Here is a 51,669-nt window from a genome sequence, read left to right on the forward strand (position 1 = left end):
CGCGGCGCAGGCGGTCGGCGCAGTCGGCCGCCTCCCGCTCGCCGATGCCCGCGACGGCCGCGGCGAGCGCCGGGGGGATCGAGGTGCCGATGACGGCGCAGGCCCAGGCGAGACGGACGGTGGAGGTGCCGAGCCGCTCAAGACGGGCGACCAGGCCGTTGCCCTTCACGGCCGCGGCGAGATCGCGCAGCAGATGCGCGCCCGCCTCGTCGGGCGTGAGACCGCGGTCGCGCACCTTCGCGGTCAGCTCCACGGCCTCGAACGGGTTGCCCGCGGTGACCGCCCAGCATTCGCGGCAGAACGCGTCGTCCGCGCGGGCGCCGAGCGTGTCGCGCACGAGGCGGGCGACGGCGGTGGCGCTGAGCGGTTCGAGTCCGATGGGCCGCTGCCCTGCGCGTCCGGGCAGGCCTCTGAACTCGTCGGCGTGGGCGGGCAGTTCCTCGGGGCGGTACGCGACGACGAGCAGCAGCGGCAGGGCTTCCGCGCGGGGCGCGAAGGCGGAGAGCCAGCTCAGCGATTCGGCGTCGGCCCAGTGCGCGTCGTCCACCACGACCACCAACGGGGCGCGCTGCACGGCGAGATGGGTGAGCACCCAGTCGAGTCCGTCCCGCAGCCCCTGCGGGTCGGGCGGTGCGCCGTCCGGCGGGGCGCAGAGCCCGAGGGCGGGTCCGACGATGGCGTACCAACTGCCCAGTACGTCCCGCAGTTCCGCGTCCGGGACGGAGGCGAGCAGCGGCTGCACCAGCTGGCGCGCCACATGGAAGGCGACCCGCTGCTCCTGCTCTCCGCCGCGCGCCGACGCCACGGTGCAGCCCTTGGCTGCGGCGCGGCGGCGCGCCTCGGCGAGCAGGGAGGTCTTGCCGATGCCCGCGCGCCCCGCGAAGGCGATGAGCGCGCCTCGGGACCTGTCCGGGGGCTCGGAGCCGTCCCGCGACAGGCCGCACAGCTCGCTCAACGCCTCGTCGACCGCCGTGAGTTCACTCTCGCGCTCGAAGAGGGTTCGCTTGCCGTGGGGGACGTGATGCACCATGGGACACCCCCCGCCACAGTGGTGCGCCGAGCGCTTCCCGCGGCGCACACCTTGGCCTTCAGGCACCTCAGATTACGCCTGCGGGGCCTGCCGGGAGCCGATTCGGCCGCAGCGGGTGCGGTTGGCCACAGCACCCATCCCGGACGAAGGGACCCGCACGTGACGGTCAGCACCGAGAACGTACTCAACTACTGGCACGGCGGCCTGAGCGAGGTCCCCGACGAGGTGTGGCACCACGCGTCCCTGGAGGTCCTGCTCCTCCCCGACAACGCGCTCACGCGGCTCCCCGGACGGATCGGCACCCTGGCCTCGCTGCACACACTGGACCTGGGGCACAACCAACTGACCGAGCTCCCGCCCGAGCTTGGCGACCTGACGGCCCTGAGCCGCTTCCTCTACGTCCACGACAACCGCCTCACGTCGCTGCCGGACTCACTGGGCGACCTGAAGCGCCTCGCGTACCTCAATGTGGGCGACAACGAGCTGACGGCGCTGCCGGAGACCCTGGGCTCGCTCACGTCCCTGGTGGAACTGCGCGCACAGCACAACCACCTGGCCTCGGTCCCCGCGTCGCTCGGCGACCTCACGGCCCTGCGCGAACTGTGGCTGCGCGGCAACCGCCTCTCCTCGCTCCCCGCCTCGGTCGGCCGTCTCGGTGAGCTGCGCGAACTGGAGCTGCGCGAGAACCGGTTCGCGGCGGTGCCGGAGGCCCTGCGCGGCCTGCCCCTGCTGCGGCGTCTCGACCTGCGGGCGAACCGCCTGCGCGAACTCCCGCCCTGGATCGGCGAGCTGCCCGCCTTGGAGAAGCTGGACCTGCGGTGGAACGAGGTCTCCGTGCCGCGGGAGCTGCTGCGGATGCTGGAGGGGCGGGGGTGCGTGGTGCTGCGGTGAGGCGTGAGGCCCGTGCGCGAGCGGAATGAGACCTGCGCGCGAGATCGGCCCTACCGGGACTCCGGAGGCACCACGGCCACCGCGCCCCTCGCGTGCAGCAGCACCGCGTTGGTCACCGACCCCATCAGCCTCCCCAACGGCATCCGGCTCTGATGCCGCCCCACCACGACGAGCTCCGCGTCCCGTGACGCGTCCACCACAAGACCCGCCGCGTCACCCGGCAGGACCTCCTTCTCGACGTTCACCCCGGGATACCGCTCCTCGAAGGGCGCGAGCTGCTCGCCCGCGCGCTCCGTGTACTGCGCCGCGGTCGCCGTGTCCGCCTCCGCCGAGGTCACGAAGTCGCCGGTGGCCGTGTAGACGAGTACGGGCCCGGGATAGGCGCAGACGACACGGAGCACCGCGCCCCGCAGCGCCGCTTCCGCGAACGCGAAACCGATCGTGTCGTCGTGCGGGGAGAGCGGATCGAGCCCGAGCACCACGCACGGCTCGGCGCCCGCCGTGATCTCCTCGCCCGGCCGCACCACCACCACGGGGCACGCCGCCTCCCGCGCGCACGCAAGCCCGTTCGAGCCGAGCAGCAGACTGGCGAAGCCGCCACGCCCGCGTGACCCGACGACCAGCAGCTGCGCCGCCTCGCCGAGCCGTGGAAGGTCCCGCCCTGGGGTGCCCTCCACGACGTCGAATGCCATGGGGGGCAGCTCCGGGCGCCTCTCCAGGGCCCGGCGCGTACGGTCGATGACCGGGTCCGCGTCGAGCCGGTGGTCGATGGTCGGCATGTGCGGACCGTCGGCCAGCGGCATCGCGTACTGCCGCACATGCACGATCCGCAGCGGCGCGCCTCGCAGCCGCGCGGCGGTCAGCGCCCATTCCAGGGCGTGATCGCTGCCTGCCGACCCGTCGACGGCCACAACAACAGGTTCAACGGGCGCGTCGCCACTCATGGCTTCCTCGTCTCCGGCGCAAGGCCAAGGTCGACCGGATCTGCTTCCGGTCCCGGCCGCGTCCAGGGGACGGGCCGGGGGCAGAGTCCAAAGTCACCAGGTCAGCACGGCGGAAGCCGCGAGCGGTCGCGACAGCCGGAGACGAGGGTCCACAACGCCCCACACGGCCTACGTCAGATCGAATTCCCCCGTACGCGCGCCGTGCACGAAAGCTCCCCACTCCGCGGGAGTGAAGATCAGGGACGGGCTCTCGGGGCGGCCTGCGTTGCGCATCGCGATGAAGCCTTCGACAAAGGCGATCTCCACATCACCCCGCCCCTCGCTGCTTGATTGCCAGTCCGCTGTGCTGAGGTCGAGCTCCGGCTTGTCCCAGCCCGCGAGCGGGCGCTGCTGACCTGCGAGCGGATGCTGCTGAATGGTGCCTTCGGCCACGTCCGTGCTCCTCCCGATGCGTCGTCCGCCCGTCAGCCTAGCTTTCGGTTCCGGTGCCGGACAGGCCGCGGAAGGAGGACGGCCGCCTGTCCGGCACGACGGACCCGTCACGTCGTGGGCGGCTCCGCGCCGACCAGCCACATGGAGAAGAACTGCGAGCCCCCTCCGTAGGCGTGCCCGAGCGCCCTGCGGGCCCCGTCGATCTGGTGCTCGCCGGCCTGGCCGCGCACCTGAAGTGCCGCTTCGGCGAAGCGGATCATGCCCGAGGCGCCGATGGGGTTGGTGGACAGGACACCGCCCGACATGTTGACGGGCAGATCGCCGTCCAGCTCGGTGACGCCAGACTCGGTCAGCTTCCAGCCCTCGCCCTCCTCGGCGAAGCCCAGGTTCTCCAGCCACATCGGCTCGTACCAGGAGAACGGCACGTACATCTCGACGGCGTCGATGTCGCGCCGCGGATCCGTCACCCCCGCCTGCCGGTAGACGTCGGCCGCACAGTCCTTGCCCGCCTGCGGGGACACGAAGTCCTTGCCCGCGAAGAGAGTCGGCTCGCTGCGCATCGCGCCGCCGTGCATCCAGGCGGGCGGCCGGGGCGAACGGGCGGCGCCCGTACGGTCGGTGAGGATCATCGCGCAGGCCCCGTCGGACGACGGGCAGGTCTCGGAGTAGCGGATCGGGTCCCAGAGCATGGGCGATGCCTGGACCTTCTCCAGGGTGATGTCCTGCTCGTGCAGGTGGGCGTAGGGGTTCTTCAGGGCGTTGCGGCGGTCCTTGTACGCGACGAGCGAGCCGACGGTGTCAGGGGCGCCGGTGCGCCGCATGTACGCGCGCACGTGCGGCGCGAAGAAGCCGCCCGCGCCCGCCAGGAGCGGCTGCTGGAAGGGGATGGGGAGGGAGAGCCCCCACATCGCGTTGGATTCGGACTGCTTTTCGAAGGCGAGGGTCAGTACGGTGCCGTGGACGCGGCCCGCGACGAGGTTCGCGGCGACCAGCGCCGTGGAGCCGCCGACGGAGCCCGCCGTGTGGACGCGCAGCATCGGTTTGCCCACCGCGCCGAGCGCGTCGGCGAGGTACAGCTCGGGCATCATGACGCCCTCGAAGAAGTCGGGCGCCTTGCCGATGACCACGGCGTCGATGTCGGCCCAGGTCAACTCGGCGTCCTTCAGCGCCTGTTGGGCGGCCTCTCGGACGAGTCCCGCGATCGAGACATCCCGCCGGGCGGCGACGTGCTTGGTCTGGCCGATCCCGACGACGGCCACGGGCTCCTTGCCCACCCCACTCATGACGCATCTCCTTCAAGGACGGCGACCAGGTTCTGCTGCAGGCAGGGGCCGGACGTGGCGTGTGCGAGGGCCCGGTCCGACTCGCCCCGGTGGATGCGGGCGGCGGCCTCGCCGAGCCGGATCAGACCGGCGGCCATGACGGGGTTCGCGGCGAGGGCGCCCCCGGACGGGTTCACCGAGACGTCGTCGCCCAGCTTCAGGGCCTTGCGCAGGACGACCTCCTGGGAGGTGAACGGCGCGTGCAGCTCGGCGGTGTCCACGGGCCGTTCGAAGGCACCGGCCCGCTCGGCGGCCAGGCGGCTCGACGGCGAGTCGGTGAGGTCACGCACGCCGAGGCTGTGCGCCTCGATGCGGTGGTCGATGCCGCGGATCCACGCGGGCCGCTCGCACAGGTCACGGGCCCGCTCCCCCGCCGCGAGGATCACGGCGGCGGCGCCGTCCCCGATGGGCGGGCAGTCGCCGGTACGGAGCGGGCGTACGACGTAATCCCCTTGCGCCACCGAGCCCCTCAACTGCGCATGGGAGTTGGCGGAGGCATCCTGGCGGCTGCGCGACGCCACCCCGGCGAGGGCGGGCTCGTCGGTGTCACCCGCGTCGATCAGGGCCTGCGCCTGGAGGGCCGCGAGGGCGACCGAGTCCGGCCAGAGGGGCGCCACGTAGTAGGGGTCGAGCTGCCGGGTCAGCACGTCACGCACCGATCCGGGGGACGACTTGCCGTACGCGTACACGAGCGCGGTGTCGGCCTCGCCGGTCAGCAGCTTGGTCCACGCCTCGTACAGCGCCCAGGCACCGTCCATCTCGACGTGCGACTCGGAGATCGGCGGCCAGGCACCGACCCCGTCGAGCGCCATGGTGAAGGAGAAGGCACGCCCGGCCAGATAGTCCGAGGACCCGGAGCAGGTGAAGCCGATGTCGCTGGTCTTCAGGCCGGTGGCGGCGAGGACCCGGTGCAGGACCGGCATGAGCATCTCCACCTCGGAGAGCTCGTCGGTGGAGCGCAGATGGTCGGTCTGCCCGAAGGCCACGATGGCGATGTCCCGGAAGGGCCGCATCACGGACGGCTTCGAAGACGGCTTCGCGGGCGGCATCTACACCAGCTCCTTGTACGTGTCGTAGTCGGCGTCCGGCTCGCCCGTGGGCCGGTAGTGATCGGGGAAGCGGGCACCCTCGCTCCACACCGGCTCGACGCGCAGGCCCATCCGCACCTGGTCGTAGGGGATGCCCGCGATGCGGGCGTGCAGGGCGAGGTCGGCGCCGTCGAGGGCGATGTGCGCGTAGACGTAGGGCACTTCGATGTCGAGGTTCTTCGCCTTGATGTTGACGATGCAGTAAGTGGTGACGGTGCCGCGCGGCCCGACCTCGACGCGCTCGGCCGTGGCGACGCCGCAGGTGGGGCAGGCGCCGCGGGGCGGGACATAGACCTTGCGGCAGGAGGGGCAGCGCTCGCCGACGGTCTTCCGGTCGGACAGCGCCTTGATGTAGGCGGTCTGGGCGCGGCCCGGCGCGTAGGTGTAGTCGAGACGCGCGGCAGCGACGATGCCGGTGACGGGATCGCTGAACTCGCCGTCGTGCGGCCCGACTTCACCGCCCGCCGCTCCTTCGTACGCCTCGAAGCAGGCGATGTCGGTGATGGCGCCGGTGCGTTCGGCGGCCCAGCGGATCCGCACGCGCATGCCGGTCCTGACCGCGTCGGGGCCGGGCGCGTCCAGGGCGTGCAGCAGGGCGGTGTCGGCGCCGTCGAGCTTCACCAGGACCCAGGCGAAGGGCCCGTCCAGGGGCTGTCCCCTGCGGGGTTCGTGGTTCCAGGCCCAGGTGGTGACGGTGCCGGTGCTGCCGACCTCGACCAGGTCGCGTATCTCGTCGGCGGTGACGGGGTCGTACTCGACGGGCGGAACGAGCGTCCGCCCGTCCTTGGTCTTCACACCAAGAACGGTGCGCTCACGAAGCCCGGTGAGAAAGGCACTCTGCACGGGCCCGAGGGAGCGGGTGAACGGAAACTCAACAACGAGAGGGGCACGCAGCACTTCGGGTGAGGGAGCGGACGCCATGAGCAGAACTCCGTTTCTAAGCGATGGGGGATGCCCCGTAAGGGGCGCGGGGAACGGCGCGACCAGCCACAACAAGCCCGCAGCCGAGATGAGACCTAGGCCCGCCGAAACTCAGGGTCACGCTTCTCCGCAAAGGCTCTGGAGCCCTCCTTCGCATCGGCGGTGTCAAAGATGGGCCACCCCCGCTTGAGCTCCGCCGCAAGGCCGTCCGCCTCGGACATCTCCGCGGCCTCGTACACGGATGCCTTCACCGCCTCCACGGCGAGTGGCCCGCACGCATTGATCTGCTCGGCGATGGCGAGGGCCTTCTCCAGGGCGGTGCCGTCCGGCACGACATGGCCGACGAGGCCGATCGAGGCGGCCTCGGCCGCCGAGTAGGGGCGCCCGGTGAGCAGCATCTCCAGCGCGTGCGTACGAGGAATCTGCCGCGGCAGTCGCACGGTCGAGCCGCCGATCGGGAAGAGGCCGCGCTTGACCTCGAAGAGCCCGAACGTCGCGGACTCGCCCGCGACGCGGATGTCCGTGCCCTGGAGGATCTCCGTCCCGCCCGCGACGCAGTACCCCTCAACCGCGGCGATGACGGGTTTGCGCGGGCGGTGGTGGCGCAGCATCGCCTTCCAGTGCAGATCGGGGTCGGCCTTCATCCGGTCCCGGTACTGCTCACCGCCCATCCCCTTGCCCGCGAGGGCCTTGAGGTCCATCCCGGCACAGAAGGCGCCGCCCGCACCGGTGAGCACTATGGAGCGGATCGCGTCGTCCTCGTCGGCGGCCACCCACCCGTCGTAGAGGCCCACCAGCATCGGCAGCGAGAGTGCGTTCTTCGCCTCGGGCCGGTTGAGCGTGAGTATCAGTGTGGCGCCTTCGCGCCGCACAGCGAGATGTTCCGTCCCACCCATAGCCGTGCTCCCTCTCGCTTCGGACCTGCTGTCGGCTTCGGACCTGGAACAGGTTGCAGTAGGCGGGGAGCCAGTTCAATAGTTTTCTGACAGACAGTCAGATTTCTTCGACGAGCACCCTTCCCACTTGTGAGCGCCTCTGCTCTGATGACCGCCAGAAGAGATGACGCCGGGGTCAGGAGGAGCGGTGGAGTACAACCTTGCCGACCTGTTCGAGTCGGTCGTCGACGTGGTCCCCGACCGCGAGGCGCTCGTGTACATCGATCACCCCGGCACCGGGGCGGAAAGCAGGCTGACGTACGCCGAGCTCGACCGGGCCGCCAATCGCCTCGCGCACCACCTGATCGACAGTGGCCTCGAGCCGGGCGAGCATCTGGGTCTCCACCTCTACAACGGCGTCGAGTACCTCCAGACAGTCCTCGCCTGCCTCAAGGCACGCCTGGTCCCGGTCAACGTCAACTACCGCTACGTGGAGGAGGAGTTGGTCTACCTCTACCGCGACGCGGACCTCGCGGCGCTCGTCTTCGACGCGGAGTTCACCGAGCGGGTCGCAGCCGCGCAGCCACGCACGGACAAGCTGCGGCATCTGGTTCGGGTGGGAACCCCGCCTGCCGACGCCCCCGCGCTCGACGTGGTGGCGTTCGCCGATGCGGAGACGGCGGGTTCGACGGAGCGCGGTTTCCCGGCGCGCTCGGCCGACGACCTGTTCATCATCTACACCGGTGGCACCACCGGCATGCCCAAGGGCGTCATGTGGCGCCAGGAGGACCTGTTCTTCGCCGGACTCTTCGGCGGCGAGCCCGCGGGCGAGCCGGTGAAGCGCCCCGAGGAGCTTGCGGAGCGCGTCGCGGCGGGCGGCCCCGGCATCACGTTCTTCCCCGCTCCCCCGCTGATGCACGGCACGTCGACGCTGACGTCGTTCATCGCCTTCAACTACGGCCAGCGGGTGGCCATTCACCGCAAGTACGTCCCCGAAGAGATGCTCCGCACCATCGAGCGGGAGAAGGTCTCCAGTGTGTCGCTGGTGGGCGACGCGATGCTCAGGCCCCTCATCGACGCCCTGCACGGCCCGCTCAAGGGCACCGACCTGTCATCCCTCTTCAGCGTCTCGTCATCCGGGGCGATCATGTCGGAGACGGTGCGCGCCCAGTTCCAGGAACTGGCCCCGAACGTCCTGCTCCTGAACAACTTCGGCTCCTCCGAGTCCGGTTCCAACGGCAAGGCGACGGACGACTCGGGCCCTGAGAAGGGCTTCCGCCTGGAGGTCAACGAACGTACGCAGGTGGTGGATCTGGTCACCCACGAGCCGGTGCCGGTGGGCGTGCCGGGCCGCCTGGCCCAGCGCGGCCATGTGCCGCTCGGCTACTACAACGACCCGGCGAAGACCGCCGAGACCTTCTTCCAGAAGGGCGACGAGCGCTGGGTGCTGCTCGGCGACATGGCGACGGTCGACGAGGACGGCATAGTCACCGTCCTCGGACGTGGCTCGCAGTGCATCAACACCGGCGGCGAGAAGGTGTACCCGGAGGAGGTCGAACAGGCCCTCAAGTCCCATCCGGACGTGTACGACGCCCTGGTGGCCGGAGTCCCCGACGAACGCTGGGGCAACCGCGTCGCCGCGGTCGTCCAACTCCGCGACGGCGCGACCCCGTTGGACCTGGAGGCCATCCAGACCCACTGCCGCACGCGCCTCGCCGGCTACAAGATCCCGCGAGCCGTGGTCTTCACCACCGAGATCCAACGCTCACCGAGCGGCAAGGCGGACTACCGGTGGGCGAAGTCGGTGGCGGCGAAGGGCTGAATACCGCCCCGCCCACCCGAGCCGACTGCACCGCGGGGCAATCGGGTGGGTGGGCGGGAAAAGATCCGCCGCGAAGCGGCGGCCTGGAAGAGAGTCAACCCGCACAGACAGACGGCAACGCCCGCCCCAGGGCCACAGAATGCAGCAGGTCAAGATGCCGCTCATGGCGGGCCCGCACGCCCGCCACCGTCACAAGCCCACGGCAGGACGAGGCCGAGCGCGCAGACCCAGAGTCGGCGATCCCCCGCACCAACTCCCCGTTCACCCGGTTGATCTCCTTACGGACCTCAGCGAGGTCAGGCCGCTCCCCCGGCCCCGGCGCCTGCGAAGGATCCACGTCCCACCGCCGATGCAGCTCCCGCTGCACCACCTTGTTGGCCTCGATCTGGTCCCGGAAGATCCGCACGGTCGCCTCGGGATCGGCGCCCAGATCCCGCGCCTGCCGCGCCACGTCGTCAAGCACCTGCTTCTCGCGGGCTGGGTCGTCGATGGGGCTGCCGGTGCCGTACTTCGCGGCGGCTACGAGATCGGCGGTGGCCAGACGCTGGGCGGCGAGATCGACCAGCGGACGGAGCCGGGCGTACGGCCCCTCAGGGGCGACGGCCGCAGGCCGCTGCGACGGAGCGGCAACGGCAACGCCCCCGCTTCCGGCCAGCAGAGCCACACTCACGGCCCCGGCAGTGAACAGACGCCCTGCGGACGCGGAAAAGCGCACTGTGTTCTCCTCGGTCTTCTCAGTCCTGCGCAAGGAACCCTGCCACGCGCCGCGCGAACCACTCCGGGTCGTCCAGCCAAGGGAAGTGCCCGCCGCCCGGCTGCACTTGACGTACACCTTGCGGGAAGAACCCGGCGAACTCCTCCGCGTGCGCGGGGTTCGGCGCACCGTCGTACTCACCCGCGAGGACGAGCACCGGCGCCGCGAGTGCGGCCAGGGCGTCGCGCGTGGCGGGCGGGTCGAAGGCCCCGTCAGCGTAGAAAGCGGCAGCCGCCTCCGCGTTCTTCTCCCGCGCGCTCGCCGCCTGGTGCGCCCGCGCCGCGTCGTCCCAGCGCCCGTAGGCAAGGGGCACGATCGCGTCCCACACCTCAAGAGGGCTGCGGCCGGCCTCGATCTCCTTCAGCGCGGCCTCGGCGGCCGGATACCAGGGCTCGCCCCGGTGCGCCGCCGCGGCGTCACGGTGATCCCGCGCGCCCAGGGTGAGGCCGAGCGACTGGGTGGCCGGAGTGATCAGGACCAGGCGGCGGATCCGCTTGGGGTGGCGCGCCGCGTACAGCGTGGCGATGTTGCCCGCCGCCGAATGGCCGAGCAGGTCGACCTCGTCGAGCCCCAGATGCTCGCGCAGCGCCTCGACGTCGTCCACGAGCCGGTCGCAGCGGTACGTCGCCGGGTCGGTCGGCACCGCGGAGTCGCCCGTGCCGCGCAGGTCGAGCAGGATCAGGCGGCGGTGCGCCGTCAGGCCGCCGAGATCGCCGAAGTAGGCGGAGGCGCGCATGGGGCCGCCCGGCACGCAGAGCAGCGGCTCGCCGTCCCCCTTCTCGTGGTAGGCGAGCTCGGTCCCGTCGTATGCGGTGAATGTCGGCATGGGGGTGATCATCACATCTCGCGTCGCACCCGGACAATGCCGTTCGGCCGCAGCGCCCCAGCTCAAGGCGCCCCTGCGCGATCTCTTGACGGCCGCTCCCGGGGCTGGATTACTGACCTGGACAGAAGATCGACGACCGAATGATCGGTCGCCCGTTTGGGACGGGAGAACCTCCATATGACGGTCATGCTGGACGCGGCGGAGCGCCTCGGGCGCGAGGAGCTCGAGGCGCTGCAGCTGGAGCGCCTGCAGGACACTTTGCTCCACGCGTACGAGAACGTTCCCTTCTACCGGGCCGCGTTCGACAAGGCGGGCCTGCGCCCCGACGACTGCCGTTCGCTCGCGGATCTGGCCCGCTTCCCGTTCACGGCCAAGACCGATCTGCGGGACAACTACCCCTTCGGGATGTTCGCGGTGGAGCAGTCCGAGGTGCGGCGCCTGCACGCGTCGAGCGGCACCACGGGGCGGCCCACGGTCGTCGGCTACACCGAGCAGGACCTGTCGATGTGGGCGGACGTCGTCGCCCGCTCGATCCGCGCGGCGGGCGGCCGCCCCGGGCACAAGGTCCATGTGGCGTACGGATACGGCCTGTTCACCGGCGGCCTCGGCGCGCACTACGGTGCCGAGCGGCTCGGCTGCACGGTAATTCCAGCGTCCGGCGGCATGACGGCACGCCAGGTCCAGCTGATCCAGGACTTCCGCCCCGAGATCATCATGGTGACCCCGTCGTACATGCTGACGCTCCTGGAGGAGTTCGAGCGCCAGGGCGTCGACCCGCGCACGACGTCCCTGAAGGTCGGCATCTTCGGCGCCGAGCCGTGGACGGAGGAGATGCGCCGCGAGATCGAGGAGCGGTTCGCGATCGACGCGGTCGACATATACGGGCTCTCCGAGGTCATCGGCCCCGGTGTCGCCCAGGAGTGCGTGGAGACCAAGGACGGCCTGCACATCTGGGAGGACCATTTCTATCCGGAGGTGGTGGACCCGATCACCGGCGAGGTGCTCCCGGACGGCGAGCGCGGCGAGCTGGTCTTCACGTCCCTCACCAAGGAGGCCATGCCCGTCGTCCGCTACCGCACCCGCGACCTGACCCGTCTCCTGCCCGGCACCGCACGGACGTTCCGCCGGATGGAGAAGGTCACGGGCCGTTCGGACGACATGGTGATCCTGCGCGGCGTGAACCTCTTCCCCACGCAGATCGAGGAGATCGTCCTGCGGACGCCGGGCGTCGCCCCGCACTTCCAGCTGCGCCTGACCCGCGAGGGCCGCATGGACGCGCTGATGGTCCGGGCGGAGTCCCGCGCGGACACGACTCCCGAGCGGCGCGATGCGGCGGCCCGGGAGATCGCGTCGGCGGTGAAGGACGGCATCGGCGTCTCGGTGGCGGTCGAGATCGTCGACCCCGAGACCATCGAGCGGTCGGTGGGCAAGTTCAAGCGGATCGTGGACCTGCGGGACAAGTAGCCGGGCGCCAAGGAGTGTCTACGACGCGCTGAAGCGGTCCCGCAGCTCCCGCTTGAGGATCTTCCCGCTCGCGTTGCGCGGCAGCTCGTCCACGAAGAGGACCCGTTTGGGTGCCTTGAAGTGGGCGAGCTTCTCGCGTGCGTGGTCGATGAGTTCGGCTTCGGTGACGTCTCCGTTGCGTACGACGACGGCGGTGACCGCCTCGATCCAGCGCTCGTCCGGCAGCCCGATCACGGCCGTCTCCGCGACCCGCTCGTGGGTGTAGAGCGCGTCCTCGACCTGGCGCGAGGCGACGAGGACGCCGCCGGAGTTGATGACGTCCTTCACGCGGTCGACGACCGTGAAGTAGCCCTCCTCGTCCCGCACCGCGAGGTCCCCGGAGTGGAACCACCCGTCGCGGAACGCCTCCTTGGTCTCATCGGGCTTGTCCCAGTAGCCCTCGCACAACTGCGGTGAGCGGTAGACGACTTCCCCCCGGGTGCCGTCGGGCACCTCGAGGCCGCGCTCGTCCACGACCCGCGCCTCGACGAAGAGGACGGGCCGCCCGCAGGAGTCCATCCGCCCCTCGTGCTCGTCGGGCCCGAGGACCGTGGCGAGGGGGCCGATCTCGCTCTGCCCGAAGCAGTTGTAGAAACCGAGCGACGGCAGCCGTTCGCGCAGCCGCTCCAGGACGGGGACGGGCATGATCGACGCCCCGTAGTAGGCCTTGCGCAGCGCTCCGAGGTCGCGGCCGGCGAAGCCGGGGTGGTTCGAGAGGCCGATCCATACGGTGGGCGGCGCGAAGAGGCTGTCGGCGCGGCCCGCCTCGACGAGATCGAAGATCCGCTCGGCGTCGGGCGCGTCGATGATGGTGTTCTCGGCGCCGACCGCGAGGTACGGCAGCAGGAAGACGTGCATCTGCGCCGAGTGGTAGAGCGGCAGCGAGTGGACGGGCTTGTCCGTCTCCTTGAGGTCCAGGGCGGTGATGGCGCTGACGTACTCGTGCACCAGGGCCCGGTGGCTCATCATGGCGCCCTTGGGGAGGGCCGTTGTGCCTGAGGTGTAGAGCAGCTGCGCCAAGTCGTCGGCGCCGGGCTCCTCCCCTTCGTACGCCGGTGCGCCCGCGAGGCGCGCGAGCAGCGAGTCGTCGGCGTCGCGCAGGGCGAGCACGCGGACGTCACCGGGAAGGCGCCCGGCCAGATCCGGGTCGGCGAGGACCAGGGAGCTGCCCGACTGGCCCACGATGTACGCCAGGTCGTCGCCGACGAGGTTCTGGTTGACCGGCACATGGACCAGGCCCGCCCGCGAGCAGGCCAGGAAGCCGATGAGATAGGCGTCCGAGTTGTGGGCGTAGGCACCGACGCGGTCGCCGTGGCCGAGCCCCGCGGCGCGCAGCACCTGGGCCGCGCGCGAGACGGCACCGTCCAACTCCGCGTACGTCCAGACCCGCTCGCCGTAGCGCAGAGCCACTCGCCCCGGCACGCGCCGCGCGCTCCGCCGAAGGACCCCGTCGACCGTGTTGCCGCGTACACCCGTCATGGCGTGATCCTGTGCCGTGCGGGACTCGGCGGTCAAGGCTCCGGGCCGGGCGCGAACTGGCCCGTTTCGGTACTCGATCAACTGACATACCGCTTGGTACGCTCAACCGCCCCTTCCCTCAGCGCAGTTGGGAGGCACCATGCGTACCCGCACGAGACGCCTGACGGCCCTCGGTATCAGCCTGTTGACCGCCGCTGCCCTCCTGCCGTCGTCCGGCGCCATCGCCGGCGCGGCAGAGGCGCGTGACGCCCGCCCGTCGGGCGGCGGTCTGTCCGCGACCGTCCGCTACACCCAGTACGGCATTCCGCACATCCTCGCCAAGGACTACGAGAACCTCGGCTTCGGCACGGGCTGGGCGCAGGCCGCCGACCAGGTGTGCACCCTCGCCGAGGGGTACATGACCCTGCGCGGGGAACGCTCACGCCACTTCGGCCCCGAGGGCAAGCCGGACGGCTCGCTGTCATCGGCGACCACGAACCTCTCCAGCGACCTCTACTTCGGCGGCGTCCGCGACACACGCACGGTGGAGAAGCTGCTGAAGCAGCCCGCCCCGGCAGGGCCGAGCGCCACGACGAAGAAGCTGATGCACGGCTTCGCCGCGGGCTACAACGCCTGGCTGAAGCAGAATCGCGTCACCGACCCGGCCTGCGAGGGTGCCGAGTGGCTGCGCCCGATCACCTCCCTGGACGTGGCGCGGCAGGGCTTCGCCGTCCAGGTCCTCGGCGGTCAGGGGCGCGGCATCGACGGCATCACCGCCGCCAAACCGCCGGGTGCGATGGCGCAGGACCGCGCGCCCGATCCCGATCCCGAGCGCACCGCGAAGGCGGCGCGCAAGCTCTTCTCGGCGGACGACGCCGTCATGGGCTCCAACGCCGTCGCGTTCAGCGGGAAGACCACCGCGAACGGCAAGGGCCTGCTGCTCGGCAATCCGCACTATCCCTGGCAGGGCGGGCGCCGCTTCTGGCAGTCGCAGCAGACCATCCCCGGCGAGCTGAACGTCTCGGGCAGTTCGCTGCTCGGCACGAGCGTGGTCAACATAGGCTTCAACGGCGATGTGGCGTGGAGCCACACGGTGGCGACCGGTGTGACCCTCAATCTGCATCAACTCACGCTGGATCCGGCCGATCCGACCACCTATCTGGTGGACGGCAAGCGGGAGAAGATGACGAAGCGGACGGTCGAGGTGCCGGTGAAGGACGGCGCTCCGGTGACCCGCACGCAGTGGTGGACCCGGTACGGTCCGGTCACCACCGGCCTCGGTGCCCAGCTCCCGCTGCCGTGGTCGGCGAAGACGGCGTACGCCCTGAACGACCCCAACGCCACGAACATGCGCGGCAGCGACACCGACCTCGGGTTCGGCAAGGCCCGCTCCACCGACGGCATTCTGAAGGCGCTGCGCGACACCCAGGGCCTGCCGTGGGTCAACACCGTCGCCGCCGACCGGAAGGGCCACTCACTGCTCAGTCAGTCGCAGGTGCTGCCCCGCATCACCGACGACCTGGCAGGGCGCTGCTCCACGGACCTGGGCAAGGTGACGTATCCGGCGTCGGGTGTCGCGGTGCTCGACGGCTCGCGCGGTGACTGCGCGATCGGCTCGGACAAGGACGCCGTCCAGCCCGGCGTCTTCGGCCCGTCGAAGATGCCCACACTCAAGGACGCCCCGTACGCCGAGAATTCCAACGACAGCGCCTGGCTCACCAACGCCGACCAGCCGATCACGGGCTACGAGCGGATCTTCGGGACGGTCGGCACGCAGCGCTCCATGCGGACGCGCGGCGCGGTCGAGGATGTCGCGGCGATGGCGAAGGAAGGCGGTCTGACGGTCGAGGACCTCCAGAAGCAGCAGTTCGCGAACCGTGCGCCGGCGGGTGATCTGGCCGCCGACGACGCGGCGCGTGCGTGCGCCGCGCTGCCCGGGGGCACGGCAACAGGCAGTGACGGCAAGGCCGTCGACGTACGCAAGGCGTGTGACGCCCTCAAGGCCTGGGACCACGGCATGAACACGGGCAGCAAGGGCGCGCTGCTCTTCGACCGGTTCTGGCGCAAGCTCGTCGCCGCGGTGCCGAGCGCCCAGCTGTGGAAGGTGCCGTTCTCCGCCGCCGATCCCGTGCGCACCCCGAACACCCTCAACACGGACGCGCCGGGCTTCGCGACCGCGCTCGCCGACGCGGTGGCCGAGCTGAGCGGGGCGGGCATCGCGCCCGACGCGCCGCTGGGCGAGAACCAGTTCGTCGTACGCGGCTCGGAGCGGCTGCCGATCCATGGCGGTACGGAGTCGATCGGCGTGTGGAACAAGGTCGAGCCGGTCTGGGACGCGAAGGGCGGCGGCTACACGGAGGTCGCGCACGGTTCGAGTCACATCCAGGCGGTCGGCTGGGACAAGGGCCGCTGCCCGAAGGCGCGCACGCTCCTCACCTACTCGCAGTCGTCCAACCCCAACTCGCCGCACTACAGCGATCAGACGCGGCTGTACGCCGATGAGCGCTGGGTGACGTCGCGATTCTGCGAGAAGGACATCATGAGCGATCCGAAGCTGAAGGTGGTCAAGGTGCGCGAGCACCGCTGAGACCGCGCCGCTGAGGCAGCGCCGCACCAACCGGGGCCGGGTCACGCCGTGTTGAAGCCGACGCGGTGTGGCCCGGCTCCGCGCTGTGCGGAGCGAGTCAGTCGTCGGCGAGTCCGTCCTCGTACGCGGCGAGCGTGACCCTTAGACCGTGCGCTCCCTGCCCTCCCAGTACGGCTCTCGCAGCCGTCGTTTGTAGAGCTTGCCGTTCGGGTCGCGTGGCATGGCCTCTATGAAGTCGACGCTCTTCGGGCGTTTGTAGCCCGCCAGTTGGCGCTCGCAGTGGTCGAGGATTTCGGTGGCCAGCGCGTCTCCCGCCGTGTGGCCATCCGCCACCTCCACGACCGCCTTGACCTGCTCGCCCCACTCGTCGTGCGGAATGCCGAACGCGGCGGCGTCCGCGACGGCGGGGTGGGTGAGCAGCGCCGACTCGATCTCCGCGGGGTAGATGTTGACCCCGCCCGAGATGATCATGTCGATCTTGCGGTCGCGGAGGTAGAGGTAGCCGTCCTCGTCGAGGAGGCCGAGGTCGCCGACCGTGAAGAAGTCGCCGATGCGGTTCTTCTTCGTCTTGGACTCGTCCTTGTGGTACGAGAATCCGCCGGTGCTCATCTTCATGTAGACGGTGCCGAGTTCACCGGGCGGCAGCCGGTTGCCGTCGTCGTCGAAGACGGCCAGTTCGCTGATGGGCCATGCCTTGCCGACGGTGCCGGGTCGCTTGAGCCAGTCCTGCGCCGTGGCGAAGGCGCCGCCGCCCTCGCTGGCCGCGTAGTACTCCTCGACGCACTCGCCCCACCACTCGATCATCGCCCGCTTGACGTGGTCGGGGCAGGGCGCGGCGCCGTGGATGGCGTGCCGCATGGACGACACGTCGTACGCCGCCTTCGTCGCGTCCGGCAGGGCGAGGAGGCGGTGGAACTGGGTCGGCACCATGTGGGTGTGCGTGCACTTGTACGTGTCGATGAGGCGGAGCATCTCCTCGGGCGTCCACTTGTCCATCAGGACCAGCGGGTGGCCGATGTGCAGGGCGGCGCCCGCGAACTGGAGGACCGCGGTGTGGTAGAGCGGCGAGCAGACGAGGTGCACGTTGCCGTCGAAGGGCTTGACCCCGAAGATGCCGAGGAAGCCGCCGAGGTAGGACTCCTCCGGGAGCTTCCCGGACAGCGGGCGCCGGATCCCGCGCGGGCGTCCCGTCGTGCCCGAGGTGTAGTTCATGACCCAGCCGAGGGTGCGCTCGTCCGGCGTGGACTCCGGTTGCCCGGCGAGGAGTTCGGGGTAGGGGCGGAATCCGGGCACGTCGCCCACGGCGTACCGGTGCGTGGCCGGGAGCTTCGCCTCGTCGGCCGCGTGGGTCGCCGCCTGTGCGAACCGCTCGTGCGCGATGAGCACCTTTGCACCGGAGTCGGCGACGATCCAGGCGATCTCGGGCCCGACCAGGTGGTGGTTGACCGGGACGAGGTAGAGACCGGCCTGCGAGGCCGCCAGGTACGCGGTGAGGAACTCGACGCCGTTGGGCAGCACGACGGCGAAGGCGTCGCCGCGCTCCAGGCCCGCGGCGCGCAGCCCGTGGACGAGTTGGTTGGTCGCCGCGTGCAGGCGCCGCGCGGTCCACTCCTCGCCGTCGGGCGCGGTCAGGACCGTGCGGTCCGGGTCGGCCTCGGCCTGCGCCCAGAAGCCGTTGGGGGGCGTGCTGCCCGGCATGCTGCTCATAAAGGCCTCTCCTCCGTCGTCTCGTCTGGTCAGCCGCGTCCGGCGATGCGGTTCACGCGGTCGATGGCGCGCTCGAAACCGCGGGTCAGGTCGTCGAAGACGGCCTGGACGCTGCGTTCGCTGTTCATCCGGCCGACGATCTGCCCGACGGGCGTGCCGAGCAGCGCCTGGACCTCGTGCTTCTGGATCCGCGAGACCGCCTCGGCGACCAGGAGCCCCTGCAGCGGCATGGGCAGCGTGCCGGGTCCGTCCGGGTCGTCCCAGGCTTCGGTCCATTCGGTGCGCAACTGGCGTGCGGGCTTGCCCGTAAGGGCGCGCGAGCGGACCGTGTCGCCCGATCCCGCCGCAAGGAGCTTCGCGGTGAGCGCCTGCGAGTGGAGGTCGGCCTCCGTCGTGGTGAGCCAGAGGGAGCCGAGCCACACGCCCTGCGCGCCGAGCGCGAACGCCGCCGCGATCTGCTCCCCGCTGCCGATGCCGCCCGCCGCGAGCACCGGCAGCGGCGCGACGGCCTCGACGGCTTCGGGTGTCAGGACCATGGAGGCGATCTCACCGGTGTGGCCGCCCGCCTCGTAGCCCTGCGCGACGACGATGTCGATGCCCGCTTCCGCGTGCTTGCGCGCGTGCCGGGCGCTGCCCGCCAGGGCGGCGACGAGTACGTCGTTGTCGTGCGCGCGCTGGATGACGTCGGCGGGCGGTGAGCCCAGCGCGTTGGCGAGCAGCTTGATCGGATAGTCGAAGGCGACGTCGAGCTGATTGCGGGCGACCTGCTCCATCCACCCGGTGATGCGCCAGCCGGAGGCCTCCCCTTCGGCGAGTTCGGGTACGCCGTACTTGCCGAGGGTGTCCTTGACGAACTGCCGGTGTCCCTCGGGGATCATCGCCTCGACCTCGGCCTCGCTGACCCCCTCGACCTTCTTCGCGGGCATCACGACATCGAGTCCGTAGGGCCGGTCGTCGACATGCTCCTGCATCCAGTCGAGATCCCGGGCCAGCTCGTCGGGCGCCGTGTAGCGGACCGCGCCGAGCACACCGAACCCGCCCGCTCTGCTGATGGCGGCCGCCACCGCGGGGAAGGGCGTGAAGCCGAAGATGGCGTGCTCGATCCCCAGTTTCCTGCTCAGATCTGTCTGCATGGGCGCAGGATGCCGCAGCCGCCCGGACGACGGAAGAGATTTTCTGATGCAGTGTCAGATCTTTGCCGGGTGCCCGCGGTTGACAGGGCCGGGCACTGACATGAAAGTTTCAGCAGTCTCTTGTGATCCCGAAAGATAATTTCAGTTCAGGAGAGTTTCAGGAGGGGGCACGGTCATGGCCGAGGGCAACGGGGCGGCGGACAGATCGGATGGCGGTCTCAGCCGACGCCAACTGGGCGTGCGGGTGGCGGCGTTGGGTGGGGCGCTGGCACTGGTGCCGTTCCCCGCGGGTCCCGCCGCGGCGGCGGGGTCCGCGACCGGCGGCGGGCGTCCGACACTGCGGCCCGGCACCCCCGAGCGCGCCGGGCTGCTCGCCGGGCATCTGCGGCAACTGGTGGCCGACGCCGAGCAGTTCCTCGGCCCCTCCCCCAAGCACCCCTGGTACGCGGGAGCCGTCCTGCTCGCGGGCCGCGGCGGCACGGTCGCCCTGCACCAGCCCATCGGCAAGGCGGTGCGCTACGCGGCGTACGACGAGAAGACCGACACCGGCGTCGAGCTGCCGGCCGACCGGCAGATCGCGATGGCCGAGGACACGGTCTTCGATCTCGCCTCCGTCTCCAAGCTGTTCACCTCGCTGCTGGCGGTGCAGCAGATCGAGCGGGGAAAGCTGGAGCTGGAGGGGAAAGTCGCCTCGTACCTCCCGGATTTCGGGGGCGCTGGCAAGCAGGACATCACCATTCGCCAGCTCCTCACCCACACCTCGGGTTTCCGCGCCTGGATCCCCCTCTTCAAGGAACCCACGCGCGAGGGGCAACTGCGGCTCATCTGGAACGAGGCTCCTCTCAACCCGCCCGGCACCAAGTACCTCTACTCGGACCTGAACCTGATCTCGCTCCAGCTGGTCCTCGAAGAGATCACCGGTCGCCGTCTGGACGCACTGCTCCACGACGAGATCACCGCTCCACTCGGGATGCACCGCACTCGCTACAACCCGCCCGCATCCTGGCAGCCGAAGATCGCCGCCACCGAGGACGCCCGCCTGCCCTGGTCGGGTCTCGACCGCGGCATGGTGTGGGGCGAGGTGCACGACGAGAACGCCTTCGGCTTCGGCGGGGTCGCCGGGCACGCGGGCGTCTTCTCCTGCGCCTGGGACCTCGCGATCCTCGGCCGCACACTGCTCAACGGCGGGGTCTACGGCCGCTCCCGCATCCTCTCCGCCGAGTCCGTGAAGCTGATGTTCACCGACTTCAACACCGATTTCCCCGGCGACGAGCACGGCCTGGGCTTCGAGCTCTACCAGCACTGGTACATGGGTGCGATGGCCACACCGCGCACCGCGGGCCACACGGGGTTCACCGGCACCTCCCTCGTCCTCGACCCCACCACCGACTCCTTCCTCGTCGTGCTCGGCAACTCGGTGCACCCGGTGCGCAGTTGGCGCTCCGGCTCGGCCCCCAGGGTGGCGGCGGCCAACCGCATGGCACGCGCCGTTCCGGTACGTCCCGCACGCGGGCGCACCGCTTGGTTCTCCGGCATGGCGAGCGCGGCATCGGCCACGCTGACCCTGCCGCCGCTCACCCTCACCACGGACCGGGCGAGGCTGCGGTGCGCGCTGTGGTGGGACACCGAGCCGGGCTCGGACCTGCTGCGCCTCGAGGCCTCGCGCGACGACGGTGCGACATGGCAGCCGGTGCCGTTCACCACGGAGCGCAAGGGGTCGGACCCTCGGCAACACCCCGACGGCACGGCCTCCGGCTGGTCGGGACGCGTCTGGCACCGGCTGACCGCGGACCTCCCGGACCTGCGGGGCGAGCGGGTGCGGCTGCGCTGGCGGTACACGACGGACCAGCTCTACGTGGGGCGCGGTGCGTACGCCGACGAGCTGCGGGTCGAGGACGGCGGCCGCACGGCCTTCGACGAGGCGCGGCCCGCCGACTCGGCCCGCATCGAGGCCGTGGGCTGGGCCCCTTCGGCCGACTGAGGACAGGCCGGGAGTCGGCCGGCCCACCGCCACAAGCGGCGCCCTACTACTCCCCCAGCGCTGCCATCGCCGCGTTGTGCCCGGGGATGCCGCTGACCCCGCCGCCGCGCACGGCTCCCGCCCCGCACAGCAGGACGTTCGCGTGCCGCGTCTCCACGCCCCAGCGGCCTGTGCCGTCCTGGGCGTAGGGGAAGGCGAGGTCGCGGTGGAAGATGTTGCCGCCGGGCAGGCGCAGGTCGCGTTCCAGGTCGAGCGGGGTCTTGGCCTCGATGCAGGGGCGGCCGTCGGCGTCGGTGGCCAGGCAGTCGGCGAGCGGCTCGGCCAGGTGCGCGTCCAGCTGCGCCAGGGTCGACTTCAGGAGTTCGGCCCGTACGGCGTCGTTGTCGTGGGCGAAGAGGCGGGCGGGCGTGTGCAGCCCGAAGAGGGTGAGGGTCTGACAGCCGCGCTCCACGAGTTCGGGGGCGAGGATGCTGGGGTCGGTCAGGGAGTGGCAGTAGATCTCGGACGGCGGCGCGGCGGGCAGCTCACCGGCCGCGGCCTGGGCGTACGCGGTCGCCAACTCGCCGTATCCCTCCCCGATGTGGAAGGTCCCTGCGAAGGCCTCGTGCGGGTCGACCGAGGTGTCGCGCAGCCTCGGCAGCCGATCGAGCAGCATGTTGACCTTGAGCTGGGCGCCCTCGGCCGGGGCGGGCGCCGTGTCGCCGACGAGGGCGGCCAGCTCCTGCGGTGAGGCGTTGACCAGGACGTGCCGTGCGGCGACGGTGGCCTCGCGCTCGGGTGAGCGGTACGTGACCTCGGCGGTCTGTCCGTCCGACTCGATGCGGGTGACCTCGTGGTCCGTGGCGAGCTCGGCGCCCGCCGCTCTGGCCGCTGCCGCGAGGGCGCCGGTGAGCGCGCCCATGCCGCCGACGGGCACGTTCCAGTCGCCGGTGCCGCCTCCGATGACGTGGTAGAGGAAGCAGCGGTTCTGGCGCAGGGACGGGTCGTGGGCGTCGGCGAACGTCCCGATGAGGGCGTCGGTGAGGACGACACCACGCACCAGGTCGTCGGCGAACCGCTCCTCGATGGCGGCGCCGATGGGCTCCTCGAAGAGCGCCCGCCAGGCGGCTTCGTCACCGACCCGCTCACGCAGCTCCTCCCGGGAGGGCAGGGGCTCGGTGAGCGTGGGAAACACCTCCTTGGCGACCTGCCCGGTCATGGCGTAGAACTCCTGCCACGCCTCGTACTCCCGCGGGCCGCCGGTGAGCCGCTCGAACGCGTCCCTGGTCCGCGCGTCGCCCCCGCCGACGAGCAACCCGGCAGGATGCCCGTCGCGCTCGGTCGGTGTGTAGGAGGAGACGGTGCGGGTGCGCACCCGGAAGTCCAGGTCGAGGTCCCGGACGATCTTCCGCGGCAGCAGGCTGACCAGGTACGAGTAGCGCGAGAGCCTGGCGTCCACCCCGGCGAAGGGCCGGCTGGACACGGCGGCGCCGCCGGTGCCTGAGAGCCGCTCCAGGAGCAGGACGGAGCGTCCGGCGCGGGCGAGATAGGCGGCGGCCACGAGTCCGTTGTGACCACCGCCGACGATGACGGCGTCGTATCGATCGCGAGGAGGCATAGCCCTTGGTAACACGTTCGCGCACGACGCGGCGTGACCGTCGACTCACCTCGGCTGACTCCTGCGGTCGCGTCGTGGCTGGTCGCGCGCACGCGGCGGAGCCGCATATGTAACAGCCCCGCGCCCCTTCGGGGCGCTGCCTAGTGCCCTCCCGACGCCCGCTGCTGGCGCAGCGCCGCCACCCGCCGGTAGAGCTCGACCGCCTCGGTGCCACGACCCAGCTGCTCCAGGCAGTGCGCCTCGTCATTGCGGCTGGCGAGGGCGTCGGGATGGTCGACGCCGAGTACCTGCTCACGCGCGGCAGCGACCCTGCGGTACTCGGTGAGGGCGTCGGCCCAGCGGCCGAGCCAGCCGAGGCCCACGGCCACCTCGCGGCGGCTGACCAGGGTGTCCGGGTGGTCGCCGCCGAGGACGCGCTCGCGGATCGCGCAGACGTCCCGGGCCTCGGCCAGGGCTTCCTCCCAGCGGCTCTGACGGCCGAGGTTGACGCCGAGGCCGTGCCGGGCGCGCAGGGTCTCGGGGTCGGCGGGGCCGTTCACGCGGGTGCGGTCGTCGATCAGGTCGCGGTACAGCTCAAGGGCCTCGCCGCTGCGGCCGAGCCTGCCGAGGCTGATGCCCACCTCGTAGCGGGCGGCGAGGGTGTCGGGGTGATCGGCGCCGAGCGCCCGCACGCGTGCGTCGGCGACCTCGCGGTACGTCTGGAGCGCCTCGGGCCAGCGGCCCAACTGGCCAAGGGCGTAGGCGACTTCGTAGCGGGTGACGAGGGTGTCGGGGTGCGTGGCGCCGAGGACGCGCGCGCGGGCCGTCGCGACCTCGCGCGCCAGTTGGTAGGAGTCCTCCAGGCGGCCGAGTCTGCTGAGGTTGTACGCGAGGTTGTGCCGGCAGCGCAGGGTGTCGGGGTGGTCGGCGCCCGCGGCCCGCTCCCGCACGGCCAGGACCGACGTGTACATCTGGTGCGCCTCGAAGTGCCGCCCCAACTGCCCCATGACGTACGCCATTTCCTGCCGGGCGGCCAGCGTGTCCGGGTGCTCGGGGCCGAGGGAGCGCTCCCTGCCCTGGGCGACGCGGCCGTACTCCCGCAGGGCGTCGGCCGCCCGTCCGGTGCGGCTGAGCGTGAAGCCCACTTCGTAGCGGCTCGCCAGCGTGTCCGGGTGCTCGGGGCCGAGGGCGTGCTCCCGCTCGGCGGCCACCGCGCGGTGCACCTCGCCCGCCTCGGCCCAGCGGCCGAGGCGCCCCAGGCTCAGGCCCGCGTTGTGCCGGCTGACGAGGGTGGCGACCACTTCCGGTGACGGCGTGGGGCGTTCGGGCTGCCGCGGCGTCGCGGCTCGGCGGGCGTCGGTGCGCGGGATCCACTCGCCGGTCAGGCCCGCCGCCGCGTCGGGCGGCGTCGTCCGCAGTTCGGAGGTGCCGTTCGCCTTGTGCCCGGTCGTCATGCCGCGGGTCCACGACGGCAGCCGCGGCTCGCGCGACGGCGGCTGCTCCGGGCGGCGCACCGGCGGGGTGACGACGGTCGGGACGTACGTGGGGACCGTGCGCCCTGTGAGGATGCGGCGCCCCAGCTCGCGCGCATCAGCGGGCCGCTTGTCGGGTTCCTTGGCGAGCAGGTCGAGGATGATCTTCTCGAAGTACTCGGGCAGCTCGTCGCGGTGGCTGCGCGGCGGCTCGGGCGCCGTGTCGCGGTGGCCGACGAGCACGGCCCAGGCGTCCTCCAGGTCGAACGGCGGCGCCCCGGTGGCGATCTCGTAGAGGACGCACCCGAAGGAGTAGAGGTCGCTGCGCTGGTCGACCTGGGTGCCGCTGATCTGCTCGGGCGACATGTAGTGCGGTGTGCCCATCGCTATGCCCGTGCCGGTCAGGCGCGAGGTGAAGCCGATGTCGTGGCCGAGCCGGGCGATCCCGAAGTCGCAGATCTTCACCGTGCCGTCCGTGAGGCGCATGATGTTCGCGGGCTTCAGGTCCCGGTGCACGATGCCCTGTTCGTGGGTGTACGCGAGCGCGGACGAGACCTGGTCGGCGATCTCCACGACGTCCGCGACCGGCAGCGGATGCTGTTTGTTGTCCTCCAGGAGCTGGCTGAGGTTGCGTCCTTCCAGCAGCTCCATGACCAGATACAGGACGCCGTCGTGCTCCCCGAAGTCATGGACGACGGTGACGCCGCGGTGCTGCAGCGCCGCCGCGACGCGTGCCTCGCGCCGGAACCGTTCACGCAGCACGCGCGTGAAGGACTGGTCGTGCTGGTGCCCCAGTGGCTTGAGGCACTTCACGGCGACGTGGCGCCCCAGCGATTCGTCGCGCGCCCGCCACACCTCGCCCATGCCGCCGCGCCCGATCAGGTCCAGTAGCCGGTACCGGCCCTGGATCAGCCTGGTGTCCGCCATCTCCCGCCGCCGCCCCCGTTGCCTCGCTTCGCCCTCCCCGGCCCGTCCAGTATGGCTGCCCGCCTGTCGAGTTTGTACGGGGCAGGCCGGGCGCCGGGCCCGAGCCTGGCCATGGCGCGCAGAATGTGCTTCGGGGGAAGTTGCCAGCGTAGCCGGGCGGGAATGGTGCGCAGGATGGTGCCTGTGGTGACGAGCCGCCGGGTCACGGTGGCGGGCGGCGGGGCCGTCCTGCCGTACAGCTCGTGGGCGTACGGCGGCAGCGAGGCGTACGCCAGATTCGCCACGCGCCGCCACAGCAGGGCGCGCGCCGGGATCAACAGCGGGTGGGTCGGCGGACGTCGGAGGAAGTCGTCGACGTCGCGCGCCTCGGGCCCCGCGGCGAGTTCGGGCCGCACGCGCTCGAAGTACGCGGCGAGTTCGGCGGTCGACGCCGGTACGTCGGCGGGGTCGAGGCCGACCAGGCGGGCGCTCTCCCGGTGCTCGGCGACGTATCGGTCGGCGAGGTCGTCGGTCAGGCGGAACCCCGACCGGCGTGCGACGTGCAGATAGGAGTCGATCTCGGCGCAGTGCACCCAGAGCAGCAGCTCGGGTTCGTCGACGCCGTACCGCTCCCCCGTGTCGGGATCGGTGGCCTTGAGCATCGTGTGGATCTTCCGCACACGGGCGCCAGCGTGCTCGGCGACCTCGGTGGTGCCGTATGTGGTGGTGCCCACGAAGTTCGCGGTACGCATGAGGCGGCCCCATGCGTCTTTCCTGAAGTCGGAGTTCTGCATGACGCCGCGGACCGCGCGCGGGTGCAGGGCCTGTAGGTACAGGGCGCGGACCCCGGCGACCCACATCATCGGGTCGCCGTGCATCTGCCAGGTCACGGACGAGGGCCCGAAGAGCCCCGGGTCGGCCCCCATCGGGTGCCCCGATGTGGATGCCTCGCGCATACAACCACCTCCTGACCGCAGGCTACGCCGCCCGGTCCGGCCTCAACCCGTCTTGAACACCTCGGGGTTGGCGCAGTGCTCCAAGGGCTCGCCGCGCAGGAAACGGCCGACCTCACCGGCCACGATGTTCGCGGCCTTGTGCGCGACCTGCCGGCTGCCGCCCGCGATGTGCGGGGTGAGGACGACGCCGGGAGCGGTGAGGAGACGGGAGTCGGCGGGAAGGGGCTCCTCGGGGAACACGTCGAAGCCCGCTCCGGAGAGGTGACCCGACTCCAGGGCGTCGCAGACCGCCTCGTAGTCGAGCAGCGCGCCGCGGGCGCAGTTGACGATGATCGATCCGCGGGGCATCGCGGCGATCTGTGCGCGGCCGATCATTCCCTTGGTCTCGTCGGTGACCCGGGCGTGCAGGGAGACGATGCGCGAGCGGCGGAGCAGTTCGGCGAGGGAGACCTGTTCGGCGACGCCCGTCAGCGCGTCGGGCCGTACGTACGGGTCGTGCACCAGGACCTCGGCGCCCATGGCGCGCAGGACCTTGGCGACGCGGCTGCCGATGGCGCCGTAGCCGATCAGGCCGACGGTCGCGCCGTCGATCTCGATGCCGCAGTTGTCGTAGTCGTAGTAGTCGCCGCGCCAGGTGCCGTCGCGCAGGTCGGTGTGGGTGTCGCCGACGCCGCGTGCGGCGGCGAGCAGCAGGGTGAGGGTGTGTTCCGCGGTGGCGGTGGCGTTGCGGCCGGGGGCGTAGCAGACCGCCACTCCGTGCCGGGTCGCGGCTTCGAGGTTGGCGTTGACCGGGCCGCCGCGGCTGGTGCAGAACAGCTTCAGGTCGGGGCAGTTGGCGAGGATGCGCTCGGTGAGCGGGCCGTGCTCGGTGACACAGATCTGCACGCCCCGCAGCGCCTCGATCATCTCCTCCTCGCTGCCGGATGCCTCGATGACCTCGGCGACCGGGCCGAACGGCGTGTGCGGCCAGGGGAATTGGAGTTCGCGGACGTCCAGCGGCAGCTCCCCTGCGGCGCCACGCACGGCCTCGGTGAACAGGCTCGGGCGGATGAAGTGGTTGCCGGCGGCGAGGACGGTGGTGCTCATGGGTGGTGTCTCCTGAAAGGCGGTGCGGGCAGGCGGGTGGCCGGTCAGCGGAAGTCGGGGGTCTCGGTCGTCGCGGGGGTGTTGAGTCGCAGCAGTGCGGTCTGCCCGTCCTCGACGCGGATTTCCGTGAGGGCCCCGTTGAGCAGTTGGGGGAAGACCCGGCGGTAGTCGGAGAGCGGGATGCCGAGGAGTTGGCAGAGCAGGACCCGGACGAGCGTGGAGTGGGCGACGAGGAGGACCCTGCCGCGTGGCTGTTCGCGGGCGATGTCGGCCAGGCATTCGGCGGCGCGCGCGGCGGCCTTGCGCGGGTCCTCGCCGCCGGGCAGATGGTGCTCCACCGGGTCGTCGAGGAAGGCCGCGAGCCGCTCCGGGAAGCGCTCGCGCATCTCGTCCCTGGTCAGGCCGTCGCCCTGGCCGAAGTCGAGTTCGCAGAGACGCTCGTCGACGCGCGGGGTGAGGCCGCAGGCGTCGGCGGCGGGTGCGGCGGTGAGCCGGGCGCGGGAGAGCGGGGAGCTCCAGACGGCCGTGAGCTCCGCGGCGCGGGCCCACACGGCGAGAGCGGCGGCCTGCGCGGGCCCGTGCTCGGTGAGGGGTACGTCGGTGCGTCCCGCGTAGCGGTTCTCCGCGTGCCAGACGGTTTCGCCATGGCGTACGAGGATGAAGTCGGTCACTGCGCTGCCCTCCTGCGGGCGTGGTCGGCCACGGTCTGGTCGAGCCAGCCACGGCGGGTGAGTTCGTCGATGAAGCGGAGGTAGACGGGGAGGTAGCGGGCGGTGCGGGCGGGCGACGGGTGGATCTCCTCGCCGATCCGGACCATGGCGGCGGCCGCCTCCTGGAGGCTCGCGCCGCAGGAGGTGGCGGCGAGCACGGCCATGCCGATGGCGCCCTCGGCCTGTTCCGGAAGGCGTACCGGACGCCCGAGGACCTCGGCGCGCAGCCTGCACCAGTAGCGGTTGCGGGCGCCTCCGCCGGTGAGGGTGAGCGGTCCGTCCACCGGTGCGCCGAGGTGGTCGAGATAGTCGAGGCAGAGCCGTTCCAGGCAGGCGACGCCTAGGAGGTAGGCGTGGAACTCGGCGGCGCGGGTGGGGGTCTCGCCGAGGATGAAGGGTTCGGCTTCCGGGGCTCGGAAGGGGAAGCGTTCGCCGCCGGTGGAGACCAGGGGGTAGGCGACCGCGTCCGGGTCGAGCGCGGCGGCCTGTTCGGTGAGGTCGTCCAGGTTCTCGCCGTGGAAGTGCCGGGCGACGGCGCCCGCGCCGCTGCTGGACGCGCCGCCGGGCAGCCAGCTGTCGCCCGGTCCGCGGTGGCAGTACACGACGCCCGCCGGGTCGCGGACCAGGTGCGTGCTGGTGCCCTTGAGTACGAGGGTGGTGCCGAGCACCGAGTTCCAGGCCCCGGGTTCCAGGGCTCCGGCGCCGATCTGGGCGGCGCAGCCGTCCGTCATTCCGGCGACGAGGGCGGTGCCCTCGGGGATGCCGGTGGCTTCCGCGGCGTCGGCGCAGACGGTGCCGAGCACGCTGCCGGGGCGTACGACGTCGGGCAACAGGCCTTCGGGGGCGCCGAGTTCGGCCATGACCTTGTGCGGCCAGCGCTCCTCGATCAGGTGGTAGCCGGTCTTGAGGGCATGGCTTGCGTCGGCGGCGACCTGATGTCCGGCGAGACGCCAGGTGATCAGGTCGACCTGGTGAAGGAGCCGGGTCCCCGCTGCGGCCGGTGTGGCGTCCTGGTCCAGGAGCCAGTGCAGCTTCGGCAGCGCCCAGGACGGCTGCATGCTGCGGTAGCCGAGCTCCCGCCAGACCTCTCCACCCGCCTCGTTGACGGTCGCCGCCTGGTCGGCGGCGCGCCCGTCGTCGTACATCAGGCCGGGGGTGAGCGGGCGGCCGGTGGCGTCGGCGAGCAGGATCGTCCCGGAGGTTCCGTCGATCGCGAGCCCGCGGATCCTTCGCGCGTCGAGTCCGCCCAGGGCCTCGCGGCAGGCGGCGGCCAGTGCGGTCCACCACTGCTCGGGGTCCTGCTCGTGGCGTACGCCGTCCCGGTGGCTTGTCAGCGGCCGCGACGCGGCGCCGATGAGCTGCCCGGTGCCGTCGACGGCGACGCAACGGGCGCTCTGGGTGCCGAGGTCGAGGCCGAGCCAGATCCCGTCGAGGGGCGCGTGGTCGGCGCGATGGATGTCAGGCACAGATGTCTCCCGGGTCGGTGGCGGTGCTTTCGCCGTGATGGGCGGTCGCGTCCGGCCCCGGGGCACGGCTCCCCCGCCATACCGCGCCGCCCCGCCAGCCTGCCTCGCGGGCGATGGTCCGCCGGCCGATGAAGTCCTCGTACAGGGCGGCGTAGAACTGTGCGCGCTCCGGGTCTGGTTCCCAACTGCTTTGCATCCGGACGTACTTGGCCGCGGCGGTGTGCATGCTGCTCTCGGCGCCGGAGCGGACGAGGCCGGTGAGGAAGGCGCCCTTGGCGCCCAGTTCGGTGTCGCCGGAGCGGGCGGTCGGCACACCCGTCGCATCGGCGATCAGCGCGCACCACGCATCACTGTTGGCGCCGCCGCCGCACAGCCGCAGCTCGCTGACGTCCGTACGGGCCGCGGCCAGCGAGTCGCGCAGGACGAGGGAGAGCCCGTCGAACACGGCGCGGGCCAGGTCGGCGCGCGAGTGCTCCAGGGAAAGACCCCAGAAGGAGCCGCGGGCCTGTGGGTCGAGGAACGGCGCGCGTTCGCCGGCCGGGGAGAGGTAGGGCAGGAACAGCAACCCGCGGGCGCCGGGCTCCGATTCGAAGGCAAGGCGTGCCAACTCCGGCGGCCCGGAGAGACCCAGCGTCTGCGCGGCCCAGCCGAGCACCTCGGCGCCGTTGAGGGTCGGGAAGGCGCGAAGGATCCGCTCGCGGCCGCGGTAGGCGATGTTGATGCCGGAGGGTTCGCCGCTGGTGTCCACGTCCGTGCGGACGATCTCCGTGCACAGGGTGGTGCCCAGGATGCTGCACGCCTGGCCGGGGTTGACCACGCCGACGCCGCGGGCGGTGGCGGCGATGTCGTACGGGGACATCACGACCGGAAGACCGGCGGGCAGCCCCAGTTGTCCCGCGGCATCGCCGGTGATCTCGGCGATCCGCTCCGACTCCCCGAGGACGGTCGGCAGGAGCCGGTGGTACGCGCTCAGGCCGAACAGGTCGAGGATCCGCGGGTCGTAGTCCCCGGTGGTGTGGTCCAGGAACGGGGCGGAGGCGTCGGATTCGTCGCAGGCGCGGACACCGGTGAGGCGCAGGAAGAGCCAACCCGCCGCGGTGAGCGAGGTGGTGGAGCGTGCGAGGCGGTCCGGGTCGTGGGCCGCGAGCCAGCTGAAGAGGGCGTTGGGCATGCCGGCGCAGGTCAGCGAACCGTTGCGGCGGAAGGCGGCTTCGAGAACGCCTTCGCGCTGCCAGGTGGTGAGCAGGTCCCCGGCCCGGCCGTCGGACCACAGGATCGCGGGTCCTGTGGGGCGGCCGTCCTCGTCGACGAGCCAGGCGCCGTCGCCCTGGGCGGTGAAGGACACCAGCCAGACGGGGTCGGCGAGGCCGGAGAGCACGCTGCGGACGGTGTGGACGACGGCGTTCCAGACGGCGTCCATGTCCTGTTCCGCCCAGCCGGGGTGGGGCCGCAGGACCTCGGTGGCGAGCCGGGCGACCGCGATCTCCTCGCCCTGGTCGTCGAAGACGACCGACTTGATCATCGTGGTGCCCACGTCAATGGTCAGTACGGACATCAGGTGGCTCCTTTCACGCCGGGGCCGAGGCGGTGGCGGGCGCGGCGTCCGGCGAGGCACTCGCCGTTTCCGCCGCGCCCGTGTCGTCCGGCAGCTTCAGGAAGAGCGCGAGCACGGTGCTCACCGCATGCATCCCCGCGAAAATCCAGACCACCCCTGTGACGCCGAGCGGCCCGACGAAGACGGCGACGACCGCCGGGCCGACGAAGGTGCTGGCTCCCGCACCCAGGTTGAGCGCGGAGAGCGCCTGTCCCTTGTGCCGCGGTTCCAGCGAGGGCACCAGTGCCGAAAGCGGTACATATCCGGCCAGCGTAGCGCCGTAGAAGGCGGCGGCCAGCAGCGCGAGCGGGAAGTTGTCGCCCGCCGCGTTCGGGACGTAGAAGAGCACCAGCGTGCTGACGGTGCAGCCGGCGCCTCCGAACCAGGCGATGGTCCTGCGCCAGCCGAAACGGTCGCCCACCACGCCGAAGAGCAGGTTGGCGAAGATGTTCGTCGCGAACATCGCGCTGAGCAGGTGCAGCCAATCGGTGAGGCTGAAGCCGACCGTCTTCGTGAAGTGGATCGGCATGATGACGAAGAAGCCGAACTGCGAGGCCGTGTTGATGACCCGGGCGAGCGAGCCCGCGCCGACCCGGGGGTTGCGCCACAGGACCGTGACGCTGCCGACGAGGGTGGCCACCGGCCCCTCGCCCTCACCCCGCGACTGCTTCCCGCCCCGGTCGTCACGGACGAGCAGAAGGGCGATCAGACCGCCCGCGGCCACCAGCGCAAGCGCGGACCACAGCGTGGCGTACGCGCCGATCTGCGGTATGAGTCCGCTGGCGACCAGCGAGCCGAGGGTGGGCAGGCCGCCGGTGAAGGCGAACCAGAACCAGCCCATGGCCGTGCCGAGCCGGGCGCGCGGCGCCACGGAGGCGATCCAGACGAGGAACCCGTAGGCGAACAACGGATAGCCGAGGCCGCGAAGTCCGTACCCGAGCATCATCAGCGGATAGCTGGTCATGGGGATGGCCAGGACGAGGAAGAGGAGCTGGAAGACGCCCCAGATGGCCAGACCGGTCCACATGACGCGGCGCGGGCCCCAGAGGTCGGAAAGCACTCCGGAGAGCCAGGCGGCGACGGCCGCGGCTGCGCCGTACACGGTGAACAGCAGGGCGACCCGGGGCTGCGAGATTCCCTCGTCGATCAGGTACGGCGAGAGATAGCCGGACTCGACCCCGTCTCCGATCATGAAGAGGAGCAGCCCGAGGTAGCCCCAGGCGAGGGTCGGCGGAATGCCCAGGCGTGTGATCAGTGAACGCGGAGGAGGGGGCAGAGAAGTCATCATCGACTCTCCCCTTTCTGCGGCGGGGGCAGGAGGGACGGACGAGGTGATGGAACAGCTGGCCGGAAAGGCGAGTCAATGGCGGCCTGAATCTTCCCATCGGGGCGGCGACCTGCCGTGTTGCGTCGGACCTGAGCCGCTCCCGGACGCCGCGCTCCTCGCGAGAGGCGCGTTAAATCCGTGCGAACATAACGCGGCGAGTTCACACACGTGCCGCCCGCGGATCAGGGCACGGACACCGGAGGGAGCACCGCGATGGACCGGATCGAGGCCCAGGAGGAGCGGCGGCGGCTGATGCGTGAGGCCGTCATCGGCCGCGGCTTCGTACGGACTGCGGACCTCGCCGAGGAGTTCCGCGTCAGCCTGATGACCGCGCACCGCGATCTGGACGCCCTTCAGGCGCAGGGGTGGCTGCGGAAGGTACGAGGGGGCGCGACCGGCCTTCCGTCGGCGCAGTTCCACGGCAGCGTCGCGGAGCGGATGGCCACCATGGCGCAGACGAAGCAGTTGCTCGCGCGGGCCGCCGCGACGCTGCTCGTGCCGGGCCAGACGGTGCTGCTCGACGACAGCACGACCTGCCTGCTCCTCGCGCACCAGGCCACCGAGCACACCCCGCTGACCGTGATCACCAACTCGCTCCCGGCCATCACCACGCTCGCGAAGGAACCCGGCATCTCACTGATCACGCTGGGCGGTGCGTACTTCCCGGCGTACGACGCGTTCATGGGCCTGCACACCGCGGACGCGGTCCGTGCCTTTCGCGCCGATGTCCTCTTCATGTCCACCACGGCCGTCACCAACGGCCGTTGCTATCACACCTCGCCGGAGACGGTGCAGGTCAAGCGGGCGATGATGGAGTGCGCGGCGCGGCGGGTGCTGGTCGCGGACCACACCAAGTTCTGCAAGGACGGCCTTTACGCCCTCGCTCCGCTGACCGACTTCGATCTGCTGATCGTGGACGACGGCCTGGCCGCGGAGCAGGTTCGGGCGGTGCGGGCGGCCGGTACCGAGGTGATGGTGGTGCCGACCCGCGATCAGTGAGGGGTGGTCACGGGGTGGTCAACTCCCGTCCGCGCCGGGGAGATCCGAGGTCAGGTAGGAGATGACCATGTCTCCCAGCATCGTCCGGTAGTGCTCGCGGCGGGACGCCTCGGTGAGGTCACGGCCGAAGAGCGTGCGGAAGGTGTGCCGGTTGGAGACCCGGAAGAAGCAGAACGAGCTGATCATCGCGTGCAGGTCGACGGCGTCCACCTCGGCCGTGAACACGCCCTGCTCACGCCCGGTTTCGAGGATGGAGGCAATGACGTCGATCGCCGGGGAGCTGAGGGAGGCGAGAGACGGCGAGGCGGCGATGTGCTGCGCCTCGTGGATGTTCTCGATGCTGACGAGGCGGATGAAGTCCGGGTGGGCCTCGTGGTGGTCGAAGGTGAGCTCGGCAAGGCGGCGGATGGCGGAGACCGGGTCCAGATGCCCGACGTCGAGCTGCTGCTCCTCGTGCCGGATGACCTTGTACGCACGCTCCAGGACCGCGGTGAACAGCCGGTCCTTGCTGCCGAAGTAGTAGTAGATCATCCGCTTCGTGGTCCGCATGCGGGCGGCGATCTCGTCCACCCTGGCCCCCGCATAGCCCATGCGGGCGAACTCCTCGGTGGCCACATCGAGGATCTCCCCCTGCGTACGGGCCGCGTCCCGGGTTCGTTTGACGGGCGGGGACGGCGGGGGGACTGCGGCGGCCATGCGGCTCCTCAGGGCGGACTCATCGGCGCCGATCAGTCTAATGGTGGTGAATATGCTGGGCGGCGAGTCGTACGCCCGCGTTCTGCGCCCCGTATCCGCGGTAGCCGCCCGTGCGCTGCACCAACTCGAAGAAGACCCGCCCGACCGTGGCGGTGTAGCAGTGGAGGAACTCCCCGTTCTCGTCACGGTCGTAGAGGATGCCCAGGTCCGCCAGGGTGGCCAGGTGCTGTGGCTCCAGTTCGTGGCGGGCGTCGAGGTCGTCGTAGTAGTTGGCGGGGATCGGCAGCAGACCCGTGCCCCGTTCCCGGACGCGCCGGGCGGCGGCGACGATGTCGTCCGTGGCAAGGGCGATGTGCTGCAGGCGGCTGCCGTCGGCGTCCGGCGCGGGCGCGATGTTGAGGACGATGCGCACACCCCCGTCGGGTGACGCCACGGCCCGGCTGCGCACCAGGCCGTAGGGGTCGGCCAGATCGAGGCTGCCGTCCGCCTCAAGGCCCAGCACGCCCCGGTGGAACAGCGATGCCTCGTCGAACTGGTGCCAGGGCTGGGTGAGGGCGATGTGGTCGATGTGGTGGACGGTCCCCGCCGGGTCCGTCCGCTCGGGTGCGGGAGCACGCGACGGTACGTCGGTGAAGTCACCGGTCCAGCTGGAGTGATCGGGCCGCCCCGTGCGGCAGAAGAAGAACTCCGTGCCGTCGGGTGCGGCCACCGCGTCCAGCGGGGCGTCGAGCGGGGCCCGGCGGCGCGGCACCACGGGTGCGAGCACCGCCTCGGCGCGCCGTGCGGCGCGGTCCGGGTCGGGGGTCTCCACGCCGACGGCCGTCAGCGCCGGGTCCTGACGGCGGCCGCTGACCCCGGTGTTGAGCAGGATCCGGGCCTCCCCCTGTTCCCACAGTTCGACCGGCTTCCAGGTGTGCCGAGCGGTGTGGGCGAAGCCGAGAGACTCGAGCACTCCGCGCAGCGGTTCGGTGTCGGCCGCGGTCAGCTCGGCGAAGGCGAAGCCGGAGGGCGCGGACGCGGCGGGCAGCGCGGACAGACCGGCCGACTCCTCGAGCAGGAGCAGCGAACGGAGCGCGTCGACGGCGGTGGAGGCCGCCCCTGCCTGCCGGAAGACGTCGTTGAACACTTCGAGCGACAGGGGCCCTTGGTATCCGGCCCGTACGGTGGCGGCCACCAGCGGGGCGAGGTCGAAGCCGCCCTGGCCGGGGAAGCAGCGGTAGTGCCTGCTCCATTGAAGGACGTCCATCGCCATCAGGGGTGCGTCCGCCAGCTGAAGGAAGAAGATCTTCTCGCCGGGGATGTCCGCGATGCCCTTGGGGTCCGACCCGCGGGAGAGGATGTGGAAGCTGTCGAGGCAGGTGCCGAGAGCCGGATGGTCCGCCTGCTCGACGATTCGCCAGGCGTGGTCGTACGTGCTGACGTGCCGCCCCCAGGCCAGTGCCTCGTAGGCGATACGGATGCCGTGGGCCGCTGCCCGGTCGGCGAGCAGCCGTAGTTGCTCGGCGGCGAGCGCGTCGTCGTCGACCGCATCGGGGGCGACGCTGGAGCAGACGAGGAGCAGGTCCGCGCCCAGGCGTTCCATCACGGCGAACTTGCGTTCCGCGCGCCGCAGATTGCGGGCGAGAGCATCGGCGGGGACGGCCTCGAAGTCGCGGAAGGGCTGGTAGAGGTCGATGCCCAGACCCAGATCCGCACAGCGAAGGCGCACCTCCTCGGGGCTGAGCGGCCCGCCCACCAGATCGTTCTCGAAGATCTCCACGCCGTCGAATCCGGCCGTGGCGACGGCGGTGAGCTTCTCGGACAACGGGCCGCTGAGCGAGACAGTGGCGATCGACTTGCGCATGGTGTCCTCCTGTCAGGTCAGGTCAGGTCAGGTCGGGCTGTGAGGTCGGATCAGGCCGGGAAGGCGGCCAGATCGCCGAGGTCGGCGAGCATCGGTCCGGTGTGCGGTTCGAGCCCGGTGAAGAGCCGGAAGGCGTCGGCCGCCTGGAACACGGCCATGCCGCCGCCGTCGAGGGTGCGGCAGCCGATGGCGCGGGCCTCGCGCAACAGCTCTGTCTCCAGCGGCCGGTAGACGACCTCGGCCACCCACAGGCCGGGCCTGAGCAGCGCGACCGGCAGCGGAAGACCCGGATGCGCGACCATGCCGGTCGGTGTGGCGTGGACGAGGCGTTCCGCGGCGGCGACGCGCTCGGCCACCGCACCGGTCGCCGCGGACACCGCACGGCCTGGCCCGAAGCGCGAGGTCAGCGCGGCGGCAAGGGCGGCGGCACGGGCCGTATCGGTGTCGACCAGGGTGACCCGGTCGACGCCGAGGTTCAGCAGCGCGTGCGCCACGGCGGCGCCCGCACCGCCCGCGCCGAGCTGCACGACGTCACCGGTCGGCGCGTCGGCCAGGCCACGGGCGAAGGACTGGGCGAAGCCGGTGGCATCGGTGTTGTGCCCGACGGCGCGTCCGTCCCTGAAGACGACGGTGTTCACGGCGCCGAGTTCGGCGGCCTCCGGGGCGAGCTCGTCCAGGTGCTCGATGACCAGCTGTTTGCAGGGGTGGGTGATGTTCAGCCCGTCGAAGCCGAGGCGGCGGGCGGCGTGTACCAGCTCACCGACGGCCTCGGGCGCGACGCCGAGCACGTCGATGTCGAGGGTGCGGTAGATGAGGCGGACACCGTGCCGGTCCGCCTCGCGCTCGTGCAGGGCGGGGCTCAGGGAGGGGCCGATGCCGGAGCCGATCAGGCCGGTGAGGTACGAGGTCATCGAGAGTTCCTGTGGGTCAGCTTGGCACGGTTGATCATGAGGTCGCGGTTGGCGCGGCCGGGTCACAGGGCGGCGGCCTCGCGGGCCGTTGCCGACGCCTTCGCGTCCCCGGCACGCAGGCCGAGATCGGCCGTGGGCACGCGGTGCGTCTCGCGCCCTGTGGCCACGGCGATCGCGCAGATCGCGCAGAAGGCGGCAGTGAAGATCGCGACGCCGAGCCAGTTGTCGCCGTCGGGGCCCGCGATCTGTGCCGCGAAGGTCACCGCGAAGCCCGCCACGGCGAACCCGATCTGGGTGCCGATCGCCATGCCGGAAAGTCGGACCCTGGCGGGGAACATCTCGCCGTAGAACGAGGGCCAGATGCCGTTGGCGGCGCTGTAGACGACGCCGAAGAGCAGGAGTCCGGTCACGAAGACCAGCGGGTAGCTGCCGGTCGAGATCGCCCACAGATAGACGAAGATCATCACTCCGCTGCCGAGCGCCCCGATGAGGAAGACGGGCTTGCGGCCGATGCGGTCCGAGAGCCTGGCCCAGAGCGGGATGGCGAGCAGAGCCACCGCGTTGGCACTGCCGGCGACCCAGAGCATGCCCGTCTTGTCGAGGCCGACCGCGTCACTCGTGGCGTACGAGAGGGCCCAGACCGAGAAGATCGTGCTGACCGTCGCGATCAGCGCCGCCGCGACCACCCGCAGCACATCGGCCCAGTGGTTCCTGACCAGGTCCGCAAGCGGCATCCTGGCCACCTCCTGGTCCGCGGAGACCTGCCGGAAGACGGGGGTCTCCTCGAGGGTGCGGCGAATGACGTACCCGGCGACCGCGACGAGGGCGCTCAGCAAGAACGGAATGCGCCAGCCCCAGGTGTACAGCTGCTCGTCCGGCAGTGCGGCGACCGGCAGGAACACCAGGGTCGCGAGGAGCTGACCGGCCTGGGTGCCGTTGAGGGTGAAGCTCGTGTAGTAGCCGCGCCGGTGTTCCGGCGCGTGCTCCAGCGTCATCGCGTTCGCGCTGGCCTGCTCACCGGCCGCGGACAGACCCTGGAACACCCGCATCAGCACGAGGAGCACCGGAGCGACGGTGCCGACCTGCGCGTACGTGGGCAGACAGCCGATGAGAAAGGTGGAGAGACCCATGAGGACCAGCGTCCACACCATGATCTTCCGACGGCCGAGCCGGTCGCCGAAGTGGCCGAGAACGAGAGCCCCGAGGGGGCGGGCGGCGTACGCGACGCCGAAGGTCGCCATCGAGATCAAGGTGGCGGTGGCCGGGTCGTCCGGGTCGAAGAAGACCTTGGGGAAGACGAGGGCGGCGGCGCTGCCGTAGATGAAGAAGTCGTAGTACTCCAGCGCGCTGCCGATCCAGGCGGCGAAGGCGGCCTTGCGTGGCCTGCCCTGGGACGGCGCGGCCGACGGCTGGTCGGCGTGTGGGTGAGCGGACACGTGAACTCCTCGGGGACGGAACGGGTGGCGAGCGGTGCACACCCGCGGCACGTGCAGTTAACGCACTAGATAGTTAATTAACTTGGCTGTGATGCTCGCCCGCCCCTCGGGCCGTGTCAATACATCTGGCCGAAACACCTGCGGGGGTGGCCCCGAAGACCTTGAGCGAGGTCTTCGGGGCCACCCCCGCAAGCAGGCGGCGTCAGCGGCGCACGCGCGGCATCCCGAGCCCGATCCAGGAGATGATCTCGCGCTGGATCTCGTTGTTGCCGCCGCCGAAGGTGAAGATGACGGCGCTGCGGTAGCCGCGTTCCAGTTCGCCGTGGAGGACGGCGCCCGCGGAGCCCTCCTTGAGCGAGCCGGCCGAGCCGACCACCTCCATGAGCCAGGCGTACGCGTCCCTGCGCGCCTCGGAGCCGTAGACCTTCACGGCGGAGGCGTCCTGGGGGGTGAGGGTGCCCTCCTGGACGGCGTTCACCATCTGCCAGTTGAGGAGCTTCATCGCGTCCAGCTTGGTGTGCGTCCTGGCCAGGCGCTGGCGGACCCAGCCGAGGTCGATGACGCGGCGGCCGTCGGCGAGCTTGGTGTCGGCGGCCCAGCGCTGCACGTCATGGAAGGCGCGGATGGCCATCGTGCCGTGCGCGGCGAGGGTGACGCGTTCGTGGTTGAGCTGGTTGGTGATGAGCCGCCAGCCCTTGTTCTCCTCGCCCACGCGGCGCGAGACGGGGACGCGGATGTTCTCGTAGTAGCTCGCCGTGGTGTCGTGCGAGGCGAGGGTGTTGATGATGGTGCAGGAGTAGCCGGGGTCGCTCGTCGGTACGAGGAGCATGGTGATGCCCTTGTGGGGCGGGGCGTCCGGGTCGGTGCGGACGGCGAGCCAGACCCAGTCGGCGGTGTCGCCGTTGGTGGTCCAGATCTTCTGGCCGTTGACGACATACTCCTCGCCTTCCCTGACCGCCTTCGTCTTCAGCGCCGCGAGGTCGGTGCCCGCGTCCGGCTCGCTGTAGCCGATCGCGAAGTCGAGTTCGCCGGAGAGGATCTTCGGCAGGAAGTACGCCTTCTGCTCGTCGGTGCCGAACTGCATCAGGGTCGGCCCGACGGTGTTCAGTGCCATCAGGGGCAGCGGCACTCCGGCCTGGGCTGCCTCGTCGAAGAAGATGAACTGCTCCATCGGCGAGAGCCCGCGCCCGCCGTACTCCTTGGGCCAGCCGACGCCGAGCCAGCCGTCGGCGCCGAGGCGGCGGATGCTCTCCCGGTAGAACCGCTTCTGCGCAGCGGGGTCGGCGTATCGGGCGTACGCGTTGTCGGGCACAAGCTCGGCGAAGTACGCGCGCAGCTCGGTGCGCAACTGCCGCTGCTCAGGCGTGTATTCGAGGTGCACGGCCCCTCCTGCTTTCGCTGGCTCTCCGGGCTTGGGCTTGACGGCGCACACAGTAGAACGCGTTTCAGAAATAGGGAATGGCAGCGACGCATGTGCCCACACGCACCGCCCCGGAGGAGATCCCGCTTCAGACGTTGCCTCGGTCTGGCCTTCGGCTAGGACCGTGGGCCGGCGGAGTACAGAACCTGCGCCGCGCCCCATTCGACGAAGGCCTCCGTCTGTTCCATGCCGATCGATTCGAGCAGGCGACGCGACCGGGTATTGGCCTCCTGCGTGACCGCGACCACCTCCGCGCCCTCGGGGGTGGCCGCCTCGCGCACCCAGGCGACGGCGGCGGCGACCGCCTCGCGCCCGTATCCGAACCCCCAGTGTTCGGGCAGCAGTTGGTACGACACCTCGGTCCGCCCGGCCAGGCGCGAGTCGGGTTCCAGTTGTACGCCGCCGATCACCGACCCGTTCGTCCGCAGCGTCACGCTGAAGGCGCCGTGCGCACCGACGCAGTGTTGCTCGCGCAATCGGAGTGTCTCTTTGTCGACCGGCCCGCCGAGGTGGCGGCGGACGGCCTCGTCCGTCCAGAGCCGCGCCATGACGGGGACGTCACCGGTCTCGATCGGGCGCAGGACGAGGCGGTCCGCGGTCAAGGTGGCGGGCCAGGGGAACGTGCTCGGCGGGCGTGGCATGGGACCGATCCTGCCGGACCCGTCCGCCGGGCGCGGAGACGGGTCCGCCCCGGTAGCCGACATCGCTACCGGGGCGGACCTGGGTCAGCCGTAGTTCACTCAGCCGAGAAGGCCGAGCGCCTTGTTCAGCGTCGCCGACGGGCGCATCACGGCGGTCGCCTTGGCCGGGTCGGTCTTGTAGTAGCCGCCGATGTCGGCGGGCGAGCCCTGGACCGCGTTCAGCTCGTCGACGATGGTCTGCTCCTGCTCGACCAGCGTCTTGGCCAGCGGGGCGAACGCCTCGGCGAGCTGGGCGTCCGCGGTCTGCTTGGCCAGCTCCTGGGCCCAGTACATGGCCAGGTAGAAGTGGCTGCCGCGGTTGTCGATGCCGCCGACGCGGCGGGTCGGCGACTTGTCCTTCTCCAGGAACGTCGCCGTCGCGCGGTCGAGGGTGTCGGCCAGGACCTGGGCGCTTGCGTTGTCCGTGGTCTGCGCGAGGTGCTCGAAGCTGGACGCGAGGGCGAGGAACTCGCCCAGGCTGTCCCAGCGCAGGTAGTTCTCGCGGACCAGCTGCTGGACGTGCTTGGGGGCGGAGCCGCCCGCGCCCGTCTCGAAGAGGCCGCCGCCGTTCATGAGCGGGACGATCGAGAGCATCTTGGCGCTGGTGCCGAGCTCGAGGATCGGGAACAGGTCCGTCAGGTAGTCACGCAGCACGTTGCCGGTGACCGAGATGGTGTCCTCGCCGCGGCGGATGCGCTCCAGGGAGAACGCGGTCGCGTCCACCGGCGACATGATCTCGATCTGCAGGCCGTCGGTGTCGTGCTCGGGCAGGTACGCCTTGACCTTCTCGATGAGCTGCGCGTCGTGCGCGCGGGTCTCGTCGAGCCAGAACACGGCCGGCGAGCCGGTCGCGCGGGCGCGGTTGACGGCCAGCTTGACCCAGTCGCGGATCGGGGCGTCCTTGGCCTGGCACATCCGGAAGATGTCGCCGGTGGAGACGGTCTGCTCCAGGACGACGTTGCCTGCCGCGTCGACCGCGCGCACCGTACCGGGGGCGGCGATCTCAAAGGTCTTGTCGTGGCTGCCGTACTCCTCGGCCTTCTGCGCCATGAGGCCGACGTTGGGCACCGAGCCCATCGTCGAGGGGTCGAAGGCGCCGTTGGCGCGGCAGTCGTCGAGGACGACCTGGTAGACGCCGGAGTAGCTGGAGTCGGGAAGGACCGCGAGGGTGTCGTGCTCGCCGCCGTCCGGGCCCCACATGTGGCCGGAGGTACGGATCATCGCGGGCATGGAGGCGTCGACGATGACGTCCGAGGGCACGTGCAGGTTCGTGATGCCCTTGTCGGAGTCGACCATCGCGAGCTCGGGGCCCTCGGCAAGCTCGGCCTCGAAGGACGCCTTGATCTGCGCGCCATCGGGCAGCGCGTCGAGGCCGTTGAGGATGCCACCGAGACCGTCGTTCGGGGTCAGGCCCGCACCGGCAAGCGCCTCGCCGTACGCGGCGAACGTCTTCGGGAAGAAGGCGCGCACGACGTGGCCGAAGATGATCGGGTCGGAGACCTTCATCATCGTGGCCTTCAGGTGCACCGAGAACAGCACGCCGTCGGCCTTGGCCTTCGCGATCTGCGCGGTGAGGAACTCACGCAGCGGACCGACACGCAGCACGGCCGCGTCGACGACCTCGCCCGCGAGGACCGGTACGGACTCGCGCAGGACCGTGGTGCTGCCGTCCTCGCCCGTGAACTCGATGCGCAGCGAGCCCGCGTCGGCGATGGTCACGGACTTCTCGGTGGAGCGGAAGTCGTCGACGCCCATGGTGGCGACGTTCGTCTTCGAGTCGGCCGTCCAGGCGCCCATGCGGTGCGGGTGCGCCTTGGCGTAGTTCTTGACCGATGCGGGGGCGCGGCGGTCGGAGTTGCCCTCGCGCAGGACCGGGTTGACGGCGCTGCCCTTGACCTTGTCGTAACGGGCGCGGATGTCCTTCTCCGCGTCGGTCTTCGGGTCGTCCGGGTAGTTCGGCAGCGCGTAGCCCTGCGACTGCAGCTCCGCGACGGCCGCCTTCAGCTGCGGGATCGAGGCCGAGACGTTCGGCAGCTTGATGATGTTCGCGCCGGGCGTCTTGGCCAGCTCGCCGAGCTCGGCGAGGGCGTCGTCGATGCGCTGGCTCTCCTCGAGGAACTCGGGGAAGAGCGCGATGATGCGCCCCGCCAGGGAGATGTCACGGCTCTCCACAGTGACCCCGGCCGTCGAGGCATAGGCCTCGACCACCGGCAGGAACGAATACGTCGCGAGGGCCGGGGCCTCGTCAGTGTGGGTGTAAATGATGGTCGAGTCAGTCACCGGGTGCTCCGCTCCACGTCTGCAACATTGCTCGACATCAAGATATCTCGTGATCGCCTCCATCCACGAAGCGGGCCCGGTTCTGGTACGTCACAGCCCGTAGTGCCCGTCACATTCCGTAGTTCGCGTGGACACCGCTGGTTGCTGTCCGGTTCCCACAGGCCCGGCCCGCGGTTCCTGGCGGTGGGGCCGACCCCCGCGACGGGGCCGCCGCGGCGAGGATGAGCGGGTGATCGCACCCCTGGACCCCGCAGACCCCGCCTTCGCGCGCGACCCGTATCCGTACTACGCGCACCTCCGCGGCCAAGGCCCCGCCGTGCGGGTACCGCTCGCCAACGGGACGCACGCCTGGCTCGTCACCGGATACGAGGCGACGCGGGCCGTCCTCGCCGACCCCCGCTTCTCGAACGTGCCCCCGCAGGGCGCCGGGCGGCCGAAGGGCGACTCCCGTGACTCCCCCGCGCAGCGCGCCCGCGCCTGCCTGGCCCGGCACATGCTCAACACCGACGCCCCCGACCACACCCGGCTCCGGCGGCTGACCACCGCCGCGTTCGCCCCGCGCCGCGTCGACGCGCTGCGTGCGCGGATCGAGGAGCTGACCGCCGGGCTCCTGCGGGAGATGGAGCTACGGCTTCGGCGGGACGGCAGCGTGGACCTCGTGGACGCCTTCGCCTTCCCGCTGCCCGTCCTGGTGATCGGCGAGGTGCTCGGGGTGCCGGAGGCCGACCGGGCGGATCTACGGGCCTGGACCTACCGGGTCGGCTCGCCCGCCGACGCGCTGGAGCCGGGCGCGGTGGACGAGGCGTGGACCGGCCTGCACGCCTATTTCACCGAGCTGATCGCCCGCAAGCGGCGCGCACCCGGATCCGATCTGTTCAGCGCGCTCACGCAGGACGCGCTCCCGCGGGACCCGGCGGAGAGCGGGGGCGGGCTCGACGACGGGGAGCTGCTCGCCATGGCGTTCCTCCTCCTGTTCGCGGGCTACGAGACCACGATGAACCTGCTGGCATCGGCGTCGCTGCTCCTGCTCACCCACCCCGGCGAGCTGGCGGCGGCGCACCGTGACCCCGCGCGCTGGCCTGCCGTCGTCGAGGAGACGCTGCGCCACGCCAGCCCGCTGGAGGGCACGACGTGGCGGCACACGACCGAGGAGGTGGACATCGGCGACGGCGTGGTCATACCCGCGGGCGCCTCCGTCCTCGCGGTGCTCGCCGCCGCCAACCGCGACCCCCGGCACTTCCCGGACCCGGACGCCTTCCGTCCGGGCCGCTACCTGGCAGGGGCCGGTGATACGCGCACGGCGCCCCACGCCGCCTTCGGCCACGGACCGCACTTCTGCCTCGGCTCACGGCTCGCCCGTCTGGAGGCAACGATCGCGCTCCCCCGGCTCCTCGCGGCCTTCCCCGGCCTTCGCCTGACGGCCGACCCGGCACAACTCCCCTACCGGCCGGGCCTCTTGGTCCGCGGCCCGCGCCGGGTCCCCGTCACCACCGCTCCCCTGCCCGCCCGGGCCGTCAGCGCGTGAGCAGCAGCGCGTCGCCCACCGCGCGCTCGGTGCCGTCCGACGGCGAGTTGATCACCTTGCCGTTCACCGCCATGGTGACGGAGCCGCCGCCGTCCAGGGCCATGGCCCGCACCGCGCCGAGCGACTTCATCAGCTCCGCACCCTCGTTGAGCCCGAACCCGTCGCTGTATCCGGGCTGCCGGCCGTCCGCGCCGACCAGGAGCATGCGGCCCTGCCGGTCGACGCCGATGAGCATGCGCGGGTTGCGCTTGATGCCCCAGGTGTACGCGAAGGAACGGTCGCCGGCGCGCTCGATGCCGTCGGCGGCGTAGTTCACCGCGACCTTGCCGCCGCGCACCAGCTCGGGGCCGCCGTTGACGATGTCGTCCTGCGGGCCGAGCTTCAGCTCCCTTCCCCGCTCGTCCAGGATCCGCTCCCGCACCTTCACGGCGCTTCCCTGCTTCGCGTGCGTACGCAGCCACGTGGCGCCGGAGCCGATGCCCGCCAGGACGCTTCCGCCCTCGGGCACGGCGCCGCCGCGCGCACGCACCTCCCGCACGTGTCCGCTCGCGTCGAGCACCGCCTCCACGCCGTCGCCCGCCGGGGTGTTCGCGCCCAACTCGTCGGTGAACTTCACGATCTCGTCGGGGTCGGTGCAGGTCACGTCGTGCTGCGGGCGCTCGGTCGGGGTGTCCCCGCCGACACCGCCGCAGTTGCGCACCAGGCCCGGCACGCGGTTGACGCCGTCCACGACGGCGGACGCCGCGCCCGCGCCGACCCGGAGCTCCGTGCTGAGCTTCTCGAACCGCGGGCGCAGGCCGTCACCGCGGAGCACCGCCGCGATCCGGCCGTCGGTCGCCGCGCTCTGCAACTCCCCGTCGTACGCGGCGATCCCGGCCGACGCGCCCGGCACGCCGTCCTTGCCCTCCATGACGAAGAAGCCCGCGTTGACACCGAGCAGGGCGTCGCCGCTCGCGGCCATGTCGCTCACCGTCTCGCGGCCGGCGACACCCTTGCCGTACGTGCCCTTCATCGCACCGCGATAGCGCTTCGGGTCGACGATCGCCACCTTGACCCGGGCGACTCCGGTACCGGGTACACCGTCGGCGCCGGTCCACTCGCTCACCGCGTCGAACCCGGCGGCGGCGAGGGCCTTCCGCTCGGCGTCGGCATCGGCCCGTGCGGCGTACTCCCCCACCCGGACCCGCACCCCCACCACCCCGGTCCGGTCGGAACCCCGCGGCCACGTGACCGCCTCGGCACGCGCGCCGAACCCGGCGCCGCGCACCCGCTCCGCAAGCGCCTGCGCATCCCCCTCGGCGGAGAGGTGGGCACCGTCCGCCCGCACCGTGACCGCCCAGTGGTCGGCGCCGGGGCGGCCCGCGACGCTCCCCTGGTACAGGTCGGCCCCTGGGGCGAGGCGTTCGTGCTGCCAGTCGGCGATCGGCCCCGGGACAGCGGCAGTTGGAGCAGCGGCGGCAGCGCTGTCTCCGTACCGGTCGACGACGACACCGGGGGCGAGAAGTCCCGCCGCGGCGACGGCGACCACCGACACCTTCGCGGCGGCTCTGGACGGACGGCGTGCGAGGGCCACGGAAACTCCTAGGTCGCGTTGGTACACCGCAGCGAACGCGAGCGCGCGGACGGCGATCGATCCCAGGAGTGAATACCAGAAGTCCGGCCGGAAAACAGGGCCCCGCACCGCATGTGGAGCCCGGATTCGGTCGCATCGGCGCCGGTGGATTCAGTCGACGTGGCCCGTGGAGCGCGCACGGTGGCGGCGTACCGCGTCGCGGTTGGCGCACCGTTGCGAGCAGTAGCGCTGCCGCCCGGTGCGGGAGGTGTCGGCGAAGATCGTGGCGCACTCGGTCACGGCGCACCGCCGGAGCCGGTGCATGCCCCGCCCCGCCAGATGCAGCGCCGTACCGACGGAGATCAGCTGGAACAGTAGGGCGCCAAGCGGCTGCCGGTCGTCGCGGTAGTGCAGGTGCCAGCCCGAGCCCGCGTGGTCGGTCAGCCGCGGATAGGCGGCGGATTCCGCCAGCATCCCGTTGAGCAGCTCGGCGCGCTCGTCATCGCCGGTGGCGTCGATGACCTTCTCCCACTTCTCCAGCGCGTCCTGCGTGCGGTCGAGGTCCTCCGGCGTGACCGGGCGCTCCAGCACGAGCCCGGCGGCGCGGCAGCGCTCCGCGAGTTCATCGGCGGTCTCCGGGCGCCGGTTGGCGAGGTCGGCGGCCAGGTTCACGACCTCCTCGCCGTAAGGGTTGAGATGCATAAGACCATTACATCAGGCTGATCGGCATGCCACAACGCACCGCGGAACACACCGACATACGACCGGCGACGGAGGAGGACATCGCGGAACTCGTACGCCTGCGGGCCTTGCTGTTCGAGGACCTCGGCGGCGCATACTTCAACCCGTCATCGGGAGACGGCAGTTGGCAGGACGCCTTGGCCGTGGTCCTGAAGGAGCAGTTGGCCACCGAGGGCACCCGGATCCTCGTCGTGGACGGCGACAGGGGCCTGGCCGCGTGCGCCATCGGCTCGGTCGAGCAGCGGCTGCCGGGCCCGCACCTGTGCAACGGCCGGGTCGGGCTCGTGATCGGCGTGGTCACCGACCCGGCGCACCGGCGGCGCGGACACAGCCGCTCGCTCATGCGGGGCCTGCTCGACTGGTTCCGGGAGCGTGCGGTGGCCCGCGTGGACCTGTACGCCTCCCACGAGGGCGAGCCGCTCTACCGCGACCTCGGCTTCGTCGACCATCCCGACCCCGCGCTGTACTGGCGCCCATGACAGCCCTCGCCGGGCCGGCGCACAGCGCGTGGCGGTACCGGTGGACCGTCCTCGGCATCGCCACTTTCACCCAGGCCGCGTCCGGCTTCTTCGTGCAGGGCATCGGGGCGATGGGCATCCACCTGCAACGCGACCTGCATCTCAGCACGGTCCAGTTGGGTCTGCTGGTCTCGGCGGCCCAACTGGTTCCGCTGGTCGGGCTGCTCGTGGCCGGGGAACTGCTGGACCGCCGCGACGAGCGCTGGGTCGTGGGGGCCGGCGCCGGTGTGGTCGCCGTGGGCCTGCTCGCGGGCAGCGCGGCGCCGGGATACGTGTCCCTGCTCCTCGCGCTGCTGATCGTCGGCGCGGGATACAGCACCGTTCAGCCAGGCGGCAGCAAATCGGTGGCGTCCTGGTTCGACGCGTCCCAGCGGGGCTTCGCGATGGGCGTCCGCCAGGCGGGGCTGCCGCTGGGCGCCGCGCTGGCCTCGGCGGCCCTGCCCTTCATCGCCGAGGCTTTCGGCTGGCGGGCGACGCTCGTGACCGGCGGGCTCGTCGCGCTCCTCGGGGCCGGCGTCTTCATGGGCCTCTACCGCAGGCCGCCCGTCCCGGCCGCTCCCCGGGACGACGGGCCGCGTGCCTCGCTCAGGTCGCAGCTCGGCGCCCGGCTGCGGATGCTCCGCGAACCGTCCATGACGCAGATCATGCTCTGCGGCGCGAGCCTGATCTCGGTGCAGTACGGCGTCGGCATCCTGACGGTGCTGTACCTGCACGAGACGGCATCCGTCGGAGTCGGCCCCGCGGCTCTTGTCCTGGTGGCGGTTCAGGGTGCGGGCATCGTCGGCCGCATCGCCCTGGCCGCCTGGAGCGACCGCCGCAGGTCCGGGCGGTACGGGTCCCTGGTCCTCTGCATGGCCGCCGTACTCGTGGGGATGGCCGTGCTGATGACGCCGCTCGGCCGGTCACCGGCGCTCGCCTGCTGCACCCTCGTCTGGCTCGGCTTCTTCGGCTACGGCTGGTACGGCCCCTGGGTCACCTACGTGACCGAATCGGCTCCGCCGGACAGGACGGGGTTCGCGCTCGGCCTGGCGATGTCCGTCAACCAGATCGCCATCGTGGTGATGCCGCCCGTGCTCGGTCTGCTCAAGGACCTGTCCGGCGGCTTCCTGCCGGTCTGGGGTCTCCTGTCGGCGATGACCGCCGTCGCCCTGGCCGTCTCGGCCCGAGTACGGCCGGGCAACCGGCCCCGCTCGTGTGGCCGACACGGCGTCTGAGGTCCACCGTGAACCAGTACGAGGTGTTGCCGCGACAACGACGGGTAGCCGGGCCACCGCACCGGAAGCCGCCGTGAGACCGCGCGGAACGACGTGACGAAACCCTGGAGGAGCACCGTGAGCGAGGAGCAGCCCGAGACCCGCGGCGAGGACGAGACACCCGTACCGAGGGATCTGCCCGATCAGCAGGCCTCGGACGAGGAGGACCGCTGGGAGCCGGACGACGCATCGGCCACCACCGGCAACGCCCCGGACGCCGACGACGACGTACCCGACACGGACGAGGCGGGCACCGGCAGGCGCGGCGCGCCGCACTCGGGTGGCGTGCGCCCGGACCAGCCGGTGCCGGACGAGCCCGCCGACTGAGCGGGATCCGTGGGGGTCCGCACACTCCGGGCACCCCGGGCGCTCCGGGCACCGCGCGGTCGCGCGTACGGCTCAGTGGGGCCCCTGCGGCTCGACGGTGACGGCCAGGGTGAACGAGTGGCCTGCCGGGTCGCTGTAGGTCCGGGTGTCCCGGGGGCCGGAGTTGTCCTTGGTGTCCACGGGCCGCGCGCCCAGGCCGACGGCCTCGCGCTCCGCCTCGTCGATGTCGCCGCGGGCCACCAGGATCCTCAGGTGCGCCTGCTGCGAGTCCTCCGGCCGGGGCCAGCTCGGAGGCGCGTAGCCGTAATCCCGGTGGACCGCCAGGCAGATGCCCTTCCCGTCGTAGACCTCGACGTAGTCGGGGTCGCTGCCCGTGTTGGCCGTGGCCCCGAGCAACCCCGCGTAGAACTCCGCGAGCTCCTCGGGCTTCGCGCAGTCCAGGACGAGAACCGCGGTCTTCTTGACAGCCATGAGGCACCTCTTCTGTCGGCAATGGGGCGGCCATAGGGCGGGAGCCGTCTCACCCGGCCGCCCCGCGCCTCTGCGAGTGCCCCGCCCGGCCCGCCTCAATCGGCGTCCACCCGCGGGCTCACGGGCACCGCGACGCGGGCGACACTGGGGGCATGCGCCTCGTCGACCAGTGTCAGCCCCCATCCGTCTACGGCCGTCTACGCGTCGAGCGGCACGACCTCACGCCCGCCCGCTGGCTGGAGCAACGCCCGCCCCACGACGACGGATTCGGCACAGTGGCCGGTGTCTGCGCACCCGGCTTCGAGGCGTACGCGCGGATCCTCCACCCGGCCTTCCTCGGCACGGAGCCGGTGCGGTGGGACCAAGTCGCCCCCGTGTACGGCCGGTCGGTGTCGGCGGCGACGCGCTGGCACGAGCTCATCGGTCTCGGGGACCGCCTCCTCTACCGCAACGACGACACCCCCGCCCTCCCCCGCCTCTGGGACGAACACCCGCACGAGGGCCCGACGCCGGCGGACGTGGCCCGCGCCCTGATCCCCGTCCTCTCCCGGCACACCCGGACCCCCGACCGCTGCTGGTACGGGCTCTGGGAGGGGTACGGCAACTACAACTGGGACGGCTTCCCCGTGTTCCGCACACCGGGCCGCGACGAGATCCTGCTCGCAGGACCGCTCGACGACGCCGATTCGCCCGCGTCACCCGCGGGCGATCCCGATGAGGCGGCGCCCGAGATCCCCGACCTGTGGTGGCCCGACGACCGTGCCTGGTGCGTGGCAGGAGACGTCGATCTGGTGAGCACATACGTGGGAGGTTCGGCGGCCTGCGTGGCGGATCTCCTCGCGACTCCAGGCCTCGAGGCGTACGAGATCGCCGAGACGTCAGCGGTCGACTGAGCCGCCGCGTGATCTCTGCCGTGGGGTCGAACTCCACTATCACGGAGTCACGTTCGAGGGGCGAGATCGCGACGAAGTGCTCTCCTGGACGGACTGTTCCGCCTCTCTGTCCTCCGCGCTCCGCGGGGTGACTAGCATGGCGCAATGTGTGGCCCGGAAGATCACCGTCCTCTTTGGTGTTCCCGCCGGGTCTGCGACCGATGCGTAAATTCGGTCGGCTCGTTGATCACCTGCGCTCAAGGACCGAGGGACCGCTGAATGCCCGTGCCTGCTCCTCCCAGCCCGCACCGAATAGCGAAGGCGCGGCGGCCCGCGTCGGCCGTGCCCGTGGTCGTGCTGGTGGTGACCGCTGCGGCCGGTGCCATCGCGAGTGTCTCGGCGCCGGACAACGCCCGGGTCTGGACGGCGACTTCCGTCGCGGCCGGCTGGCTCTGTCTTGCGATCGCCCTGGTGGCCGGTTCGCTGCACGTCAAGCGGGTCCGCGGTGCGGCCGCCGCCGACCACGCCGAGGCCGGTTCCCTCAAGGCGCAGCTGGCGCGTCAGGGTGCCGAGTCCGCGCATCTGGTGAACGTCACGCTGCCGACCGTCGTGAAACGGCTGCGCGACGGGACGAGCGCGAGTGAGACCCTGGCGCAGACGTCGCCGCCGACGGATCCGCAACTGCGCCAGGTGGTCCACGTGTTCGCGTCCGTGGTGGAGGAGACCGTGCGGCACGCCGCCGCCGTCGAGTCCCGACGCGACCAGGCACAGGGTCAACTCGCGCAGGCCACCGAGGAGTTGGACCAGCTGACGGCGGTGACACTGCCCGACGCGATCGAGCGGCTGCGCGAGGGCGCGTCCGCGGACACGGTCCTGGCCGGGCTTGAGTGGCCGCACAATCCCCTGCTTCGCGTGCCGGCCGAGTCGTTCGTACGAGAGCTCGCCTACAGCGAGCGGCGCGCCGCGGCCGCGCAGGCGGCCTCCGCCAAGGCGCTGAGCCGGGTGCAGGCCAAGTCCGTGGGCATGCTCGCCGACCTGCGGGACATGCAGGAGCGGCACGGCGTCGAGGTCTTCGGTGATCTGCTGCGCCTCGACCACAGCACCTCCCAGCTGGGTCTCATGACGGACCGTCTCGCCCTTCTGATGGGCGGCCGCTCCAGTCGCGCGTGGAACAAGCCGATCGTGATGGAGAGCATCCTGCGGGGCGCCGTGGGGCGGATCTCCGCGTACCAGCGGGTGCGGCTGCACTGCTCGACGACCGTGGCCATCGCCGGGTTCGCGGCGGAGGGCGTCATGCACGTCCTGGCCGAACTCATGGACAACGCGGCGAACTTCTCCCCGCCCATCGACGAGGTGCACGTCTATGTGGAGGAGCGCAGCGCCGGGATCGTCGTGACGATCGAGGACAGCGGCCTGAAGATGGCCGACGCGGCGATGCGCCGCGCGGAGGAGTCGGTCTCCGGGCACGTGACGGACCTGGCATCGCTGCAGGGCACCCGCCTCGGCCTCGCCGTGGTCGGGCGTCTGGCCGCCAAGTACGGCATGAGCGTCAACTTCCGTCCGTCCTCACGCGGCGGCACGGGTGTGGTGGTGCTGCTGCCTCCGCAGCTCCTGGCCCAGCAGCGCGACCCCGCTCCGCAGCAGATCGCACCCCGGAGCGTCGAGCCGACGCCCGCGCCGGTCCCCGCGCCGCCCGCACCGACGGCCCCGGAGATCACGACTGCCCCGGAGCGGTCTGCTCCCCCGGAGACGCCCGCGGCGCCCACCGCTCCCGCGGC

The 51,669-nt window shown here is 71.4% G+C and carries 42 protein-coding genes; 12 read left to right on the forward strand and 30 right to left on the reverse strand.

What is annotated here, in order from left to right:
* Positions 1 to 1,030, reverse strand: a 1,030-nt coding sequence (locus ABD378_RS15790; RefSeq protein ID WP_344521531.1) for an AAA family ATPase, incomplete at its 3' end; no start/stop codon positions are given.
* A 159-nt stretch (positions 1,031 to 1,189) separates the two neighbouring features.
* On the opposite strand from ABD378_RS15790, the gene ABD378_RS15795 reads away from it, so the two are divergent.
* Complete coding sequence (locus ABD378_RS15795; RefSeq protein ID WP_344521532.1) at positions 1,190 to 1,921, forward strand: leucine-rich repeat domain-containing protein; 732 nt, start codon at positions 1,190 to 1,192, stop codon at positions 1,919 to 1,921.
* Between the two features lie 50 nt (positions 1,922 to 1,971).
* Here the strand turns inward: ABD378_RS15795 and ABD378_RS15800 are convergent, their stop codons facing one another.
* The 6 genes from ABD378_RS15800 to ABD378_RS15825 form a co-directional block, all read right to left on the reverse strand.
* Positions 1,972 to 2,865: a universal stress protein gene (locus ABD378_RS15800; protein ID WP_344521533.1), complete on the reverse strand. Its 894-nt coding sequence runs from the start codon at positions 2,863 to 2,865 to the stop codon at positions 1,972 to 1,974.
* 168 nt (positions 2,866 to 3,033) lie between these two features.
* The gene (locus tag ABD378_RS15805; protein ID WP_344521534.1) at positions 3,034 to 3,297 is read right to left on the reverse strand and encodes a DUF397 domain-containing protein; all 264 of its coding nucleotides are present in this window, start codon (positions 3,295 to 3,297) and stop codon (positions 3,034 to 3,036) included.
* A gap of 107 nt (positions 3,298 to 3,404) precedes the next feature.
* Positions 3,405 to 4,571 carry a thiolase domain-containing protein gene (locus ABD378_RS15810; protein ID WP_344521570.1) on the reverse strand — a complete coding sequence of 389 codons (1,167 nt, stop codon included), beginning with the start codon at positions 4,569 to 4,571 and terminating at the stop codon, positions 3,405 to 3,407.
* Between the two features lie 5 nt (positions 4,572 to 4,576).
* Entirely contained in the window at positions 4,577 to 5,668 is a 1,092-nt protein-coding gene (locus tag ABD378_RS15815; RefSeq protein ID WP_386546105.1) for a thiolase domain-containing protein, read from the reverse strand.
* Positions 5,669 to 6,628 carry a Zn-ribbon domain-containing OB-fold protein gene (locus tag ABD378_RS15820; protein ID WP_344521535.1) on the reverse strand — a complete coding sequence of 320 codons (960 nt, stop codon included), beginning with the start codon at positions 6,626 to 6,628 and terminating at the stop codon, positions 5,669 to 5,671.
* A 95-nt stretch (positions 6,629 to 6,723) separates the two neighbouring features.
* Positions 6,724 to 7,524 carry a crotonase/enoyl-CoA hydratase family protein gene (locus ABD378_RS15825; RefSeq protein WP_344521536.1) on the reverse strand — a complete coding sequence of 267 codons (801 nt, stop codon included), beginning with the start codon at positions 7,522 to 7,524 and terminating at the stop codon, positions 6,724 to 6,726.
* A 187-nt stretch (positions 7,525 to 7,711) separates the two neighbouring features.
* Between ABD378_RS15825 and ABD378_RS15830 the strand changes: the two genes are divergently transcribed.
* Complete coding sequence (locus ABD378_RS15830; RefSeq protein WP_344521537.1) at positions 7,712 to 9,325, forward strand: acyl-CoA synthetase; 1,614 nt, start codon at positions 7,712 to 7,714, stop codon at positions 9,323 to 9,325.
* A 94-nt stretch (positions 9,326 to 9,419) separates the two neighbouring features.
* On the opposite strand, the gene ABD378_RS15835 is transcribed toward ABD378_RS15830, so the two are convergent.
* Both ABD378_RS15835 and ABD378_RS15840 read right to left on the reverse strand, forming a co-directional pair.
* A complete protein-coding gene (locus tag ABD378_RS15835; protein WP_344521538.1) occupies positions 9,420 to 9,995 on the reverse strand; it encodes a chorismate mutase in 576 nt (191 codons plus the stop codon).
* Positions 9,996 to 10,059: 64 nt separating this feature from the next.
* Positions 10,060 to 10,905, reverse strand: coding sequence for an alpha/beta fold hydrolase (locus tag ABD378_RS15840; RefSeq protein WP_344521539.1), 846 nt, complete (start codon positions 10,903 to 10,905; stop codon positions 10,060 to 10,062).
* A 177-nt stretch (positions 10,906 to 11,082) separates the two neighbouring features.
* Here ABD378_RS15840 and paaK point away from each other — a divergent pair, with 177 nt between their 5' ends.
* The gene (paaK, locus tag ABD378_RS15845) at positions 11,083 to 12,369 is read left to right on the forward strand and encodes a phenylacetate--CoA ligase PaaK (RefSeq protein WP_344521540.1); all 1,287 of its coding nucleotides are present in this window, start codon (positions 11,083 to 11,085) and stop codon (positions 12,367 to 12,369) included.
* 18 nt (positions 12,370 to 12,387) lie between these two features.
* On the opposite strand, the gene ABD378_RS15850 is transcribed toward paaK, so the two are convergent.
* The gene (locus ABD378_RS15850) at positions 12,388 to 13,887 is read right to left on the reverse strand and encodes an acyl-CoA synthetase (RefSeq protein WP_344521541.1); all 1,500 of its coding nucleotides are present in this window, start codon (positions 13,885 to 13,887) and stop codon (positions 12,388 to 12,390) included.
* A gap of 139 nt (positions 13,888 to 14,026) precedes the next feature.
* On the opposite strand from ABD378_RS15850, the gene ABD378_RS15855 reads away from it, so the two are divergent.
* Positions 14,027 to 16,453, forward strand: coding sequence for a penicillin acylase family protein (locus ABD378_RS15855; RefSeq protein ID WP_344521542.1), 2,427 nt, complete (start codon positions 14,027 to 14,029; stop codon positions 16,451 to 16,453).
* Between the two features lie 141 nt (positions 16,454 to 16,594).
* On the opposite strand, the gene ABD378_RS15860 is transcribed toward ABD378_RS15855, so the two are convergent.
* Together ABD378_RS15860 and ABD378_RS15865 are read right to left on the reverse strand one after the other, a co-directional pair.
* A complete protein-coding gene (locus ABD378_RS15860; protein ID WP_344521572.1) occupies positions 16,595 to 18,151 on the reverse strand; it encodes an acyl-CoA synthetase in 1,557 nt (518 codons plus the stop codon).
* A gap of 38 nt (positions 18,152 to 18,189) precedes the next feature.
* Entirely contained in the window at positions 18,190 to 19,293 is a 1,104-nt protein-coding gene (locus ABD378_RS15865; RefSeq protein ID WP_344521543.1) for an NAD(P)H-dependent flavin oxidoreductase, read from the reverse strand.
* A 175-nt stretch (positions 19,294 to 19,468) separates the two neighbouring features.
* On the opposite strand from ABD378_RS15865, the gene ABD378_RS15870 reads away from it, so the two are divergent.
* On the forward strand, positions 19,469 to 21,274 hold the full coding sequence (locus tag ABD378_RS15870) for a serine hydrolase domain-containing protein (RefSeq protein ID WP_344521544.1): 1,806 nt from the start codon (positions 19,469 to 19,471) through the stop codon (positions 21,272 to 21,274).
* Positions 21,275 to 21,320: 46 nt separating this feature from the next.
* Here ABD378_RS15870 and ABD378_RS15875 read toward each other — a convergent pair whose 3' ends face one another.
* The 8 genes from ABD378_RS15875 to ABD378_RS15910 form a co-directional block, all read right to left on the reverse strand.
* The gene (locus tag ABD378_RS15875) at positions 21,321 to 22,871 is read right to left on the reverse strand and encodes a phytoene desaturase family protein (RefSeq protein WP_344521545.1); all 1,551 of its coding nucleotides are present in this window, start codon (positions 22,869 to 22,871) and stop codon (positions 21,321 to 21,323) included.
* A gap of 140 nt (positions 22,872 to 23,011) precedes the next feature.
* A complete protein-coding gene (locus tag ABD378_RS15880; protein WP_344521546.1) occupies positions 23,012 to 25,249 on the reverse strand; it encodes a serine/threonine-protein kinase in 2,238 nt (745 codons plus the stop codon).
* On the reverse strand, positions 25,231 to 26,184 hold the full coding sequence (locus ABD378_RS15885) for an oxygenase MpaB family protein (protein ID WP_344521547.1): 954 nt from the start codon (positions 26,182 to 26,184) through the stop codon (positions 25,231 to 25,233). Before ABD378_RS15885 ends, ABD378_RS15880 begins: the two co-directional genes overlap by 19 nt.
* Before the next feature lie 42 nt (positions 26,185 to 26,226).
* Positions 26,227 to 27,270, reverse strand: a complete 1,044-nt coding sequence (locus ABD378_RS15890) for a 2-hydroxyacid dehydrogenase (RefSeq protein ID WP_344521548.1) — start codon at positions 27,268 to 27,270, stop codon at positions 26,227 to 26,229.
* Positions 27,271 to 27,314: 44 nt separating this feature from the next.
* On the reverse strand, positions 27,315 to 27,941 hold the full coding sequence (locus ABD378_RS15895) for a histidine phosphatase family protein (protein ID WP_344521549.1): 627 nt from the start codon (positions 27,939 to 27,941) through the stop codon (positions 27,315 to 27,317).
* Entirely contained in the window at positions 27,938 to 29,446 is a 1,509-nt protein-coding gene (locus ABD378_RS15900; protein WP_344521550.1) for an FGGY-family carbohydrate kinase, read from the reverse strand. Before ABD378_RS15900 ends, ABD378_RS15895 begins: the two co-directional genes overlap by 4 nt.
* Positions 29,439 to 31,001, reverse strand: a complete 1,563-nt coding sequence (locus ABD378_RS15905; protein WP_344521551.1) for an FGGY-family carbohydrate kinase — start codon at positions 30,999 to 31,001, stop codon at positions 29,439 to 29,441. The genes ABD378_RS15900 and ABD378_RS15905 overlap by 8 nt, the downstream gene beginning before the upstream one ends.
* Positions 31,002 to 31,014: 13 nt before the next feature.
* Positions 31,015 to 32,325 carry an MFS transporter gene (locus ABD378_RS15910; protein WP_386546899.1) on the reverse strand — a complete coding sequence of 437 codons (1,311 nt, stop codon included), beginning with the start codon at positions 32,323 to 32,325 and terminating at the stop codon, positions 31,015 to 31,017.
* 255 nt (positions 32,326 to 32,580) lie between these two features.
* Here ABD378_RS15910 and ABD378_RS15915 point away from each other — a divergent pair, with 255 nt between their 5' ends.
* Positions 32,581 to 33,366 carry a DeoR/GlpR family DNA-binding transcription regulator gene (locus ABD378_RS15915; RefSeq protein ID WP_344521553.1) on the forward strand — a complete coding sequence of 262 codons (786 nt, stop codon included), beginning with the start codon at positions 32,581 to 32,583 and terminating at the stop codon, positions 33,364 to 33,366.
* Positions 33,367 to 33,384: 18 nt separating this feature from the next.
* Here ABD378_RS15915 and ABD378_RS15920 read toward each other — a convergent pair whose 3' ends face one another.
* The 7 genes from ABD378_RS15920 to ABD378_RS15950 form a co-directional block, all read right to left on the reverse strand.
* A complete protein-coding gene (locus ABD378_RS15920) occupies positions 33,385 to 34,062 on the reverse strand; it encodes a TetR family transcriptional regulator (protein ID WP_344521554.1) in 678 nt (225 codons plus the stop codon).
* 37 nt (positions 34,063 to 34,099) lie between these two features.
* Positions 34,100 to 35,905 carry a bifunctional sugar phosphate isomerase/epimerase/4-hydroxyphenylpyruvate dioxygenase family protein gene (locus ABD378_RS15925; protein WP_344521555.1) on the reverse strand — a complete coding sequence of 602 codons (1,806 nt, stop codon included), beginning with the start codon at positions 35,903 to 35,905 and terminating at the stop codon, positions 34,100 to 34,102.
* A gap of 50 nt (positions 35,906 to 35,955) precedes the next feature.
* Entirely contained in the window at positions 35,956 to 36,816 is an 861-nt protein-coding gene (locus ABD378_RS15930) for a shikimate dehydrogenase (protein ID WP_344521556.1), read from the reverse strand.
* 62 nt (positions 36,817 to 36,878) lie between these two features.
* Entirely contained in the window at positions 36,879 to 38,252 is a 1,374-nt protein-coding gene (locus ABD378_RS15935) for an MFS transporter (protein WP_344521557.1), read from the reverse strand.
* Positions 38,253 to 38,454: 202 nt separating this feature from the next.
* Entirely contained in the window at positions 38,455 to 39,633 is a 1,179-nt protein-coding gene (locus ABD378_RS15940; protein WP_344521558.1) for an acyl-CoA dehydrogenase family protein, read from the reverse strand.
* A 155-nt stretch (positions 39,634 to 39,788) separates the two neighbouring features.
* On the reverse strand, positions 39,789 to 40,313 hold the full coding sequence (locus tag ABD378_RS15945) for a GNAT family N-acetyltransferase (protein WP_344521559.1): 525 nt from the start codon (positions 40,311 to 40,313) through the stop codon (positions 39,789 to 39,791).
* A 99-nt stretch (positions 40,314 to 40,412) separates the two neighbouring features.
* On the reverse strand, positions 40,413 to 42,632 hold the full coding sequence (locus tag ABD378_RS15950) for an NADP-dependent isocitrate dehydrogenase (RefSeq protein WP_344521560.1): 2,220 nt from the start codon (positions 42,630 to 42,632) through the stop codon (positions 40,413 to 40,415).
* Between the two features lie 229 nt (positions 42,633 to 42,861).
* Between ABD378_RS15950 and ABD378_RS15955 the strand changes: the two genes are divergently transcribed.
* Complete coding sequence (locus tag ABD378_RS15955) at positions 42,862 to 44,157, forward strand: cytochrome P450 family protein (RefSeq protein WP_344521561.1); 1,296 nt, start codon at positions 42,862 to 42,864, stop codon at positions 44,155 to 44,157.
* Here the strand turns inward: ABD378_RS15955 and ABD378_RS15960 are convergent.
* Together ABD378_RS15960 and ABD378_RS15965 are read right to left on the reverse strand one after the other, a co-directional pair.
* Entirely contained in the window at positions 44,147 to 45,730 is a 1,584-nt protein-coding gene (locus ABD378_RS15960) for a phosphodiester glycosidase family protein (protein WP_344521562.1), read from the reverse strand. The genes ABD378_RS15955 and ABD378_RS15960 overlap by 11 nt on opposite strands.
* Positions 45,731 to 45,880: 150 nt before the next feature.
* Positions 45,881 to 46,411, reverse strand: a complete 531-nt coding sequence (locus tag ABD378_RS15965; protein WP_344521563.1) for a CGNR zinc finger domain-containing protein — start codon at positions 46,409 to 46,411, stop codon at positions 45,881 to 45,883.
* 26 nt (positions 46,412 to 46,437) lie between these two features.
* Here ABD378_RS15965 and ABD378_RS15970 point away from each other — a divergent pair, with 26 nt between their 5' ends.
* The 3 genes from ABD378_RS15970 (at position 46,438) to ABD378_RS15980 (ending at position 48,548) form a co-directional block, all read left to right on the forward strand.
* On the forward strand, positions 46,438 to 46,929 hold the full coding sequence (locus tag ABD378_RS15970) for a GNAT family N-acetyltransferase (RefSeq protein ID WP_344521564.1): 492 nt from the start codon (positions 46,438 to 46,440) through the stop codon (positions 46,927 to 46,929).
* Positions 46,926 to 48,182 carry an MFS transporter gene (locus ABD378_RS15975; RefSeq protein WP_344521565.1) on the forward strand — a complete coding sequence of 419 codons (1,257 nt, stop codon included), beginning with the start codon at positions 46,926 to 46,928 and terminating at the stop codon, positions 48,180 to 48,182. The genes ABD378_RS15970 and ABD378_RS15975 overlap by 4 nt, the downstream gene beginning before the upstream one ends.
* A gap of 117 nt (positions 48,183 to 48,299) precedes the next feature.
* Positions 48,300 to 48,548 carry a hypothetical protein gene (locus tag ABD378_RS15980; protein ID WP_344521566.1) on the forward strand — a complete coding sequence of 83 codons (249 nt, stop codon included), beginning with the start codon at positions 48,300 to 48,302 and terminating at the stop codon, positions 48,546 to 48,548.
* 72 nt (positions 48,549 to 48,620) lie between these two features.
* On the opposite strand, the gene ABD378_RS15985 is transcribed toward ABD378_RS15980, so the two are convergent.
* The gene (locus ABD378_RS15985; RefSeq protein WP_344521567.1) at positions 48,621 to 49,019 is read right to left on the reverse strand and encodes a VOC family protein; all 399 of its coding nucleotides are present in this window, start codon (positions 49,017 to 49,019) and stop codon (positions 48,621 to 48,623) included.
* A 152-nt stretch (positions 49,020 to 49,171) separates the two neighbouring features.
* Between ABD378_RS15985 and ABD378_RS15990 the strand changes: the two genes are divergently transcribed.
* Positions 49,172 to 49,912, forward strand: coding sequence for a hypothetical protein (locus ABD378_RS15990; protein ID WP_344521568.1), 741 nt, complete (start codon positions 49,172 to 49,174; stop codon positions 49,910 to 49,912).
* A gap of 258 nt (positions 49,913 to 50,170) precedes the next feature.
* On the forward strand, positions 50,171 to 51,669 hold a 1,499-nt coding region (locus ABD378_RS15995; RefSeq protein ID WP_344521569.1), incomplete at its 3' end, for a sensor histidine kinase.

It is taken from the genome of Streptomyces rectiviolaceus (assembly GCF_039533825.1).
Lineage (GTDB): Bacteria > Actinomycetota > Actinomycetes > Streptomycetales > Streptomycetaceae > Streptomyces > Streptomyces rectiviolaceus.

What these genes read in the sequence shown, in the direction of transcription:
- ABD378_RS15985 (WP_344521567.1), bottom strand. Translation starts at nt 49,019, where the DNA reads ATGGCTGTCAAGAAGACCGCGGTTCTCGTCCTGGACTGCGCGAAGCCC.
- ABD378_RS15870 (WP_344521544.1), top strand. Translation starts at nt 19,469, where the DNA reads ATGGCCGAGGGCAACGGGGCGGCGGACAGATCGGATGGCGGTCTCAGC.
- ABD378_RS15865 (WP_344521543.1), bottom strand. Translation starts at nt 19,293, where the DNA reads ATGCAGACAGATCTGAGCAGGAAACTGGGGATCGAGCACGCCATCTTC.
- ABD378_RS15930 (WP_344521556.1), bottom strand. Translation starts at nt 36,816, where the DNA reads ATGACCTCGTACCTCACCGGCCTGATCGGCTCCGGCATCGGCCCCTCC.
- ABD378_RS15920 (WP_344521554.1), bottom strand. Translation starts at nt 34,062, where the DNA reads ATGGCCGCCGCAGTCCCCCCGCCGTCCCCGCCCGTCAAACGAACCCGG.
- ABD378_RS15925 (WP_344521555.1), bottom strand. Translation starts at nt 35,905, where the DNA reads ATGCGCAAGTCGATCGCCACTGTCTCGCTCAGCGGCCCGTTGTCCGAG.
- ABD378_RS15875 (WP_344521545.1), bottom strand. Translation starts at nt 22,871, where the DNA reads ATGCCTCCTCGCGATCGATACGACGCCGTCATCGTCGGCGGTGGTCAC.
- ABD378_RS15885 (WP_344521547.1), bottom strand. Translation starts at nt 26,184, where the DNA reads ATGCGCGAGGCATCCACATCGGGGCACCCGATGGGGGCCGACCCGGGG.
- ABD378_RS15905 (WP_344521551.1), bottom strand. Translation starts at nt 31,001, where the DNA reads ATGTCCGTACTGACCATTGACGTGGGCACCACGATGATCAAGTCGGTC.
- ABD378_RS15840 (WP_344521539.1), bottom strand. Translation starts at nt 10,905, where the DNA reads ATGCCGACATTCACCGCATACGACGGGACCGAGCTCGCCTACCACGAG.
- ABD378_RS15990 (WP_344521568.1), top strand. Translation starts at nt 49,172, where the DNA reads ATGCGCCTCGTCGACCAGTGTCAGCCCCCATCCGTCTACGGCCGTCTA.
- ABD378_RS15855 (WP_344521542.1), top strand. Translation starts at nt 14,027, where the DNA reads ATGCGTACCCGCACGAGACGCCTGACGGCCCTCGGTATCAGCCTGTTG.
- ABD378_RS15825 (WP_344521536.1), bottom strand. Translation starts at nt 7,524, where the DNA reads ATGGGTGGGACGGAACATCTCGCTGTGCGGCGCGAAGGCGCCACACTG.
- ABD378_RS15860 (WP_344521572.1), bottom strand. Translation starts at nt 18,151, where the DNA reads ATGCCGGGCAGCACGCCCCCCAACGGCTTCTGGGCGCAGGCCGAGGCC.
- ABD378_RS15970 (WP_344521564.1), top strand. Translation starts at nt 46,438, where the DNA reads ATGCCACAACGCACCGCGGAACACACCGACATACGACCGGCGACGGAG.
- ABD378_RS15910 (WP_386546899.1), bottom strand. Translation starts at nt 32,325, where the DNA reads ATGACTTCTCTGCCCCCTCCTCCGCGTTCACTGATCACACGCCTGGGC.
- ABD378_RS15890 (WP_344521548.1), bottom strand. Translation starts at nt 27,270, where the DNA reads ATGAGCACCACCGTCCTCGCCGCCGGCAACCACTTCATCCGCCCGAGC.
- ABD378_RS15915 (WP_344521553.1), top strand. Translation starts at nt 32,581, where the DNA reads ATGGACCGGATCGAGGCCCAGGAGGAGCGGCGGCGGCTGATGCGTGAG.
- ABD378_RS15945 (WP_344521559.1), bottom strand. Translation starts at nt 40,313, where the DNA reads ATGCCACGCCCGCCGAGCACGTTCCCCTGGCCCGCCACCTTGACCGCG.
- ABD378_RS15975 (WP_344521565.1), top strand. Translation starts at nt 46,926, where the DNA reads ATGACAGCCCTCGCCGGGCCGGCGCACAGCGCGTGGCGGTACCGGTGG.
- ABD378_RS15850 (WP_344521541.1), bottom strand. Translation starts at nt 13,887, where the DNA reads ATGACGGGTGTACGCGGCAACACGGTCGACGGGGTCCTTCGGCGGAGC.
- ABD378_RS15965 (WP_344521563.1), bottom strand. Translation starts at nt 46,411, where the DNA reads ATGCATCTCAACCCTTACGGCGAGGAGGTCGTGAACCTGGCCGCCGAC.
- ABD378_RS15815 (WP_386546105.1), bottom strand. Translation starts at nt 5,668, where the DNA reads ATGCCGCCCGCGAAGCCGTCTTCGAAGCCGTCCGTGATGCGGCCCTTC.
- ABD378_RS15880 (WP_344521546.1), bottom strand. Translation starts at nt 25,249, where the DNA reads ATGGCGGACACCAGGCTGATCCAGGGCCGGTACCGGCTACTGGACCTG.
- ABD378_RS15800 (WP_344521533.1), bottom strand. Translation starts at nt 2,865, where the DNA reads ATGAGTGGCGACGCGCCCGTTGAACCTGTTGTTGTGGCCGTCGACGGG.
- ABD378_RS15820 (WP_344521535.1), bottom strand. Translation starts at nt 6,628, where the DNA reads ATGGCGTCCGCTCCCTCACCCGAAGTGCTGCGTGCCCCTCTCGTTGTT.
- paaK (WP_344521540.1), top strand. Translation starts at nt 11,083, where the DNA reads ATGACGGTCATGCTGGACGCGGCGGAGCGCCTCGGGCGCGAGGAGCTC.